This is a genomic window from Rathayibacter sp. AY1B6 (assembly GCF_002932755.1).
Lineage (GTDB): Bacteria > Actinomycetota > Actinomycetes > Actinomycetales > Microbacteriaceae > Rathayibacter.
Map to the genome: position 1 here is coordinate 1 of NZ_PSWL01000020.1, position 57,671 is coordinate 57,671.

Below are 57,671 nucleotides of genomic sequence, written 5' to 3' on the forward strand. Positions count from 1 at the left end.
CTGCCCGCCGTGCTCCCCGCGGGCGCCGGGCCGGAGGGAGCCGGTGGGGTCGAGCAGGAGCGCGCCCTCGGCGGTGAGCGAGCCGGCGTCGGCGCCCGCGGGGAGCACGGCGGGCAGCAGCTCGCGCAGCGGCTTCACGGCGCCGGCCGCGCGCTCGTCGTAGAGGTCGACGACGCGCTGGTCGTAGTCGCGGGTCGCCGGGTCGGTCGGGACCATGCCGGAGGCGTCGCCGACTCCGAGGACCTTCTCGCCGGTGAGGCGCCAGTGCACGTAGCCGGCGAGGGTGGTGAGGAAGTCGATCCGCTCGACGTGCGGCTCGGAGTCGAGGACCGCCTGGTGCAGGTGCGCGAGCGACCAGCGCAGCGGGATGTTGGCGCCGAACAGCTCCGTGAGCTCCGCCGATGCGGGCCCGGTGCTGGTGTTGCGCCAGGTGCGGAAGGGGACGAGCAGCCCGCCGTCCGCATCGAAGGGGAGGTACCCGTGCATCATCGCCGAGACGCCGAGCGCTCCGACGGAGGAGAGCTGCACGCCGTGACGCGCCTGCGCGTCCGCGACGAGATCCGCGTAGGCGGCCTGGAGGCCCGCGTGGACGGCGTCGAGGGAGTAGGTCCAGCGGCGGTCCACGAACTGGTTCTCCCACTCGTGGCTGCCGACCGCGAGGACCACGGACGGGTCGGCCGCATCGACCAGGCACGCCTTGATCCGGGTGGAGCCGAGCTCGATGCCGAGGGCGGTGGCGCCGCTCGTGATCACGTCGGCGGGGGTGGGCCTGCGCTGGTCCATCATGCTCCTCGCTCGGGCGATGTGACCGTTCACAAAGCCCCGGGTCAGCGTAGGCGAAACGGCTCGGGGTCGGCAAGCGAGGGGCCGGTCGGCGGGGTCCGACTGCTGCTCCTCCGCCGCAAGCCCCTTCCGCCGGGGCCGCCCGCTTGGTCGCATGAGGCGTGCGTGAGATCAGACTCGTCAGACTCGTCACCCGCCTCGAGAACGCCGCCGCCCTCGATCCGCTCGTCGGCCGGGTGAAGCGGGCCGTGAACGCCCTGGTCCGGCCGCAGCCGGTGCGGGACGTGCTGCACGGCGTCCCGGTCGGCCACCCCGTCCATCCGCTGCTCGTCCTCGTGCCGACCGGCGCCTGGGTGTCGGCGGCGGTGCTCGACCTGCTGCCGGGGAACCAGCGCGCGGCGCGGACCCTCGTCGGCGTCGGCGTGATCAGCGTCCTGCCGACCGCCGCCTCCGGCTTCACCGACTGGTCGGAGCTGCACGAGCAGCAGACCCGCGTCGGGCTGGTGCACTCGGCGGCGAACGTGGTCGCGACGGGCCTCTACGCCGCGTCGTGGGTGCAGCGCCGCCGCGGGCGCACCACGAGCGGGAAGGTGCTCGGGATGCTCGGGCTCGCCGTCGTCTCGGGCGGCGGCTACCTGGGCGGCCACCTCAGCTACCGGCAGGCGGCGGGGGCGAACCACGCGGAGGACGTGCCGCACCGCTTCCCCTCGGGCTGGCAGGAGCTCGGCGCCCTGGCGGACCTGCCGGAGCGCACGCCGGTGAGGAGGGAGGTCGCGGGCCTTCCCCTGCTGGCCTTCCGGCGGGGCGAGCGGATCGACGTGCTGTCGAACGTCTGCAGCCACCTCTCGGGCCCGCTCGACGAGGGCGAGGTCTCGGCGGACGCCTCGGGGGAGGCGTGCGTCGCCTGCCCGTGGCACGGCAGCGCCTTCTCGCTCGAGACCGGCGAGGTGCTGCGCGGGCCGGCCACCTCGCCGCAGCCGCGGTTCGAGACGCGGGTGCGCGAGGGGCGCGTGGAGGTGCTGCTGCCGCACGCGGGGTGAGGCGGGAGCTCAGGAGGTGGCGGCCGCACGAGGGTCGGGGCGGGGCGCCGGTCAGGAGGCGGCGGCCGCCCCCGGTGCGGGGCGGCGCTCAGGCCTGAGCCGTCGACGCCCGCTCCACCAGCACCGGCGGCACCGGGCGGTCGACGGCGGGCTCCTCGCCGCGCAGCTCCGCGAGCACGACGCCGATCGTGCGGCGGCCGACCTCGGCGAAGTCCTGGCGGATGGTCGTCAGCGGCGGCTGGTAGTGCGCCGCCTCGGGCACGTCGTCGAAGCCCACGACGCTGAGGTCCTCCGGTACACGCAGTCCCCGCTCGGTGCAGGCGTGCAGGAGTCCGAGGGCCATCTGGTCGTTGCCGGCGAACACCGCGGTCGGCAGGGGCGACCCGTCGAGGAGGCGGAGGCCGGCGCGGTAGCCGGACTCGGCGCTCCAGTCGCCCGCCACGACGGCGACGGGCGCGAGGCCGGCCGCGCTCATCCCGGCGCCGAAGCCCTCGAGCCGGGCCTGCGCCTCCACCCAGTGCTGCGGACCGGCGAGGTGCGCGATGCGCGTGTGGCCGAGGCCGACGAGGTGCTCGGTGGCGAGCCGTGCTCCGGCCGCCTGGTCGACGAGGAGCAGGGAGTCGGCGCCGCGGTCCGTCGCGCCGAGCGTGACCGAGGGGACGCCGATCGCGAGGCTCTCGATCGCTTCCAGCGCGCGCTCCTGCGGGGCGAGGACTACGATCGCCTCGACCGACTCCCGCTGCAGGTGGGCGAGGCCGTCGGCCAGCGACTCCGCGTCCGGCGCCGCGTTCACGACCGGCACCCGGTAGCCCGCGTCGCGCGCCGCCTGCTCGATCGCGGCCATCGCCGTGGCGGTGCCGTAGAAGCTGTGGCTCTCGGCGGCGAGGATCCCGATCAGGCCGGAGCGGCTCGTCGCCAGGGCACGGGCGGCGGCGCTGGGCCGGAAGCCGAGGTCCTCGATCGCGGCGAGCACGCGCTCCCGAGTGCGCGGCCGCAGCTGGGGGCTGTCGTTGAGCACCCGCGAGACCGTCTGGTACGACACTCCGGCCCGCACCGCGACGTCGCGGATGGTCGGCGCGCGGTCGAGGGGCATGGCCACACCGTAGCGGTGCGTGCGCCCCCGTCCTCCTCCGCGAGAGGCCGCGTGAGTACGGGTCCGTCGGCGTGTCCCGGACCCGAGCGGCATCTCTCGGAGGGTGTCCGGGCGCGGGTCAGGGGCCGCCGAGCCAGTGGTCGATGCGGTGGTGGTCGGGAGTGAAGCCGTGGTCGACGCCCCAGAGGACGGCCTGCGTGCGGCTGGTCGCGCCGATCTTGCCGTAGACGCTGCGGATGTAGGACTTCACCGTGTTGGGGCTGAGGTAGGTGAGAGCCGCGACGTCGGCGTTGCTCTTGCCCTGCGTGATGAGCGCGAGGATCTCCGACTCCCGGTCGGTGATGCCCTCGTGGCGGCCCGGCCAGTCGAGGCCCGGCGCGCTGCCCGCCCGCCGCGGAGGGTCGCTGACGACGACCTCGCCCGCGGCCACCCGCTCGAGCGCGGCCACCAGCTCCCGCGCCGGCAGGGTCTTGGAGAGGTAGCCGTGGACGCCCTGCTCGAGGGCGTCCGCGATGAGCGTCGGCGCGAAGTTCCAGGTGTAGACGACCACGTGCTCGGCCCGCTCGTTGCGCACCAGCTCCGCGATCTCGTGGTGGTCCGACTCCGGCTGGGCGAACGAGTCGTAGAGGACGACGTCGATCCGGTCCGAGAGGGAGGCGTTCGCGTCGATCTCCGCGACGACCACCCGGTCGCGGTAGTGGTCGAACATGTGCGCGAGGCCCGTGAGGACGACGTCGTAGTCGTCGACGAGCGCGACGGTGAGGGGCGCACGGCGGGTCATGGTCGGACGCTACCGCACGGCTCGTCGGGGCGAGCACACCCCCAGGGGTGTAGCGGCGCCTCCTCCGGGGTGGTTGCGTAGTCACCGGTCCCGCAACCGCGGAACCGATCAGCGGGCCCCCGCCCGCACAACGGAAGGACGACCGCCATGCTCGGTCTCATCATCAGCCTCATCGTCGTCGGACTCATCGCAGGAGCGCTGGCCCGGCTCATCGTCCCCGGGAAGCAGAGCATCAGCATCGGCATGACCATCGTGCTGGGCATCGTCGGCTCGTTCGTCGGCGGCTTCCTCGGCTTCCTGATCTTCCAGCACGACCCGATGGACGGCTTCTTCCAGCCTGCCGGCATCATCGGCTCGATCATCGGAGCGATCATCGTCCTGCTCGTCTACACGCGCTTCGCCGGCCGCTCCGCCGCGCGACGCTGACCCGCAGCGCCCGGCCGACAGCGAGGTCGCTGCCGCCCCGCGCTCCGCGGGCGTGCAGTCACCGCTCTGACCGGCGGCCCCGGCCCGGCTCCCTCCACGGGCCGGGCCGTCGTGCTGTGCGCGGGGTGCCCGGGCGACGTGGTGTGCGCGGGTGTCCGGGCGTCGAGCGCGTCCCCGATGCTCCGTCCGCGGATGCCCGCGCCGAGTCCTCCGACCTCCCCGGATCGGCGGCCGAGTCCGTCGAGGCCGAGTCCACGGAGTCCGAGCCCGCCGCCGCCCAGCCGCCGCGCACCGGGGTGCGCGATGCTCGGGCGATGCCGCTCGTCGTCCCCGATGCCCTCGTCCCCTTCGCGCTCCGGCTCGCCCGCGCGAACCGCACCTTCGTCAGCGCGGAGGGAGCCCGCCGCCGTATCCGGGAGCGTGCGCTCCGTCCCGCCTCCTACGGCCCGCCGCCCCGCCTCCGGCCCGGCGTGCGCGTCGACGTGGAGCAGGTCGGCTCCTGGCCGGTCTACACGATCCGCCCCAGGGTGATCCGCGGCGGCGTCGTCTACGTCCACGGCGGCGGCTGGGTGAACGAGATCGCGCCCCAGCACTGGTGGCTCGCCGCGCGCATCGCCGACGAGGCCTCCGTCGCGGTGACCCTCCCCATCTACCCGCTCGTGCCCTTCGGCACCGCGCTCGAGGCGCGCGACGGCGTCCGCTCTCTGGTGCTGCGGAGTCTGGAGCGGCACGGCGCGACCTGCCTCGCCGGCGACTCGGCGGGCGGCCAGATCGCGCTCTCGACGGCCCTCGCCCTGCGCGACGACGGGGTGGTCCTGCCGCGCACCACCCTCGTCTCGCCCGCACTCGACCTCTCCTGGAGCAACCCGCGCATCCCCGAGGTGCAGCCGACGGATCCGTGGCTCGGCACGCCGGGCGGTCGCGTCCTCGCCGAGAGCTGGCGCGGCTCCCTCGACCTGCTCGATCCCGTGGTCAGCCCGCTGTTCGGAGACCTGGCGGGCCTCGGTCCGCTCACCGTCTTCACCGGCACGCGCGACGTCCTCAACCCGGACGCGCACGTGCTGGCCGAGCGGGCGGCGGCCGCCGGGGTCCCGTTCGAGCTGCACGAGGCCGTCGGGCAGGTGCACGTGTACCCGCTCGTGCCCACGCGGGCCGGCCGCGAGGCGCAGCACGACCTGGTCGAGGGGCTCCGCGCGGCGGTCTGATCGGCGGCCCGCCGAGGCGGCCGGCGGGCTCCTCTCAGTCCGTCTCGTGGACGGCCGACGGCGCCGCCGCCCGCTCGTCCACGACATCGAGGCGCGCCAGCGCGTTCGCCGTCCCCCGGTGGCCCCGGGTCGTGAACAGGCCGATCACGGCGGCCGCCGCGAGGACGAAGGCGAGCAGCGACCAGAACCCGCCCTCGACGGCGAGCAGGGTCGACCAGCCGCCCGATCCCGCCGCCCAGCGCACGAGCCGCTGCCGGAGGAGCGGTCGCGGCTCGGGACGCAGGCGCACCACCGTCTCGCCGAGGGTCCGCCCGGACCGCAGCACGATCACCAGCTGGAGCAGCGGAGCCGCGAACGGCAGGGCTCCGAGGACCACGTCCCCGGGGCTCGACCGCGTGTCCACCCCCGCGAGCACGAGGCCGATCCCGGTGACCGAGACGAGCGCGCCCGTGATCAGGCTCAGCGCGAGCACGTCGCAGAACATGCCGAACGCGCGGCGGCGGATCGTGACCGGGCGGGCCAGCTCCGGCACCGCGCCCTCGGTTCGGCGGGTGAAGACGAGGAGGACGGGGGAGAGGAGGGTGCCGAGCAGGGCGCCGACCGTGTTGGCCAGCAGGTCGTCGACGTCGAAGAGCCGGTAGGCGCACGGGTAGAGGAACCAGTCGCCCGTGAGCTGCGTGACCTCGATGAGGAGCGACACGGCGAAGCCGACGACGGTGCCCCCGATCAGCCCGGCGACGAGGCGCCCGCGCAGGGCGAGATGGCGGACGAGCATCCCGAGGGGGACGAAGAAGACGACGTTCAGGAGCACCTGCGCGGACGCGGGGTTCGTCAGCAGCGCGCGGGGCCCGTCGATCCCGCCCTCCTTCGCGATGTCGCCGACGAAGGCGAACAGGCGCAGCTGCGGACCCGATCCGGTGCGGCAGGCGGCGGCGACCGTCGCCTCGTCGGGCAGGGGGAGGAGCGTGTAGGTGACGAGGGCGAGCGCGTAGACCACGGCGGCGAAGGCCAGCACCGCGTTGCCGATCCCGAGGACTCCGCGACGCCGGTACTGCAGGGCGGCCCAGGGCACGAGCCCCACGAGGGCGATGGCGGAGCCGAACAGGAGGGCGAGCACGGCGGAGGTCATGCACCGACAGTAGGAGAGAGGGGGCCGATCTCCGCGGCCTGGCGCGTCAGAGATCTCCGCCAGCGCGATTCGTCCCTCCCCAGCGCGGGATCCGGGCACTCCTCCACGGATCCGTGCGATCCCCGTCCGCCGCCTCCACGCCCTGCTAGCGTTTCCTGGGTCGCGTCCAAGAAACGCGAACGCCTCCGACCCCTCCACGAAAGACGTCATGCCGCTGCGCCCCCGCCTCCTCGCCCTCCCCGCCGCCGTCGCGGCCGCCGCGCTCCTGCTCAGCGGCTGCACCGCCGAGACGCCCGACGCCTCCAGCACCCCCGTCGACGGCGGGACGCTGACCTACGCGTCCGGCGACGCCGAGCCCACCTGCCTCGATCCGCACGTCGGCGGCAACTACCCGCAGGCGCTCCTCGCGACGCAGGTGCTCGAGTCCCTCGTCTCGCGCGACGCCGACGGCACCATCACGCCGTGGCTGGCCGAGTCGTGGACCGTCTCGGACGACGCGCTCAGCTACGACTTCACCCTGCGCGAGGGCGTGACCTTCACCGACGGCACCGCCCTCGACGCGGAGGCGGTCGCCGCGAACATCGCGCACCTGCAGGACCCGGCGACCAAGTCCTCCACCGGCTACCTCGCGGTGGCGAAGGTCGCCTCCGTCACGGCCGTCTCGCCGACCGTCGCCCGCTTCACCCTGACCGCGCCGGACAGTGCGCTGCTCGAGTCGCTCGCGCAGCCGTGGACCGCGATCGAGTCGCCCGCCGGCATCGCGCGTGGCGAGGAGGCCAACTGCGAGGCGCCCGTCGGCACAGGCCCCTTCACCGTCTCGGAATGGGTCAAGCAGGACCACGTGACCCTCACCCGCAACGAGGCCTACGACGCGTCGACCGGCCCGACCGGGGACGGCCACGAGGGCCCCGCGCACCTGGCGAGCATCACCTGGCGCTTCATCCCCGACTCCGCCACCCGCTACGCGGCGCTGCAGTCGGGCGAGGTCGACGTGCTCGACAACGCGCAGCCCGACACCCTGAAGGCCGCGACCGGAGCCTCCGACCTCGTCGAGCTCGACGCGCCGCGGCCCGGCTCGGTCAACCGCCTCGAGCTCAACTCCGGCCAGGCGCCGTTCGACGACGAGTCCGTCCGCGAGGCGTTCATCCGCGGCGTCGGCGTGAACGACGCGATCGACTCCCTCTTCTTCGGGACGGCCGAGCGCTCCTCCTCTCCGCTGTCCAGCCGCGAGGCGACCGCGTACTCCGACCCGTCGCTCTTCGAGGACGCCGGGTCCGACTCCGAGGTGACCGCCGCGGAGGATCTGCTCGAGAAGGCCGGCTGGGTCGACTCGGACGGCGACGGCATCCGCGAGAAGGACGGCACGCCGCTGACGCTGCGCTTCCCCGTCAGCACCAACCAGTCGATCCCGGCCGAGCAGTCGCTGTTCGAGCAGATCCAGGCCTCGGCGAAGACCCTCGGCTTCGACGTGCGGATCAGCCTGCTCGACCTGTCGAGCTGGTACACCGCGCTCGCGTCGAACGAGTACGAGCTGGTGAGCGCCCCGTACACGAAGGTCGGGCCCGACGTGCTGCGGATCCTCTACTCCTCCTCGGGCATCACCCCCGCGCCGAGCGGCTACTTCGCCAACCACGCGCAGATCGCCGACCCCGCTCTCGACTCGCTGCTCGAGCAGGCGAGCGCCACGACCGACGAGGACGCCCGCGCCGACCTGTACGAGCAGGCGCAGCGGATCGTCCTCGAGGGCTACTGGATCCTGCCGCTCTACGACCAGCAGAACCACTACCTGCACCGGTCGGCCGTCCAGGGACTCGTCGCCCTCGACACCGTGTCGACCCCCTGGTTCGCCGACGCCTGGGTCTGACCCGGCCCTGGAGTGATCGCTGAGGCGCGGGTCCTGTGGCTCCGCGCCTCATGCCGGTCGAGCGGCCGCCGCGGGCAGAGCCTCGAGACCCCGTGCTCAAGAGAGAGCGGACCCCGCCGCACCCCGCCCACTGCCCCCGACCGGAGAGGACGACCGCCCGCATGATCCGTCGCGTGCTCCTCCGCCTCGGCGGCGCCCTCGTGGTGCTGTGGGCCGTCGCGACCGCCGTCTTCGTGCTCATCCGCCTCGTCCCCGGCGATCCGGCGCAGGCGATCCTCGGCGGTCCGGGGTCGCAGGCGTCGCCCGAGGCGCTCGCCGCGGTGAGGGAGCAGTACGGACTCGATCAGCCGCTCCTCGTGCAGTACCTGGTGCAGCTCGGCAGGCTCGCGCGCGGCGACCTCGGCACCTCCTACTCCCTCCGCACCCCGGTCGCGCAGATCCTCGGCGAGCAGCTGCCCGGCACTCTCCTGCTCGCCGTGCTCGCGCTGACCGCCGCGTGGATCCTCGCGCTCGCGACCGCCCTCTGGTCGACCCGGGGCGGCCGGCTCGCCGCCGCGGTCGGCTCCGGCCTCGAGCTCACGGCAGCCGCGCTTCCGCACTTCTGGCTGGCGACCGTGCTGATCGCCGTCTTCGCGACCGCGCTGCGCTGGCTGCCCCCGGTCAGCACCGGGTCGCCCGCCGGGCTGGTGCTGCCGACGCTCACTCTCGCGATCCCGCTGGCGGGCTTCCTCGGCCAGGTGATGCGCCGCTCCCTCCTCGACGCGCTGGAGTCGCCGTTCGTGCTCGCCGCCCGGGCGCGCGGCGAGGGCGAGCTCGGCGTCCGCGCCCGCCACGCGCTGCGCCACGCGGTGCTGCCGGGGGTCTCGCTCTCGGGCTGGGCGTTCGGCTACCTGATCGGCGGGGCCGTGGTGGTCGAGACGATCTTCGCGAGGCCGGGGCTCGGCCGGACGCTGCTCGCGGCGGTGACGGTCCGTGACGTGCCGGTGGTGACGGGAGTCGTGCTCGTCACGGCGGTGGCGTACATCGTCGTGACCCTCGCCACCGATCTGCTGACGCGCGTGATCGACCCGCGTCTGGCACGGCGGGAGGCGGTCGCGTGAGCGAGCTCGAGCTGCGCGCCGCCCGCCCGCTCCGCCGGGGCGCGTCCCGCCTCCGCGCGGGCGAGGTGCTGGCCGCGGTCTTCGTCGTGCTGCTCCTGCTCGCCGCCGTCGCGCCCGGGCTGCTCGCCCCCTCCGATCCGCTCGCCGTCGCCCCGCGCGACGCCTTCACCCCGCCGGGCGCCGCGCACCTGCTCGGCACCGACGAGTCCGGCCGCGACGTCCTCAGCCGCCTCATCGCGGGGGCGGGCGCGTCCCTGCTGATCGGCGCCAGCGCCACCGCGATCGGCCTCGTCCTCGGCGCGGTGCTCGGGGTGGTCGCGGCGTTCGGTGGCCGCGTCGTCGACGGAGTGATCGGCCGCGTGCTCGAGGTGCTCTTCGCGTTCCCCGCACTCCTGCTCGCGCTGCTCGTGATCGTCGTCACCGGCCCCGGAGTCGTCCCCGCCACCATCGCGGTCGGCCTCTCCACCGCGCCGGGCTACGCCCGCATCCTGCGCACGCAGCTGCTCGGCATCCGCGACTCCGGCTACGTCGAGGCGGCGCGGGTGCTGGGGCACGGGCCGGTCCGCATCCTCCTCCGTCACGTCCTCCCCAACACCTTCGGGCCGCTCGCCGTGCTGGCGACCCTCGGCGTCGGCCAGGCGATCGTCTGGGCCTCGGCCCTCAGCTACCTGGGTCTGGGCGCCGAGCCACCCGCGCCGGAGTGGGGCGCGATGCTCTCGGCGGGCCGCACCTATCTCGCGAGCGCGTGGTGGCTGACCGTGTTCCCGGGACTGGCGATCGTGCTGACCACGATCGCGACGACGGTCCTCGGCGGGCGTCTGAGGGGTGCGCGGTGAGCGCGGTCGTCGTCGAGGGGCTCCGGGTCGCCTTCGACGGCGTCGAGGTGGTGCACGGGGTCTCGCTCCGCGTGGAGCCGGGGGAGTGCGTCGCGATCGTCGGCGAGTCCGGGTCGGGCAAGAGCGTCACTGCGCGAGCGCTGCTGGGGCTGAGCGGAGGCGCCGTGACCGGAAGCGTCCGCGTCGGCGGGACCGAGGTGGTCGGCGCGGGCGAGCGGGAGCTGCGGCGGCTGCGCGGCGGATCCGTCGGCTTCGTGCCGCAGGACGCGCTGCTGTCGCTCGACCCGCTGCGTCCGATCGGCCGCGAGATCGGCGACGTGCTCCGCCTCCACGGCCGCCCGCCCGCGGCCGAGCGCGCGCAGCGGACGATCGAGGCCCTGGCGAGCGTCGGCATGCCGGAGCCGGCCGAGCGGATGCGCGAGCGCTCCGGCGACCTCTCCGGCGGGCTCCGCCAGCGCGCCCTCCTCGCGGCGGCCGTGGCGCTCGACCCGCCGCTGCTCGTCGCCGACGAGCCGACCACCGCGCTCGATGTCACCGTGCAGGCCCGGGTGCTCGAGCTCTTCGCCGAGCAGAAGGCGCGCGGCCGGGCGCTCGTCCTGGTCTCGCACGACCTCGCCGTGGTGGCGGGCCTCGCCGACCGCATCCTCGTGCTGGCCGACGGCCGCGTGGTGGAGGAGGGGACCGCGGCCGAGGTGCTGCGCGCGCCCCGCAGCGCCGAGGCCCGCGCGCTCGTGGCGGCCGTCCCCGCGGGGCGCCCGCGCGGCTCCCGGCTCACCGACCCGACCGCCCCGGCCACCCCGCACGACGCCCCCGGCGAGGTCGTGGTCGCGGCCCGCGGTCTGGCCGCCCGCTTCGCGCTGCCCGGCGGAGGAGTGCGGGTCGCGGTCGACGGCGTCGACCTCCAGCTGCGACGCGGCGAGACCGTGGGGCTCGTCGGGGAGTCCGGATCGGGCAAGAGCACGGTGGCCCGGCTCGTGCTGGCCTTGCGGCGTCCGGACGCGGGCGCCGTCGAGCTGTTCGGCGAGCCGTGGTCCGCAGTGACGGAGCGCTCCCGCCGTCCCCGCCGCCCGCGGATCGGCGCCGTCTACCAGGACAGCCTCTCCTCGTTCGACCCGCGCTGGAGCGTCGGCCGCCTCCTCCGCGACGCCGGCACCGCCTCCGTGCCCGCGCTGCTCGAGAGCGTGGGACTCGACCCCGCCCTCGAGCGGCGCTCGCCGCGGACCCTCTCCGGCGGTCAGCGCCAGCGCGTCTCGATCGCCCGGGCGCTCGCGACGCGCCCCGACGTGCTGATCTGCGACGAGCCCGTCTCCGCCCTCGACGTGTCGGTGCAGGCTCAGATCCTCGACCTGCTCGACGACCTGCAGCGCCGTCACGGCCTCGCCCTCCTCCTCATCTCGCACGACCTCGGCGTGATCGCCCACATGAGCGACCGCATCGCCGTGATGCGCGAGGGCCGGATCGTCGAGGCGGGTCCGGCCGCGTCGCTCCTGGCCGCGCCGCAGGAGGAGTACACCCGCCGCCTGCTCGCCGCCGCCCCGCGCCTCGAGCGCTGAGCCGTCCGCGGCTCCCCGCGCCACCCGCCCGCCGAGACGCCGCGCGCCTCGCCGTGACGCCGCCTCCACAGCGGTGCCCCGCCTGCCCAGCGGTGCCTCGAAGCGCGCCCGCGCAAGCCCGCGCCGCGAATACGCCGCACCTCCACCACGTGTCGGACCTGCGGCGTAGCGTTGCCGAGGTGATGCGCCCGACGACCCAGACCCTCGGCCAGCTCCGTGCCTCCGGGCACGTGCAGAAGAGCCTCCGCACCGAGATCCGCGACAACCTGCTCGACGCCCTGCGCGAGGGCCGCGACCCCTGGCCGGGCCTGCACGGCTTCGCCGAGACGGTCATCCCGCAGGTCGAGCGCGCCGTCATCGCCGGCCACGACATCGTCCTGCTGGGCGAGCGCGGCCAGGGCAAGACCCGCCTCCTGCGCACCCTCGTCGGTCTGCTCGACGAGTGGACGCCCGTCATCGAGGGATCCGAGCTCGGCGAGCACCCCTACGAGCCGATCACCACGGAGAGCCGCCGCCGCGCGGAGGAGCTGGGAGAGGACCTGCCCGTCGCGTGGAAGCCCCGCGAGGAGCGCTACGTCGAGAAGCTGGCCACCCCCGACACCAGCGTCGCCGACCTCATCGGCGACGTCGACCCGATGAAGGTGGCCGAGGGCCGCAGCCTGGGCGACCCGGAGACCATCCACTTCGGCCTCATCCCGCGCAGCCACCGCGGCATCGTCGCGATCAACGAGCTGCCGGACCTGGCCGAGCGGATCCAGGTCGCCATGCTCAACGTGATGGAGGAGCGCGACATCCAGATCCGCGGCTACGTCCTCCGCCTCCCGCTCGACGTCCTCGTCGTCGCGAGCGCGAACCCGGAGGACTACACGAACCGCGGCCGCATCATCACGCCGCTGAAGGACCGCTTCGGCGCCGAGATCCGCACCCACTACCCGACCGCGCTCGTCGACGAGGTCGCCGTCATCCGGCAGGAGGCGGACCTCGTCGCGACCGTGCCCGACGCGCTCATCGAGATCCTCGCCCGCTTCACGCGGGCCCTGCGCGAGTCGAGCTCGGTCGACCAGCGCAGCGGCGTCAGCGCCCGCTTCGCCATCGCCGGCGCCGAGACCATCGCCGCGGCCGCCCTGCACCGCGCCACCCGCCGCGGCGAGGAGGAGGCGGTCGCCCGCCCCATCGACCTCGAGACCGCCGTCGACGTGCTCGGCGGCAAGATCGAGTTCGAGTCGGGGGAGGAGGGCCGCGAGGACGAGATCCTCGACCACCTGCTCCGCCAGGCGACCGCCGAGACCGTCCGCGCCCACCTGCGCGGGGTCGATCTCGGGCCGCTCGTCGAGGCGGTCGAGAACGGCGCGATGATCACGACCGGCGAGCAGGTGACCGCCCGCGAGTTCCTGGCCGGCCTGCCGCTGCTCGGCGAGGCCCGCGTCTACGACGAGGTCGCCGAGCGCCTCGATGCCGTGGGGGAGGGGCGCCGCGCCGGAGCGGTCGAGCTCGCCCTCGAGGGCCTCTACCTCTCGCGGAAGCTGAGCAAGGAGACGGGCGGGGGCGAGGCCGTCTATGGCTGATGCTCCGCGCGGCAACCGCCGGCTGAAGCGCGACGCGCGCTACGCGAAGTACGACGGCGGGCCCGATCCGCTCGCCCCTCCGGTCGACCTGAAGGAGGCCCTCGACGCGATCGGCGAGGACGTGATGGGCGGCACCTCGCCCGAGCGCGCCCTGCGCGAGTTCCTCCGCCGGGGCGCCCGCGACCGCGAGGGCCTGGACGACCTGGCCGCCCGCGTCGCCGAGCGCCGTCGCGAGCTCACGCAGAAGAACAACCTCGACGGCACCCTCCGCGAGATCCGCGAGCTCCTCGACAAGGCCGTCCTCGCCGAGCGCAAGCAGCTCGCCCGCGACACGCAGATGGACGACGGCGACCGCGCGCTCGCCGAGATCCAGCTCGACAGCCTTCCGCCCTCGCCCGCCGCGGCCGTCTCGGAGCTCAGCGACTACCGCTGGCAGAGCCCCGAGGCGCGCGCCGACTTCGAGAGGATCCGCGAGCTCCTCGGCCGCGAGATGCTCGACCAGCGCTTCGAGGGGATGAAGCAGGCCCTCGAGAACGCGAGCGAGGAGGACCGGGCCGCGATCGACGCGATGCTCCGCGACCTGAACGAGCTGCTCGAGGCGCACGCGCGCGGCGAGGACACCCCCGAGCAGTTCGACGCCTTCCTGGAGCAGCACGGCGAGTACTTCCCCGAGGGCCCGGAGTCGGTGGACGAGCTGATCGACGCGCTCGCCGCCCGCGCGGCCGCGGCCCAGCGGATGCGCAACTCGATGACCGCCGAGCAGCGCGCCGAGCTCGACGCCCTCGCCCAGCAGGCCTTCGGCACGCCGGAGCTCCTGCAGTCCCTCGGCCGCCTCGACGAGACCCTGCGGGGGCTCCGCCCCGGCGAGGACTGGGGCGGCTCCGAGCGGATGGACGGCGAGCAGGGGCTCGGACTCGGCGACGGGACGGGCGTGTTCCAGGAGCTGGCCGACCTCGACGCCCTCGCCGACCAGCTCGCGCAGACGGACCGCTCCTCCCTCGACGACCTCGACCTCGACCTGCTGGCGAAGCGCCTGGGCGAGGACGCCTCCGTCGACGCGCAGACGCTGAAGCGCCTGGAGCGGGCACTGCGCGACTCCGGAACCCTGCGCCGCGGCTCCGACGGCCGCCTCGCCCTCAGCCCGAAGGCCATGCGCCAGCTGGGCAGGGCGCTCCTGCGCGACATCGCCGAGACCGTCTCCGGCCGTCAGGGCGCCCGCGACGTCCGGCGCGCAGGTGCGGCGGGCGAGCGCTCCGGAGCGACCCGCTCGTGGGAGTTCGGCGACACCGAGGCCTGGGACATCCCCCGCACGGTGACCAACGCCCTCACCCGCACGGCCGGCGAGGGCCGACCGGTCGGCTCGGGGGTGCGCATCCGGATCGACGACGTCGAGGTGCAGGAGACGGAGGCGCGCACGCAGGCCTGTGTCGCGCTCCTCGTCGACACCTCGTTCTCGATGGCGATGGACGGCCGCTGGGTGCCGATGAAGCGCACCGCGCTCGCCCTGCACACCCTGATCAGCAGCCGGTTCCGCGGGGACGCGCTGCAGCTCGTCGCCTTCGGCCGGCGCGCCGAGGTGATGGACGTCGAGCAGCTGGTGGGCCTGGACGCGGAGTGGGACAAGGGCACGAACCTGCACCACGCGCTGCTGCTGGCCAACCGGCACTTCCGCAAGCACCCGAACGCGCAGCCGGTGCTGCTCATCGTCACCGACGGCGAGCCGACCGCGCACCTCGAGCCCGACGGCGGCGTCTTCTTCGACTACCCGCCCGACCCGCTGACCGTCGCCGTCTCGGTCCGCGAGCTCGACGCGTCGCTCCGCCTGGGCGCGCACACCACGTTCTTCCGCCTGGGCGACGACCCGGGCCTCGCGCGCTTCATCGACTCGCTCGCCCGCCGGGTCGGCGGCTCGGTGGTGAACCCGGAGGCGGAGGACCTCGGCGCGGCCGTCGTCTCCTCCTACCTCGGCGCTCGCGGCGCGGGTCCGGGCGGCGGCGGGACGCCCGGCGAGGAGCTGTTCGGCCGGGGCTGGAGCTTCTGAGCCGTTCACGATGCAGGAGAGATCTGCTACCGCGCCTGCGGATCAGCGCGTCTGCCCTGCTCCAGAGGCGTTCGTCCTGCGTTCTGAACGCGCCCGGCTCAGAACAGCGGCCAGGGCACCGCGGGCATCCCGCCCCGCGGGCCCGGGAAGCGGCCGAAGGAGCCGAGCCTCTCGCAGCGCTTCGCGAACGCGGCGATCTCGTCCTCGGTGAGCAGCTCCGAGAGCGCCTCGCCGAGCGGACCGTCGATCCGCGTGCGCAGGAGCGCCAGCGCCGTCAGCTCCTCCTCGAGCAGCGGTTCGCCGATCCAGCCCCAGAGGACCGTGCGCAGCTTGTGCTCGGAGTGGAAGGTGAGCCCGTGGTCGACGCCGTAGCGGTGGCCGTCGGGCAGCGCGAGCACGTGCCCGCCCTTCCGGTCCGCGTTGTTGGCGACGACGTCGAACACGGCCATCCGGCGCAGCGCGGTCGAGTCCTCGTGCACGAGCGAGATGTCGCGGTCCTCCTCGTCGCTGCCGTCGAGGACGTGCCGCCATCCGTCGGGCACGGAGTCGGCGGGCACCAGGTCGACGGCGTCCTGGTCCGGATCGATGTCCTGCCAGAGCTGCACCATGCCCGGACCGAGCGGACCGTCGCGCAGCCACGTGCGCGGCACCACGTTCCAGCCGAGCGCCTCCGAGACGAGGTACGCGGCGACCTCGCGGCCCGCGAGCACGCCGTCCGGGAAGTCCCACAGCGGCTTCTCGCCCGAGATCGGCTTGTAGACGACGGACGTCTCGCCGAGCTGCGCGAGGAACGTCGCGTTCGAGGCGATCGTGATCCGGCCGGCCAGCTCCAGCTCGCCGTCGAGCCCGCCCGGGTCGCTCATGCGAGCGGGCAGTCGTGCCCGTCGGGATCCATCGGCTCGCCGCATCGAGGGCAGAGCGGACGTCCGGCGCCGACGACCTCGAGGGTGCGCTTCGCGAAGGCGCGCGCCGTCCCGACCGGGATCTTCACCTGCAGCATCTCGGTGGGCTCGGGCTCCTCCTCGGAGTCGTCCTCCGCCTCGGTCAGCGGGTAGGCCTCGATCACGATCTGCGCGGTGGACGGGTCCCAGCCGAGGCTGAGCCCGCCGACGCGGAACTCGGGCTCCACGGGCTGGTCGAGCGGATCGTTGTCGACGAGCTCCGGGGGAGTGCCGGCGGGGACGCTGACCGGGTTGCCCTGGGCGGTCATCAGCTGGTCGAGGATCTCGTCGATCTTCTCGGCGAGGAGGGCCGACTGCTGCTTCTCGAGGCCGACGCTGACCACGCGGGGCCCGGTCTTGGCCTGGAGGTAGAAGGAGCGCGAGCCGGGTGAGCCGACGGTCCCCACGACGACGCGATCGGGCCAGTCGAATCCGTGCACGATCGGAGGCATGCCCTCAGTCTACGAGCGCCCGCCTCCGCAGTGGCTGCGCGCGTCGGGCTCCCCGTTCAGGTGGAGGCGTGTCGAGAGAGGACGGGTCTCGACACGCCGCTGCCCGGCCCCTCCTACTGATCGGGGAGCCGGCCCCTCCTGCTGATCGGGGAGCCCGGAGCGGGCGCATCGAGATCCCGCACCGCCGAGCACCCGCACCCCTGCCGCTCGATCAAGCCCCGAAGCGGGCCTCTCGAACCCCCGCCTACTCGTGCCCCGCCCCGCCCCCCACGGCGGCGTCCGCCACGGGGGCCGCCTTCCGCAGCCAGCCCAGGTCCCCGGCGTCCGTGTTCATCGCGACGACCTCGGGCCGCCCCGCGCCGTAGCGGATGATCGACACCGACGCCGGTCCGACGCTGAGCCTCTGGAACAGGTCGAGGTGCATGCCGAGCGCGTCCGCGAGGATCGCCTTGATCGTGTCGCCGTGGCTCACCGCCGCCCACACCGCGCCGGCCCCGTGCTCCTCCGCCACCGCCGCGTCGTGCCTGCGGATCGCCGACACGGCCCGGGCCTGCATCGCGAGCATCCCCTCGCCGCCGGGGAAGACCACCGCGGAGGGCTGGTTCTGCACCGTCGCCCAGAGCGGCTCCGTCGCGAGATCCCGCAGCGAGCGACCCGACCAGTCGCCGTAGTCGCACTCGGTGATGCCCTTGTCGATCACGGTCGCCGGCGATCCGGTCTGCCGCTCGAGGACGAAGCGGGTGGTCTGCCGGCACCGCTCGAGCGGGCTCGACACCACGGTCGCGAGCTCGACCGCTGCGAGCCGCTCCCCGGTGCGCGCCGCCTGCGCCCGTCCGACGTCGTCGAGCCGCACTCCGGCGGTGCGTCCGGCGAGGATCCCCGCGGTGTTCGCGGTGGTGCGTCCGTGCCGGACGAGGAGGAGCGTGGGCATGGGGCCAGCGTAGGCGGCCGTGCTCCCGCCCCGCCCTGTCGGACCGCCGGGGCCGCTGCGGCGCGAAGATCCCGCTCCGCCTCGCCGGACCATCGGCGCCGCTGTGCCGCGAAGATCCTGCTCCGCCCCGCCGGGCTGCCGAGCTTGCGGTGCGGCACTGATCCCGCCCCGTTCCGCGCCGCCCCGCCGAGCTGCCGGGTCGCGCCGGCGCGTTCCGCGCGACTCCACCGCTGGACGGATGCCCCGGCCGCAGCGCCTGCCTAGGGTGGTCGAGCGGCCGCCCACCGCGGCCCGGAAGGGACACACATGGACGGGACGACGCCCCCCGGCATTCCCCAGGACGGCACGGACACCGAGAGCTCCGCCGCCGCGCGCACCGCCGCGGACGGCACCGCTGCCGAGCACTCCGACTCCGAGCGCACCGACTCCGCGACTCCCGCGTGGGCCGCCCCCGAGGCCTCCGGCCGCCACGGCGAGGTCGCCCTGCGGATCCGCGGCCTCCGCAAGCGCTTCGGCGACAAGGAGGCCGTGAAGGACATCGACCTCGACGTCCCCGCCGGCTCCTTCTTCGGGCTCGTGGGCCCCAACGGCGCGGGCAAGACGACGACCCTCTCGATGGCCACGGCCCTGCTCCGCCCCGACAGCGGCGTCGTCACGATCCACGAGGTCGACGTCTGGAAGGACACCCTCGAGGCGAAGCGGCTGATCGGCGTCCTCGCCGACGGGGTCAAGCTGTTCGACCGCCTCACCGGTCTCCAGCTCGTCACCTACTACGGCCTGCTCTGCGGGCTCGGGCGCTCCGTCGTCGTCGAGCGGACCGACGACCTCCTCGCCCTGCTCGGCCTCGACCCGGCCGACCGCACCCTCGTCGTGGACTACTCCGCGGGCATGACCAAGAAGATCGCGCTCGCCTGCGCGCTCGTGCGCGCCCCGCGCCTCCTGGTGCTCGACGAGCCGTTCGAGTCGGTCGACCCGGTCTCGGCGGCGAACATCCGCGACATCCTCACCGGCTTCGTCGCGTCGGGCGGCACGGTCATCGTCTCGTCGCACTCCATGGACCTCGTCGAGCGGATGTGCGACCGGGTCGCGGTCATCGCCGACGGCCGCGTGCTCGCCTCCGGCACCCTCGAGGAGGTCCGCGCCGGCTCCAGCCTCGAGGAGCGCTTCGTCGAGCTGGTCGGCGGCCGCACCCACCAGGAGGGCCCGGCATGGTTGCGCATCTCCTGAGGCTGCGGCTGCTCCTGCTCCGCAACTCGCTGACGCGGAACGTGTGGCAGCTGATCGGCGTGATCCTCGGCGGCCTCTACGCGATCGCGGTGCTCGGCCTGGTCGCGGCCGGGCTGGTCGCGCTCGGAGGCACGGACCCGGCGTTCGCGAACGTGGCGATCGTGCTCGGCGGCTCCGCTCTGATCCTCGGCTGGGTGCTCGGGCCGATCTTCCTGTCCGGCTCCGATCAGAGCCTCGACCTGCCCACCCTCGCGACGTTCCCGATCCCGCTGCGGACCCTCCTCCTCGGGCTCGCCGCCGCGGGCCTCGCGGGCATCCCCGGCGTGGTGACCTCGCTCGGCGCGCTCGCCTCCGCCGCCGCCTGGTGGAGCCGGCCGATCGGCATCCTGCCCGGCCTCGTCGCTGCGGTGATCGGCGTCGCGACCTGCGTGGTCGCGTCCCGCCTGATCGGCGCGCTCACCACGGGCCTGGGCTCGAGCCGCCGCTACCGCGAGGTGATCGGCGGCGTCGTGCTCGTCGTCGTCATCCTGCTCGGACCGCTCTTCTTCGGCCTGACCACCGTGATCCGCGACGGCCTGGACGTCCTGCCCGTGATCGCGGGCGCCCTCGGCTGGTCGCCGCTCGGCGCGATCTGGGCGGTCCCGGGATCCGTCGTCGCGGGCGACGGGGTGGCGGCGGTCGCGCGCCTGCTGATCGGGATCGCGACGCTGGCCGTCCTCGTCTGGGCGTGGGCCCGGGCGCTGCGGCACGCGCTCGCGGAGCCCGCCGCGTCCGGCGCGCACTCCGCTTCCGGATCCGCGGGCCTGGGCCTGTTCGGGCGCTTCCCCGGCACCCCGACCGGCGCCGTCGCCGCGCGCGCCCTGGGCTACTGGTGGCGCGATCCGCGCTACAGTCGGGGGCTCCTCGTCATCCCCGCCGTCGTCGTCCTCGCGGTCTTCTACTCCGCGATCGGCAGCGGCGGCGACACCTTCGTGCTGCTCTCGGCCGTGCTCGTCGGCCTGATCTTCGGCGTGACCCTCTGCGCCGACGTGTCGTACGACGGCACCGCCTGGGCGGCGCACGTGAGCTCCGGAGTGACGGGGTCGGCCGACCGCGCCGGTCGCGTCATCGCCGCCGCGATCATCGGCATCCCGGCCGTGGTCGTCGTGGCGGTGGGCACCGCGCTGTACGCGGGACGCGCCGACGCGATCCCGGCCGTGCTGGGCATGGCGCTGGCCCTCGTGCTCAGCGGGTTCGGAGTGTCGAGCGTCGCCTCGTCGCTCGTCGTGTACCCCGTGCCCGGGCCGGGTGACAGCCCGCTGAAGACGCCGCCGGGCTCCGGGATGATCTCGAGCGTCGTGATGCTGGGGAGCATGGCCGCGACCGGCCTGCTGGCGCTCCCGTCGATCGTCCTCGGCGCGATCTCGCTCATCGGCGGCGACCCGGCCTTCGGCCTGATCGGACTGGCGGCCGCCCTCGTGCTGGGCACCGTCTTCGCGCTGGTCGGCATCCGCGTCGGCGGCCGGATCGTCGACCGCCGAGCGCCCGAGCTGTTCGCCGCCCTCGTGACGATCGGCTGACGCGGACGCGGGAGCGGGGAGCGGGCCGGCGGTGCTCGCCCGCTCTCCGCTCCCCGCCCCTGCCCCCCGCGAGTACTCGAAAGTCGTCGTAGTCGAGCGCGAGTGCGACGACTTCTGCACACTCGCGGGGGCGCCCGAGTGGCTGCTCGTCGAGTCTCCGAGAGTTGTCGTAGTCGAGCGCGAGTGCGACAACTCCTGCGCACTCGCGGGAGCGCCCGGGTGGCCGCTCGTCGAGTCTCCGAGAGTTGTCGTAGTCGAGCGCGAGTGCGACGACTTCTGCACACTCGCGGGGGCGCCCGAGTGGCCGCGCGCCGAGTCTCCGAGAGTTGTCGCAGTCGAGGGCGAGTGCGACAAGTTCTGCGTACTCGCGAGTGCGACGACTTCTGCACACTCGCGGGAGTGGGCGAGGAGCGCGCGCGCCCGCGAGTGGGCGCGCACCCGCGAAGGGCCTCACACAGGAGCCGCGGCAGAATGTGGACATGCGCAGCCTCGAAGTCCTCCTCGATCCGGAGTCGGAGGCTCGCGTCCGCAGCCAGTGGGAGGCGCTCGAGGCAGCCGGCATCCCGAGCCTCGCGCTGCACACGTCGGCCAGCAACCGCCCGCACCTCACCCTGGTCGCCGGGCCCGAGCTGACCGCCCCGGAGCCGGGCGCGCTCGGTCCGCTGCCGGCGACGGCCGACCTGGGCGCCGTCCTCCTCTTCCCGCACGCCGGGCGCTTCGTCCTCGCCTGGGGAGTGGTCCGCTCGCCCGCCCTCGACGCTCTGCACGACCGCGCCACGCGCCTCGTTCCGGGGGGCGTCGACACCTCGCTGCCGAGCGCCTGGACGCCGCACATCAGCGTCTCGCGCCGCCTCCGCGCCGAGCAGCTCGGCGAGGCCGTCCCCATCCTCGGCGAGCCGTTCACCGTCGGCCTCGCGGGCGTCCGCTTCTGGGACGGCGACTCGCGCACCCTCACCGACCTCTGAGCCGGACGCGGCAGAAGCACCCGACGTTCCCTGCAGCAGCCTCCCCAGCCCCCTCCCTCCAGCCCTTCTCCACAGTTCCGCGAACCCCCGGGGCCGCGTCGGAGGCGGCGGGTAGAGTTCCCCGGGTGACAGAGCCCACCGCGACAGCCCTCCCCGCCCCGCCGCTCGCCGACCCCTCGGCGGAGTCCCGCGGCGGCGTCCGGAGCGACGCGGCGAGCGGCGCGCCGGGATCCGGATCCTCCGAGGCGCAGGCGATCCTCGAGAAGGTCTTCGGCTACGGCTCGTTCCGCGGCGAGCAGCAGGCCATCGTCGAGCAGGTCATCGGAGGCGGCGACGCCGTCGTCCTGATGCCCACCGGCGGCGGCAAGTCCCTCTGCTACCAGATCCCCGCCATCGTGCGGCCCGGCACCGGCGTGGTCGTGTCCCCGCTCATCGCACTGATGCAGGACCAGGTCGACGCCCTCCGCGCGAACGGCGTCCGCGCCGAGTTCCTCAACTCCACGCAGGACGCGGGCGAGCGCGGCCGCGTCGAGCGCGCCTACCTCGACGGCGAGCTCGACCTGCTCTACGTCGCCCCGGAGCGCCTGGGCAACGAGGGCATGAAGCAGTTCCTCGCCCGGGGCCGGATCGCCCTCTTCGCCATCGACGAGGCCCACTGCGTCAGCCAGTGGGGCCACGACTTCCGCCCCGACTACCTCGCACTGGGCGAGCTCGCCGAGCGCTGGCCCGACGTCCCGCGCATCGCCCTCACCGCGACCGCCACCGAGGCGACCCACCGCGAGATCACCTCGCGCCTGCACCTCGGCGCCGCCCGCCACTTCGTCTCGAGCTTCGACCGCCCGAACATCCAGTACCGGATCGTCAACAAGGTCGAGCCGCGCAAGCAGCTGATCGACTTCCTGCGGCGCGAGCACGCGCACGACGCGGGCATCGTCTACGCCCTCTCGCGCAAGAGCGTCGAGGCGACGGCCGAGGCGCTGCGCTCGGCGGGCTTCGACGCCGTCGCGTACCACGCGGGCCTCGACTCGCGGGTGCGCGCCGCCGCCCAGTCGCGGTTCCTCCGCGAGGAGGGCGTCATCGTCTGCGCGACGATCGCCTTCGGCATGGGGATCGACAAGCCGGACGTGCGGTTCGTCGCGCACATCGACCTGCCCAAGTCGGTCGAGGGCTACTACCAGGAGACGGGTCGCGCCGGCCGCGACGGACTGCCCTCCACCGCCTGGCTCGCCTACGGCCTGCAGGACGTGGTGCAGCAGCGCCGGATGATCGACGAGTCGCCGGGAGACCTGGCGCACCGTCGGCGGATGTCCGCGCACCTCGACGCGATGCTCGCGCTCTCCGAGACGGTCCAGTGCCGCCGGGTGAACCTGCTCGCCTACTTCGGCCAGGAGAGCACGGCCTGCGGCAACTGCGACACCTGCCTCGAGCCGCCCGCCTCCTGGGACGGCACCGTCGCGGCGCAGAAGTTCCTGTCGACGGTCGTCCGCCTCAAGCGCGAGCGCAACCAGCAGTTCGGCGCCGGGCACATCATCGACGTCCTCCGCGGCAAGACCACGCCGCGCACCACCCAGCACCAGCACGACGGCCTGGCCACCTGGGGCATCGGCGCCGATCTCAGCGACACCCAGTGGCGCGGAGTCGCCCGCCAGCTCCTCGCGCAGGGCCTCCTCGGCGTGAACGACGACGGCTTCGGCACGCTCGTGCTCACGCCCGCGTCCGGCTCCGTCCTCAGCGGCGAGCGCAAGGTCGAGCTGCGGCAGGAGCCGGAGAAGCCGGCCCGCTCCAGCGGATCCTCCCGCTCCGGGCGGTCCACCGTCGCCGAGCTGTCGGGTGAGGCTCAGCCGCTGTTCGAGCGGCTCCGGGAGTGGCGCGCCGCGCAGGCCCGCGCGCAGGCGGTCCCGGCCTACATCGTCTTCAACGACGCGACCCTCCGCGAGATCGCGACGGCCGAGCCGGCGACGATGGACGCGCTCAGCATCATCGGCGGCGTCGGCCAGAAGAAGCTGCTCACCTACGGAGAGGCCGTGCTCGCCGTCGTCGCGGGGGAGAGCCCCGAGATCGCCGTCCCGGAACCCGGTGAAGAGGCTCCCGCTCCGCGCCGTGCGCCGGCCGCCCGTGGCGGGTCCTCCCGCTCGGGAGGAGCGAAGCCCTCGTTCGGCCGCGAGTCGTCCGGTCCGCCGGTGTCCGCCGCTCAGCCGCCGGAGGACGACTGGGTGCCGCCGGACGAGCCCGACTGGGAACCCGGCTGGGACAGCTACTGATCCGGTCCTGAGACACGGCCGCCGCGCTGTCGGCCGTGGCGGGCGTCCGCCCTTCGTCGGCGGCGAGCGGGATCGTCCTCAGCCGGCGGCGCCCGTCGACGCCATCCACCCGCCGATCAGCGTGCAGCCGAACGAGACCGCCAGACCCGCGACCGGTACCCAGAACGCCAGCCGGCGGCGCACCAGCAGCACGATCGAGACGACGACTGCCGCGAGGAACGGCACCCACACTCCTCCCGCAGCGAGGACCATCCCGCCCTCGATCAGGCCGATGTCGCAGGCGCTCGATCCGCCGCACGAGTCGCTGGCCATCGCGAAGAACAGCCCGAAGAACGACAGAAGCAGCGTCACCGCGGAGGCGACGAGGATCAGGACGATCGTCAGCACCACGTCCCACACGCGGGCGGGGGGCCGGGTCGGGGCCGCCATGCCCGGCGCATCCGGCGTCCCGGAGCCCGGTACCCGGGTACCCGACGCTCCCGCCGTTCCTGAGGCCGCCGCACCGACAGGAGCTGGGGGGCCGGCCGTGGGCGACGCGGGCACCGGAGGCCGGGCCGGCGGAGGGGGAGGCAGTGGCGGCTCACTCATGACGAGAGACTAGCGATGCGGTGCCCGCGGAGGCGCCCCTTCCTCCGCACCGAGCCGCACCCTCCTCCGCTCCGCACGCCGCCGCCCGGAACCTCCGCGCGCCCCGCCTCCGCCTGGTCGGTTCCGACAACGCGCTTCCGCCTCCACCCGGCGCCGTTTGTGCCCGGGCGACGGAACGTTTCCGCCGCGCCGCCGCGCGTCCTACCGTGCGAGGACCGCCTCCGCTGCCGCACCCGCCGGCGCACGACGCACCGGGAGCGGCCCGAACCGCAGACGGTCGAAGGGACACGAACACCATGGTCAGCACCGCTCCCCACCCCCGCTCCGCCGCCGACGCCGCCGATCGGGCGGCCACCGGACGCACGCGGGCCCGGCGCTCCGGCTCGGGCCCCATCGCGCCCACGCCGCCGGTCGACTCCCTCGGCTCCGAGGTCGACGCGCGCCTGGACGAGGACGGCGCCCCCGCCGTCGACGTCGCCGCCCTCGGGGAGACCCTGCTCGGCGCCTGGCGCGAGCAGCGCCTCGCCAGCCGCGCCCTGACCGCCCGCCCCGAGCTGCACCGCACCGACGGTCTCCCGATGAAGGAGCACCGCCTCCGCGTCTCGGAGCAGATGCGCGTGCTCGCCGCCGAGGGCGGCGTGCACCGCGCCTTCCCGGTCGACCTCGGCGGGGAGGCCGACCACGGCGGGAACATCGCCGGCTTCGAGGAGCTGGTCACCGCCGATCCCTCCCTGCAGATCAAGTCCGGCGTGCAGTGGGGGCTCTTCGGCGCCGCGGTCCTGCACCTGGGCACCCGCCCGCACCACGAGAAGTGGCTGCCGGGGATCATGAGCCTCGAGATCCCGGGCGCCTTCGCGATGACCGAGACCGGGCACGGCTCCGACGTCGCGTCGATCGCCACGACCGCCACCTACGAGGACGGCGAGTTCGTGCTGCGGACCCCGTTCCGCGCGGCCTGGAAGGACTACCTCGGCAACGCGGCGGTGGACGGGCGCGCGGCGGTCGTCTTCGCGCAGCTGGTCACCCGGGGCGTGAACCACGGGGTCCACGCCTTCTTCGTCCCGATCCGCGACGAGCAGGGCGCGTTCCTGCCCGGTGTCGGCGGGGAGGACGACGGGCTCAAGGGCGGTCTGAACGGGATCGACAACGGCCGCCTCCACTTCGACGGCGTCCGCGTCCCGCGCGAGAACCTGCTGAACCGCTACGGCGACGTCGCCGCCGACGGCACCTACTCCTCGCCGATCGCGAGCCCGGGCCGCCGCTTCTTCACCATGCTCGGCACGCTCGTGCAGGGCCGCGTCTCGCTCGACGGAGCCTCGGTCGCCGCGGCGAAGATCGCGCTGACGGTCGCCGTCACCTACGGCGACCAGCGCCGCCAGTTCACCGGCGGCGGTGAGCGGGAGGAGGTGCTGCTCGACTACCAGCGGCACCAGCGCCGCCTCCTGCCGCGCCTGGCCACCACCTACGCCGCCGCCTTCGCGCACGAGAAGCTGCTGAGGGCGTTCGACGAGGTCTTCTCCGGCGCGAACGACACCGAGCAGTCGCGGCAGGACCTCGAGACCCTCGCCGCCGGGCTGAAGGCGCTCTCGACCTGGCACGCTCTCGACACGCTGCAGGAGGCGCGCGAGGCCTGCGGAGGCGCGGGCTTCCTCGCGGAGAACCGGCTGACGCAGCTGCGCGCCGACCTCGACGTCTACGCGACCTTCGAGGGCGACAACACCGTGCTCCTCCAGCTGGTCGCCAAGCGCCTGCTGACCGACGTCGGACGCCGCTTCAAGGGCGCCCAGCCCGCGGAGCTGGCGCGGTACGCCGCCTCGCAAGTCGCGGGGGCGACTGTCGACAACTCCGGTCTGCGCCGTCTGGCCCAGGTCGTCGCCGACCGCGGATCGACGGCCCGATCGGTCGGCCAGCTGCGGGAGGACCAGCGCGAGCTGCTCACCAGCCGCGTCGAGAGCATGGTCGCGGGGATCGCCTCACGGCTGCGTCCGGCGTCGAAGCTGCCCGCGGACGAAGCGGCCCGCCTGTTCAACGCGCACCAGAGCGAGCTGATCGAGGCGGCCCGCGCGCACGCCGAGCTGCTGCAGTGGGAGGCGTTCACGGAGGCGCTCGCCGGCGTCGAGGACGCGGGCACGCGCACCGTCCTCACCTGGCTCCGCGACCTGTTCGGCCTGGGCCTGATCGAGAAGCACCTCGACTGGTACCTCATCCACGGGCGCCTGTCGTCGCAGCGAGCGGTCGCGGTGACGTCGTACATCGACCGGCTGCTCGCCCGCATCCGCCCGCACGCCGCCGACCTGGTCGCGTCGTTCGGCTACGGGCCCGAGCACGTGCGCGCGGCGATCGCGACCGGCGCCGAGGCGGAGCGCCAGGAGGAGGCGCACGCCTGGTACGAGGCCGCCCGGGCCTCCGGCACCCTCCCCACTCCGGAGAAGCGCCGCTGACCCCCTCCGCGAGATGCCACCTGTGGCGGTCGCCCCCGGCGTGTCGCCATCACAGGCGGCATCTCGCGGGGAGGGGACGGGCAGGGGCGCGTCAGGACGCGAGGAACGCCAGCGCCTGGTCGCGCTCGGCGCGCAGCTCGAGCACGGACTCGTCGATCCGCGCGCGGGAGTGCGCGTCGATCTCGAGCCCCTCGACGATCCGCCACTCGCCGTCGACGGAGCGGACCGGGAACGAGGAGATCAGCCCCTCCTCCACCCCGTAGGAGCCGTCCGACTCGACGGCGGCCGAGGTCCAGGACGTGCCGTCGACCCAGTCCCGCACGTGGTCGATCGCGGCGGAGGCGGCGGACGCGGCCGAGGAGGCTCCCCGGACCTCGATGATCTCGGCGCCGCGCTTGGCGACGCGAGGCTCGAACTCCGTGTGCAGCCACTCGGGGTCGACCAGCTCGGGCACCGGCCGCCCGCCGACGGTGGCGTGCGTCGCGTCGGGGTACTGCGAGGCGGAGTGGTTGCCCCAGATCGCGACGCCCTCGATCGCGTCGACGGGGGCGTCGAGCTTCGCGGCGAGCTGCGCGAGCGCCCGGTTGTGGTCGAGGCGCGTCATCGCGGTGAAGCGGCCGGCGGGGATGTCCGGAGCGCTGCGCCGCGCGATCCAGGCGTTGGTGTTGGCCGGGTTGCCGACGACCAGCACGCGGATGTCGGAGGCGGCGTGCGCGTTCAGCGCGGCACCCTGGGGTCCGAAGATCCCCGCGTTCGCGGCGAGCAGGTCGGCGCGCTCCATGCCCGCGCTGCGCGGCCGGGCGCCCACGAGGAGGGCGACGCTCGCGCCGTCGAACGCGGCGGCCGCGTCGTCCGTCGCCTCGATCCCGCGGAGGAGGGGGAAGGCGCCGTCCTGCAGCTCGAGCGCCGTGCCCGCGGCCGCGCGGAGGCCGGAGGGGATCTCGAGCAGGTTCAGGCGGACGGGGACGTCCGGCCCGAGGAGCTGACCCGAGGCGATGCGGAACAGGAGCGCGTAGCCGATGGCGCCCCCCGCTCCCGTGACCGTGACCGTGACCGGAGTGCGCTGCTGGTTCATGCGCCGAGCGTATTCCCGCCGGCTGGGGGAGGGGGAGGAGTCAGCCCGACTCCGGGCCGTCGGCGGGCGGCGCCGTCGACCCGCGGAGCACGAGCTTGTTGCGCAGCCGCATGTGCGGCTCGGCCACGCTCCCGCCGTCGATCAGGGTCAGGAGAGCCCGGGCGGCCGCGCGCCCCACGCGATGCAGCGGCTGCCTCACCGTCGTGAGCGCGGGGACCACCCGGGAGGCGTCGGGCACGTCGTCGTAACCCACGACCGACAGCTGCCCGGGCACCGAGAGGCCCAGCGCCCGGGCCGCCTCGATCACGGCGATGGCGGAGGCGTCGTTCGCGGCGAAGACCGCCGTCGGCCGATCGGGCAGCAGCAGCAGCTCGTGGGCGGCGACGAGGGAGGGGTCGTGCCGGTAGTGGCCGACCCGCACGAGCGCGGGGTCGTAGGGGAGGCCGGCGTCCGCGAGCGCCCGCTGGTACCCCGCGCCGCGCCGGTGCGACGACTCCAGGTCGGGGCGGCCCGCGACGAAGCCGATGCGGCGGTGGCCGAGCCTGATCAGGTGGCTCGTCGCCAGCTGCGCGCCGCCGAAGTCGTCGGTCGCGACCGAGTGCAGCTCGGTCTGCGCGGTCAGCGGATCCACGACCACGAGCGGCAGGTCCGACGAGGGGATCACGCCGGAGGGCGTCACCAGGATCGCTCCCGATACGTGCGCCTCGGTGAAGCGCCGCAGGGACTCCTGCTCCCAGCCCGCCCTGCCCGGGCGGCTCGCCCCGCTGCCGGCGAGGAGGTCGAACCGGGTCCCCCGGAGCGCCGTCGCCACTCCCTGCAGCACCTCCGTGCCGAACGGCTCGAAGTCGCCCAGGAGCACGCCGATGACGCCCGAGCGCTCCGCGCACTCCGTCGTCAGAGCCTCGTGCTCGGCCTCCGCCGTCGCCGCCCCTTCGGACATCCTCGTCCCCTCCCGCCGTCCCCGCCCGGCCGCGGCGGAACGCGGTGATCGCCTCGCTGCGCTGCTCCGGTCGGTTGAGAACACGTTCTTGCAATCGGGTATGTTCCCGGTAACATTGCCCGCAAGACTAGCTGAGGGAAAGCTCAGCAGTCGAGAGCGACAAGTGTCGAGCAGCCTTTCTCCCCTCAGTGCTGAGGGGGTCGAGAGCTGGAGCTCGCGTGGCCACGCTGTGGAAGCCGCCGCGCACGAGCCGTCCGCCACTCTCCGCGCGTCCTGCGCACCAGGCGCGGCCGAACGCCCCTCGGGCTGCGCCGTGCTCCGTCCTCTCGCGGCCTCGAGCCGCGCCACCACTCCGCGCCGTCCGGCGCTCGACCTGATCGGCGACGATGCCGATCGAGTGAGGAACACCATGTCCACGCGACGCACCCCCCGACCCCTCTGGCTCGTCCGCTCGGGCGCCGCTCTCGCCGGCTGCCTGCTCCTGTCCGGCGTCGCCGCCGCGGCCGCGGCCGCCGACACCGAGTACGGCTCCGACGACGTCGACGTGAACGTCAGCATCGAGGAGCTGGAGCAGCCCGGCGCCCTCTCGATGTCGATCGACGGCACCTCCGCCACGCTCGCCGAGGAGGGCTCCACCCCGACGGTGCGCGCCTTCACCGGGCAGCTGCCCGACGTGACCGTGACGGACACCCGGACCGTCGACGAGATCCCGGACGGAGCCGGGTGGTACGTCCTCGGCTCGGCGAGCGCCTTCACCGGCGACGCGGACCAGGAGGACATCTCCTCCGACCACCTCGGCTGGACGCCGGTCCTCGTGGACGGCGGCGAGTCGGGCCTCGTGTCCGAGGGCGACCCGGTCGACACGATCCTCGACGAGGGCGCCGACGCCGTGGGCCTGTTCGACCAGGAGCTGCTCGCGCTGTCGCTCGACTCGCAGGAGACCGCGACGGACGGGTCCTGGACCGTGTCCGCGGGCCTCACCCTGAAGACCGAGGCCGACGTCGCCCCCGGCGACTACTCCTCCGTCCTGACGCTGTCGCTGTTCGAATGACCCCGATGCGCGCAGTCGCCTCCACGGCGATCGGCGCCCTCCTCGCGGCGGGCCTGCTCGCCTCCGGTGCAGCTCCGGCGACCGCGGCCGGCGCGTGGTCGCCGAAGGCCTCGTACACGTCGACGGACCGCGGCGACGGTACCTACTCCGTGCCGCTGCTGAACGCCGACGTGCCCGACGTCAGCGTCGAGCGCGTGCCCGCGTCCGAGAACGACGAGGGCCGCGACATCTACTACATGATCAGCACCACGATGCACCTGAGCCCGGGTGCTCCGATCATGAAGTCCTACGACCTCGTCAACTGGGAGATCGTCAACTACGTCTTCGACCGGCTCGAGATCGGCGACCGCTTCTCGCTCCGCAACGGGCAGAACTCCTACGGCAACGGCCAGTGGGCCTCGTCGCTGAGGTACCACGACGGCCGCTACTACGCGGTCTTCAACACCAACAACCTCGGCGGCTCCTACCTCTACTCGACCGACGACATCGAGGACGGAGCCTGGACCCGCACGGCCCTCGGCCGCGCCTTCCACGACCCGTCGCTCTTCTTCGACGACGCGGACGGCGGCACGCCGTACATCTTCTACGGCTCCGGATCCACCAGCGCCGTGAAGCTGAGCGAGGACCTGACGACCGTCGTCGCCGAGTACCCGAACATCCTCCGCACCTCCGACTACCCGGGAGCCGGCTACCTCGGCGGCCTGTTCGAGGGCGCGCAGGTGCAGTACATCGACGGGCAGTACTACATCGTCATCATCACCTGGCCCTCGGGCCAGGGCCGCCAGGTGGCGCTGTTCCGCTCCTCCGAGCTGCTGGGCCGCTACGCGACCGCCGACGGCAGCAACCCCTACGAGGGCAAGGGCGTGCTGAACTCCAGCGGGTTCGCCCAGGGGAGCCTCGTGCCGATCGCGAAGGAGGACGGCTCGACCGCCTGGCACGGCATGTTCTTCCGCGACAGCTTCCCGACCGGCCGCATCCCCGGGCTCATCCCGGCGACGTGGAAGGACGGCTGGCCGACGTTCGGGACGAACGGCTCGGTGCCGGTGGGCGGGAGCTTCCCGAAGCCGATCCGCCTCAGCCCCGAGGAGGAGCTGTTCGAGCGGCAGAAGAGCATCGTCGTCTCGGACGACTTCGACAACGACGCCCCGGCGAAGGCCTACCAGGACGAGTCGTGGACGATCCCGCCCGCGCCCTCCTACGACGCGTCGCTGCTCGGCGTGCAGCTGCTGCAGAATCCGGGAGCGGAGTCGGGGACGGCGTCGTGGGCCGGCCAGTTCGGCGCGACGCTGTCGGCCGACACGACCGACCCGGCGTCCGGCACCGCCGCGCTCCGCGTGGGCACCCGCACGCTCAACGGCTCCGGCCCGAGCCAGGTGCTCGCGAACACGCTCCAGCGCGGCGTGACGTACACCGTGTCCGCGAAGGTGAAGTACACGACCGGCCCCGCGTCGGTCCGCTTCAACCTCTGCGCCGACTTCGGCGCCGGACCCGTGACGATGGCCTCCGCCGCCGTCGCGCAGGGGCAGTGGACGACGATCACGGGGACCTACACGGTGCCCGAGACCGCGAACGTCGGCAGCGTGAAGTTCGCCGTCGAGACGCCGTGGGGCAACCCGCAGCCGGCGTCCTCGAGCACCGAGTACCTGCTCGACGACGTCTCGCTCGTCGGCGCCGCTCCCACCCTCGAGCGCCCGACGGCTGCCGAGATCGAGCCGAACGGCTCGACCCTCGCCCTCCCCTGGCAGTGGAACCACGCCCCCGACAACCGCTACTGGTCGCTGACCGAGCGCGAGGGCTGGCTCCGCCTCACCAACGGGAAGGTGCTCAGCGGAACGGCCGCGCACACGCGCCTCTCGGGCTCGCCCGAGATGACGTACCTGGAGGAGGCGCGCAACACGCTCTCCCAGCGCATCGTGGCGCCGAAGCAGTCGGCGGAGGCGGCGTTCGACGTCTCCGGGATGAAGGACGGCGACGTCGCCGGGCTCGCGGCCTACAACCGCGGCTTCGCCTACGTCGCGGTCAAGCGCGAGGACGGCGTGAACACCGTCGGCGTCGTGAACCGCAGCCAGCCGTTCGCGACCACGTTCGACCAGGCGGCCGTCGAGTCCTTCCTCCCCGGCAGCACCGCCGCCCTCGGCGACGCCTCGCAGGTGCGCCTGAAGGCCGACCTCGAGCTCTCGGCTCCGGCTGGACAGCTCTGGACGACCTTCTCGTACAGCCTCGACGGGACGAGCTGGACGAAGCTCGGCAGCCGCGTCGGCCCGCAGACCCTCGACGGTCAGCTCACGCACTTCATGGGCCACCGCCTCGGGCTATTCAGCTACGCGACGAAGACCGCCGGCGGCCACGTCGACGTCGACGAGTTCCTCCTGAGCGACACCCTCTCCTCGGAGGGGAAGGCGCTCGACCGCTCGCAGCTCGACGCGGCCGTCGCTCACGCGGCGACGCTCCGCTCCGACGACTACCCGGCCGACGCCTGGTCCGACCTCCAGTCGGTCCTTGCGAAGGCGCAGGCGGTCGGCACCGCGGGAACGCAGAACCAGATCGACGCCCCGGAGCGCGCGCTCAGCTACCAGCTGGCCCGCCTCGGGACGCTGAAGGAGGCGTCGCTCGATGTGACCGCCGCCGCCGCGACCCGCTGCATCGCGGGGAAGGTCGTCGTGACCGTGCGGGCGACCAACGCCGACGACGTGCCCGTCGCCGTCCGGATGGAGAGCGCCTCCGGCACGAAGACGGTCGCCGCGCTCGCACCCGGCGCCACGACGAGCCACGCCTTCACCACGCGGGCGGCCTCGGTCCCCGCCGCCGAGGTGGTCGTGACCGCGACCGCCACCCTCGACGGCGAGCCGGTGACGACCACGGTGAGAGCGCCCCACCCGGCCGCGTCCTGCGGCTGAGCACTCCGGAGGCGGCCTGCGCGGCCGCCCCCGCCCCCGAACGCGTCAGCGGCATCCGTCGCCGACGATCTCCTGCACGACACGATCAAGGAGGATCCGTGAGATCACCACAACGAGAAGCCGCTCCGAAGGGGCGGTTGCGGCTGAGGCTGCTGGCCACGGCCGCGCTGACCGCGCTCCTGGTGGCCCCCTTCGCCGCCCAGACCTCGTCCGCCGCTGAGGCGGAGCTCATCGTCAACGGCGGCTTCGAGAGCGGCATCAGCAGCTGGTTCGTGAACAACGGCAACGCTGCCGACGCCGGCACCGTCGCGACGACCACCGACGCGCGCACCGGCACCGCCGCAGCGCTCGTCACCGGCCGCACGACCACCGGCGCGGGCGCCATGCAGGACCTCAGCGGCAAGGTCGTCGCCGGCCAGACCTACCAGGTCAAGGCGCAGATCAAGTACGAGAACGCCGCGAGCCCCGCGACCAAGCAGTTCTTCGCCACCATGCACTACGGCGGAGGCACCTACACGAACCTCGCGAGCGTCACCGCCACCAAGGGCCAGTGGGCGACGATCAACGGATCGTTCACCATCCCCGCCGGGCAGAGCGTCGCCACCGCGCGCCTCTTCTTCGAGACGCCGTGGACCGCGACGCCGTCGGCCGCGCCCGAGACGCACCTGATGGACTACAAGCTCGACGACGTCTCGTTGGTCGGAGCGGCGCCTCCTGCGCCCGCCTCGCGCACCATCGAGGTCGTGGGCAAGATCCCGGGCGACCACAACCCGCTCATGGGCTGGAAGTTCGGCGCCGACGGCTTCGGCTTCGTCGAGAACGGCCGCGTGTACATGTACATGACGAACGACACCCAGGGCTACGCGCCGAACCCCGCCACGGGCGTCTCGGCCGGAATCGACTACGGCAAGATCAACCAGATCACCGTGATCTCCTCGGACGACCTCGTCAACTGGACCGACCACGGCGAGATCCAGGTCGCCGGCTCCACCGGAGTCGCGCCCTACACCGGCAACTCGTGGGCTCCCGGCATGGCGAAGAAGACGGTGAACGGCGTCGACAAGTACTTCCTCTACTACGCCAACGGCGGCGGCTCCAGCAACGTGATCACCGGCGACTCGCCGGTGGGCCCGTGGACCAGCCAGCGCACCTCCACGCTCATCAACGCGTCCACCCCGGGCGCCGAGGCGGTCGCGTGGAAGTTCGACCCGGCACCGCTCGTCGACGACGACGGCCAGGGCTACCTGTTCTTCGGAGGCGGACCCGCCTCGACCGCGCTCCCCGCGGCCGAGCGCTTCAACAACCCGAAGAACATCCGAGTGATCGAGCTCGGCGACGACATGATCTCGACCCAGGGCACCTCCGCCGTCGTGGACGCGCCCGTCGCGTTCGAGGCGGCCCAGGTGTTCAAGCGCCAGGACAAGTACTACCTCTCGTACTCGTCCCACTTCGGCGGCAACGACTTCGGCGGCAACCAGACCCGCGAGCCCGGCTACCCGGGCGGCGGCGAGATCGGCTACATGATCTCGGACGACCCGATGTCCTGGCCCAAGGAGAACTACGCCGGCGTGATGTTCCCGAACCAGAGCCGCTTCTTCGGAAACGGCACCGGCGGCAACAACCACCAGTCGGTGTTCGAGCTGGGCGGCAAGTACTACTTCACCTACCACGCGCCGACGCTCAACAAGCGGATCAACGGCGACACCACCCAGGGGTACCGCAGCCCGCACATCCAGGAGCTGCAGTTCAACGCCGACGGCACGGTGCAGCAGGTGGTCGGCGACTACAAGGGCGTCGACCAGGTGAAGGACTTCGATCCGTACCGCACCTTCCCGGCCGAGACCATCGGCTGGAGCAAGGGCATCGCGACCGCGCCGCTCGGCACCCCCGCCGCGGGCGCGACGCAGAACCTCGTGCTGAAGGACCTCGACAACGGCGACTGGACCGCGCTGTCCGCCGTCGACTTCGGGGACACCGGAGCCGCGACGTTCACCGCGAAGGCCAAGGCGCTGCAGGCCGGCGGCACCGTCACGGTCCGCCTCGACTCCGAGACCGGGCCCGTCGCGGGCACCGTCGCGGTGAACGGGACGACCGGCGAGTGGACCGACGTCAGCGCCGCGCTGACCGGAGCGACCGGAGTGCACGACGTGTTCTTCAGCTACTCCGGACCCGCCGGCGACCTGTTCGAGCTCGACACCTTCGCCTTCACCGAGGGCGAGGCGGCTCCGGCGCTCGACATCACGGCGAGCGCGGCGACCCGCTGCATCGCGGGCAAGGCGATCGTCACCGTCCAGGCGAGCAACGGCTCCGACGTCCCGGTCGGCGTGACCTTCACGTCGACGTCCGGCACGAAGACGTTCACCTCGGTGGCGCCCGGCAAGACCGTGTCGCACGCCTTCACCACCCGTCAGGCGGACCTGCCGGCCGGTGCGGTGACCGTCGAGGCCACGGCCACGAGGAACGGCGCCCCCGTCGAGACGGAGGTGAGCGCTCCGTACGCGGCGCGCCCGTGCTCGTAGCGCGCGGCTGAACCACCGGGGAGCGCCCCCGGCCCTGCGGGGTCGGGGGCGCTCCTGCGCGAGGGAGGGGGGATCTCGACACGCCCCGTGCGGGGCTGCTCGATCAGCGTGCAGGGAGGGCGCGGCCCGCCGTCGGCGGGTGCTCCTCGTGCCGGCCCCGCTTGCGTGTCGGGACCCCCGCTCGATCAGCCGCTGCAGGCCAGGCGCATCGTGCCCCCGGCCTGCGCGGCGAACGCGCGGGCGGTCGCCGCGATCGTGCGCTGCATCACCCGCACCGCGGCGGTCGGCGCGAGGTCCGCCGGACGCGCCACGCTGATCGTCCGGGTCAGGGTGGGCTTCTCGAGCGTCGGCTCCTCGATGCGGATCGAGCGCAGGCCCGGGCGCCCCTGCAGCACCATCGCCGGGACGACCGCGACGCCCAGGCCCCGCTCGGCGAAGCGCAGCACCGCGTCCATCTCGGCGCCCTCCAGCACCACGTCCGGCTCCAGGCCCGCGGCGGCGAACGCGGCGTCGGTCGTGCGGCGCAGGTCGTAGCTGGAGTTGAACACGATCTGCGGGAGGCGGGCGACCGCCGCCAGGTCGAGCGCGCCGGTCGCGGCGAGGGGAGGCTCCGCGGCGGAGGAGACCACGACGAGCTCCTCGACGAGCAGCGGGGTCACCGTGAAGGCGCCGGGAGCGGCCGCGGTCGAGGTCGTCACCAGCGCCAGATCGAGTTCGCCGCGGGCCAGCCGGTCGAAGAGGCTCCGCGACCCGTCCTCGGCGAGGTGCAGCTCCACGGCGGGATGCGCGGAGTGGAAGGCGTGCAGCACCTCCGCGACGAGGCTGATGCAGAGCGTCGGCGTCGCGCCGAACCGGACCCGGCCGCGCTCGAGCCCGGCCAGCTCGGCCAGCTCGCGGCGCACCGATCCGGCGTCGGCGAGCATGCGCCGGGCGAGCGGCAGCAGCAGCTCGCCGGCCGGCGTGAGGGTGCTGCCGGAGCGCGCCCGGTGGAAGAGCTCCGAGCCGAGGTCCTGCTCCAGCGCGGCGATCCGGCGGCTCAGCGAGGGCTGCGCGAGGTGCAGCTCGTCGGCGGCGCGGGTGAAGCTGCCGAGGCGGGCGACCTCGACGAATCCGGTCAGCTGCTCGAGATCCATGGCCATACCCTACGTGCATGGCGGTGCCCAGCATTATGCATTGGAGTAATCGAAGCGCGGTGCCTAGCGTGGAGGCATGACCCCTTCAGAGACCACCGCACCGGAGCGTCGGATCTCCACCTCCGTCCTCGTCATCGGCACCGGCGGATCGGGCCTGCGCGCCGCGATCGAGCTCGCCGAGGCGGGCGTCGACGTCCTCGCGCTCGGCAAGCGCTCGAAGTCGGATGCGCACACCTCCCTCGCCGCCGGCGGCATCAACGCCGCCCTCGCCACGATGGACCCCGACGACAGCTGGCAGCAGCACGCGGCCGACACCATCACCGAGTCCTACCAGCTCGCCAACCCGCACACGGTCGAGATCGTCACCTCCAACGCTGCCCGCGGCATCCAGGACCTCGAGCGCTACGGCATGCCGTTCGCCCGCGAGGACGACGGCCGCATCTCGCAGCGCTTCTTCGGGGCGCACACCTACCGCCGGACCGCCTTCGCGGGGGACTACACCGGCCTCGAGATCCAGCGCACGCTCGTCAACCGGGCCGCCCAGCTCGAGATCCCGATCCTGGACACCGTCTACGTCACCCGCATCCTCGTCAACGAGGACGGAGCCGTGTTCGGCGCCTACGGCTTCGACCTCGTCGACGGCACCCGCTACCTGATCCACGCCGACGCGGTGATCCTCGCCGCGGGCGGGCACAACCGCATCTGGCGCCGCACCTCCTCCCGTCGGGACGAGAACACCGGCGACTCGTTCCGCCTGGCCGTCGAGGCCGGCGGTCGCCTGCGCGACCCCGAGCTGGTCCAGTTCCACCCGTCGGGCATCATCGAGCCCGAGAACGCGGCCGGAACCCTCATCTCCGAGGCGGCCCGCGGCGAGGGCGGCATCCTCCGCAACGGCCTCGGCGAGCGCTTCATGGGCAAATACGACGCGGAGCGCCTCGAGCTCTCGACCCGCGACCGCGTCGCCCTCGCCTGCTACACCGAGATCAAGGAGGGTCGCGGCACGCCGAACGGCGGAGTCTGGCTCGACGTCTCGCACCTGCCGCGCGAGACGATCATGACCCGGCTGCCGCGGGTGTACCAGACGATGCTCGAGCTGCAGATGCTCGACATCACGAAGGACCCGATCGAGATCGCGCCCACCGCGCACTACTCGATGGGAGGGGTCTGGGTGCGCTCGGACGACCACAGCACCGACGTCCCCGGCCTCTACGCGATCGGCGAGGCCTCCAGCGGGCTGCACGGCGCCAACCGCCTCGGCGGCAACTCGCTGATCGAGCTGCTGGTGTTCGGCCGGATCGTCGGGCAGGCGGCGGCGGAGTACTCCGCCTCGCTGACCGCGCAGACCCGCTCGGCCGCGTCCGTGCAGGTCGCCCGCGACGAGATCGCCGGACTGCTCGCGGCCGACGGCACCGAGAACGTCCGCGCCCTGCAGCGCGCGATCCGCAACACGATGACCGAGCACGCCGGAGTCGTCCGCGACGAGGAGGGCCTGCTCGCCGGGCTCGCCGAGCTGGACGCGATTGAGGCGCGCATCGCCGACATCGGCGTGCACCCGGACATCGCCGGCTTCCAGGACCTCGCCCACGCCTTCGACCTCAAGTCGGCCGCGATGGCCGCGCGGGCCACCCTCGAGGCCGCCCTCGAGCGCCGGGAGAGCCGCGGCTGCCACAACCGCAGCGACTACCCGGACATCGACCCGGCCCTCCAGGTGAACCTCGTCTGGTCGCCCTCCACGGGGATCACCCGCGAGGAGATCCCCGCGGTGCCGGAGGAGATCCAGGCGCTGATCAGCGGCGAGGTCGCCACCGCGGGCAAGCTGCTCGAGTAGCAGGAACCGCGACGGCACGACGCCGGTCGCCCTCACCGCCTGCTCGCCGGGCACCACCGGCGCCCAGGCGCCCCCCGGGATCCTCCTGGGGACCACGGACAAGGTCACCGCCCTGGATCCCGCTGGCTCCTGGGATCTCGGCTCGGCGACGCTGCAGAACCAGGTCTTCTCCTGGCTGCTGACCTCCGCCCCCGGATCGACGGATCCCGTGCCGGACCTCGCGGCCTCGGCCGAGTTCACCGACCCGACCCACTACCGCGTCGCCCTGCGCGAGGACGCCGCCTTCGCCAACGGCAATCCGCTCACCGCCTCGGACGTGGTCTTCACCTTCGAGCGCCAGGTGGCGATCGCCGCTCCGAACGGCCCCTCGTCGCTGCTCTCGGACATGGTCTCGGTCGAGGCGGAGGACGACTCCACCGTCGTCTTCACGCTGGCCACCCCGGACAACGCCCTCTGGCCCCAGATCCTCACCAGCCCCGCCGCCGCGATCGTCGACGAGGACGTCTTCTCGGCCGACTCCCTCACCACCGACGACGACATCGTCGCCGGCGACGCCTTCAGCGGGCAGTACTCCATCACGAGCTACACGCTGAACTCGCTCGTGCAGCTCACCCGCAACGACTCCTATGACGGCCTCCTCGGCGCCGCCGCCAACGAGTCCGTGATCGTCCGCTACTACGCGGACGAGAGCAACCTCAAGCTCGACATCCAGCGCGGCGAGATCGCGGTCGCCTACCGCACGCTGAACGCGACCGACACCGAGGACCTCCGCGGCGAGGAGGGCCTGACGGTGCACTCCGGTCCCGGCGCCGAGATGCGCTTCCTCGTCTTCAACCCCGAGACCATGCCCTACGGCTCCGCGACCCCCGAGGCCGACGCCGACAAGGCGCTCGCCGTCCGCACCGCCGTCGCCGACCTGATCGACCGCGACGAGCTGTCGGACCAGGTCTACAAGGGCACCTACGCGCCGGTCTACTCGATCGTCCCCAGCGCCCTGACCGGATCGACGCCGGCTTACGAGCAGGCCTTCGGCGACGGGAGCGGCGGTCCCAGCGCGGACGAGGCCGCCGCCGCGCTCCAGGCCGCCGGGATCACCGGTCCCGTCGATCTCACGCTGCAGTACAACACCGACCACTACGGCTCCAGCACCTCGGACGAGTAGGCGCTCATCAAGAACCAGCTCGAGCGCAGCGGGCTGTTCACGGTCGACCTGCAGTCGACGGAGTGGACGCAGTACGTGAAGGAGAAGTCGACGTCCTACCCGCTCTACCAGCAGGGCTGGTTCGCGGACTACCCGGCCTCGGACAACTACCTGAACCTGCTCTACGGCACCGACGAGGCCCCCTCCATCCTCGGCGCCGCCGTGAAGGACGACGCCTACAACGAGGTCGTGCTGCGCGAGCGGAGCCTGGCGCCCGGCGACGAGCGCACCGCGGCGATCGAGGAGGCGCAGCGCCTCGCGGCGGAGAAGGCGATCACCGTGCCGCTCCTCGAGGGCACGGAGACCGTCATCGCCTCCTCCACGATCTCGGGCATCGACGACACGCTCGACGGCTCCGGCCGATTCCGCTTCGGGCTGCTCCGGAGCGAGTGATCGGGGCGCGCTGATCGGCCGGACGGGCCGCGGCGCCGCAGGAGGGGGAGACCCTCGGCGGCCGCCGCGGCCCGTCCGTGCGTCCGGGGGCGGCACTGCGAGGGCGGCTCTGCCAGGACGGGGCACCCGGATCGATCAGCGCGCCAGCGCCGCCAGCTCCGCCCGGGTGCGGGCGCCGGCCTTGCGCAGCAGGTTCGACACGTGGAACTTCACGGTGTTGCCGCTGATGCCGAGGTCGTCCGCGATCCGCTGGTTCGAGGCGCCGAGCGTGATCAGGTTCAGCACCTCCCGCTCGCGGGCGCTGAGCTCGGCGAGGTCGAGCCCGTCGGGCTGCGCCGGCGGATCGAGGGGGAGGCGGATCGACAGGGTCGACCCCCAGCCCGCGGTCGACGCGACCGAGAGCTCCCCGTCGAGCCCGCGCACGCGCTCGGCGATCGGGCGCAGGGCGTCGTCGCGGGTCGTCAGCTCGCCCCGGCCGTCGTCGCGGATCTCGATGAGCAGGTTGAGCCCGTCGCAGTCCCACTGGATCCGCACCCGGCGCGTCTGCTCCGACTCCACGAACGCCAGCACGGCGCTCCGCACGATCGCGCGGGCCCCGTGCGCCACTTCGCCGGGGAGGGCGCGCCCGGTGGCGGGCGGCTCGACGAACTGCACGTCGAGGTCGCCGAAGCGGACGAGCGGGCGCAGGTCGCTCCGGAGCCGCGCGAACGCGCCCACGACGGGCTCCAGCATCGCGCTGCGCTGCTCGTCCGAGGCGGTGCGCAGCTCGACCAGGGCGTTCGCGGCGATGTCGATCGCGACGGTGCGGGCCGCACGGTCGTCGAGGCGCTCGGCGCGCAGGGCGGAGAGCACCGACTCCAGCGCCACCGCGTGCCGGTCGGCCTGCTCGGCCACCGTGCGGGCGTGCTGCTGCAGCAGGGTGCGGGAGGCGGGGGACTCGGCGGGATCCATCCTCCGAACCTACCCGTCCTACCCGCGAGCGGCATCGCCCACCCGATCGGGTAGGCGGACCTCCTCGATCAGGTGGCGCGCGGATCCGGTCGCCGGGCTCACTGTGGACCCATGCCCGCTGACGACCGCACCACCGACCCCGCAGAGGCGCTCGCCGTGATCGCCGCCGAGGTGTCCGCCGCGACCGCCTCGCTGACGACCGACCGGCTCGAGCCCGTCCTCGAGCTGCTCGCCGGCGCCGACCGCGTCTTCGTCCACGGCGCCGGCCGCTCCGGCCTCGCCCTGCGGATGACCGCCATGCGCCTCATGCACCTCGGACTCGTCGTGCACGTGGTCGGCGACGTGACGACCCCGGCGATCCGCGGCGGCGACGTGCTGCTCACCGCGAGCGGCTCCGGCACCACCGGGGGCATCGTCCGCGCCGCGCAGGCCGCCGTCGACGCCGGAGCGCGGGTCGCGGCGATCACGACCGCCGCCGACTCCCCGCTGGCCGGGCTCGCCTCCGCCGTGGTGGTCGTGCCCGCCGCCGACAAGCTCGACCGCTCCGGGGCCGCCTCGGCGCAGTACTCCGGCGGGCTCTTCGAGCAGGTCGTCGTGCTCACCGGCGACGCCCTGTTCCACGCGCTCTGGCAGCGCCGCGGCGACAGCGCCGACGAGCTCTGGCCGCGCCACGCGAACCTCGAATGACCCGACTCCCCACCTCGACAGGAAGAAGAACCCCGTGAAGCTCCAGTTCGCCATGGACACCCTCAGCACCGACGCCGCCCTCGAGCTCGCCGCTGCCGCCGCCCCGCACGTCGACATCCTCGAGCTGGGCACCCCGCTCATCAAGAGCGCCGGCCTCTCCGCCATCACCGCCATCAAGGAGGCGCACCCCGACAAGACGGTCTTCGCCGACCTCAAGACGATGGACGCGGGCGAGCTCGAGGCCGACATGGCCTTCGCGGCCGGCGCCGACCTCGTGACGGTCCTCGGCGTCGCCGGCGACAGCACCATCGCCGGCGCGATCGCCGCCGGGAGGAAGCACGGCAAGGGCGTCGTCGTCGACCTCATCGGCGTGCCCGACAAGGCCGCCCGCGCCCGCGAGGTCGTCGCCCTCGGCGCCGAGTTCGTCGAGATGCACGCCGGTCTGGACGAGCAGGCGGAGGAGGGCTTCACCTTCGAGACCCTGCTGCGCGACGGCGAGTCCTCCGGCGTGCCGTTCTCGGTCGCGGGCGGCGTGAGCACCGCCACCATCGAGTCGGTGCAGCGCGCCGGCGCCCTCGTGGCCGTCGCGGGCGGGGCCATCTACGGCGCCCCGGACGTCGGCGAGGCCGCCGCGGCCCTCCGCGCCGCCATCGTCTGACCCGTCGGCGCCGCCGCCCCCGAGGCCCGCTGATCCGGGTCGCGAGGGCGGCGGCGCCCTCGTTCCGCGCGGGAGGCGGCAGCGCATCCCCGCCGGACGCCCGGCCCCTCTCGACTCGCCGACGGCGCGGTCCTACAGTGGCTGCGACGACCCTCGACTCCCGCCGCGGGACCGACGGCGCCGTCGCGAGCGGAGGGAAGCCGTGTCCTCGACCGCCCCCGTGCCCGGACCCGCCGTCGACGCCTCGACGAGGCTCCGCGACTTCCACCAGATCCTCCTCAACACCGCCGTCGCGAACGTGACGACGAGCTTCCTCTGGTTCGCGCTCACGTTCTGGGTGTACCTCGAGACGCGCTCCGTCCTGGCGACCGGGATCATCGGCGGCGCCTACATGCTGCTCGTCGCGGTCTTCGCGATGGCCTTCGGCACGATCGTGGACCGGCACCGCAAGTTCCGCGTCATGGTCTTCGCCGGGGCGGTCACGCTCGTGTCGTTCGGCGTCGCGGGCGGCCTCTTCCTCGCGCTGCCCGAGGCGGCGCTCCTGGACTTCCGCGCCCCCTGGTTCTGGGTGTTCTCGGGCACGATCCTCTTCGGCGCCGTCATCGAGAACATGCGCAACATCGCCCTCTCCACGACGGTGACCCTGCTGGTCCCGGAGGAGGGGCACGCCCGCGCGAACGGCCTCGTCGGCACGGTGCAGGGCCTCGCCTTCGTGGTGACCAGCGTCTTCAGCGGACTCGCCATCGGCCTGCTCGGCATGGGGTGGACGCTGATGATCGCGATCGGCCTCTCCGCCGCCGCCCTCGTGCACCTGCTGTTCCTCCGCATCCCGGAGGAGCGGCCCGTGTCGACGGGGGAGAGGGCGCCGCTGATCGATCTGCGCGGCAGCCTCACCGCGGTGCGGGCGGCGACCGGGCTCTTCGCGCTCCTCGTCTTCTCGACGTTCAACAACCTGATCGGCGGCGTCTACATGGCGCTGATGGACCCGTACGGCCTCGAGCTGTTCCCGGTCGAGCTGTGGGGCGTGGTGCTCGGAGTGACGGCGACCGGCTTCGTCATCGGCGGTCTGCTGGTGGCGAGGTTCGGCCTCGGGAGGAACCCGATCCGGACGATGCTGCTGCTCGTGATGGCGATGGGCCTGATCGGCGCGGTCTTCACCCTCCGCGACTGGTGGTGGCTCTACGCCGGCGGCATCTGGATCTACATGACCCTGATCCCGGCGGTCGAGGCCGCCGAGCAGACGGTGATCCAGAAGGTCGTCCCCTTCGAGACCCAGGGGCGCGTCTTCGGCTTCGCGGCGGCGTTCGAGTCGGCCGCCGCTCCGATCACGTCGTTCCTCATCGCCCCGATCGCCGAGTTCGCGCTCATCCCGTACATGGAGTCGCCGGCCGGGCGCTCGGCTTTCGGCGGGCTGCTCGGCGACGGCATCGGCCGGGGGATCGCGCTGGTGTTCCTGGTCGGCGGAGTCGTCATGATCATCGCGGCCGGCGCGGCGATGCTCACCCGCTCCTACCGCGTCATGTCGGCGCAGTACCTGCGGGAGGCCGCGGCGAGCGGGGAGGCGGAGCCCGTCGGCACGGAGGCGCCGGAGACGCACCGGACCGCGCCGAGCACCGTCGAGCAGAACCGCTAGCGCCCGCAGACGCCGCCCGTCATGCGCCTCCGGGGGGTCCGGCGGACCGGACGGCGCCGACACGAGGAAGACGTGCCGGACGCCCCCTCCCCAGGGTGCGGCGTCCGGCACGTCGGCTGCGACCACCCGGTCGAGGGGCCCTCCTCGACTCCCGAGCGCTCCGCTGCCCCGCGCCTCCGGAGGGAGACATCGGGGCCTGCGGCGCCGGCGGGGGGGAGGGCTCTGGTTCCCCGCCCCGCCGGCGCCGGCCGCCCGCGAGGGGCGGCGAGGATGCTCGTTCGGGCGTGCCTCGAGTGACGGCTACATGCCGTCACTGAGCATGGACTGCACCAGCTTCACGTGGCGCTCGAGGTTCAGCTGGCTGAACTCGCTGTTGTAGTTGAGGCCGTAGTTCAAGATGTGACCCGGGGTGCACTGGATCGTCGCGTCCGGTCCGTCCCAGGTGCGCAGCAGTGCCAGGGCCGAGTCCCAGCTGCTGTTCTCGCAGTTCGTGTTGAAGGTGGTCGACGTGCCCAAGCCCACGGTGTGCGAGATCTCGTGCATGGCGGTGCCCTCCACCATGTAGACGCGCTCCTTGCCGAAGCGGATCTGGCCGTAGATGTTCGCATCGGCCGTCGGGGTTCCGGGGCTGTACGAGACGGTCAGGGAGCGGGAGATGTTGCTGAGGCGGTTGTAGCGGGCCACGGCGCGGTCCATCGCGTCGGTGATGCGGGCGTAGGCGTCGGCCTCGTCAGCGGTCGGGCTCGCGACGCGGTTCAGCGTCCAGGTGATCTTCTGCACGGTCGGATCGGTCAGTGCCCAGCGCTGGGCCTTGGAGCCGGTGCAGGTCCACTGCTGAATGGGGGAGCCGTCGAGCTGGCGGAAGTCCTTGTTGTCGAGGCAGAGATCGCTGTGCCGATTGGCGATCTCGGCGTAGCCTCCGCCGACGGAGGTGATCCGCCACTGCTGGGCGGTGCTGCCGTTGCAGCTCCACTGCCGCACCTCCGAGCCCGGGGTGGTGCCGAAGTCGAAGTTGTCGAGGCAGAGGTTGCTGAAGGTGTTCTTGATCTCGGCGTAGCCTGTGCCGAGGTCGGTGACCTGCCAGCGCTGGTTGCTCCCCTCGGTGCAGCTCCACTGCCGCACCTCGGCTCCGGGCTGAGTCCCGAAGTCGAAGTCGTCGAGACACATGCTGCTGTGCTGGTTGCGGATCTCCTGCGCCGATCCGAGGCCGACCGGGGCGGTGGCCGCAGAGGCGGGCGAGCTGATGCCGAAGGTCGTGATGCCGACGACGGCCGCGATCACGGCGCCGATCAGGCGCTTGGACGGGTGGGACTTCGTTGTCCGGGACATGGGTGCCTTTCACAGACATCCGGCGTCCCCGAAGGGACGCGGGTGAGGGTCGCAGGAAGAAGCCGTGTCCGAAGGGATCGGAGCACGGCAGAGAATGCGCCGGAGCGACCGGGATGGTGATCCGGTCGTCCCGCCGCGGGACGCGTCAGCGCCGACGCTCCGTGTGGGAGGGGAAGCTGATCACGACCTGCATGTTGACGTGGACAACCATCGACCGGTCCCGGAGCCGGTGTCAAGTGCCGGGCTCGAGCGGATCAGGTTCGAGCCCCGCCGTGCGCGGGTGATCCGTCGACGCGGATCCCCGTGCTCGCGGGGAGAGAGCGCTCACACTCGCCGCTGCTGCGGCATCCCCCGGGAATCCGCCATTGTTACCGTTAACAAAAGTCGGTACGGTGTCCCCTGAAGTGGGCGAGCGCGTCCTCGCGGCTCGCGTCCCACTCCGACCGGTTCGAAGGCGAACCTGAGAGGAACGTCGATGATGACGACAGCACCACCCTCCCGCCGCACCCACCCGCCGCAGGCCCACGCCCGGCCCCGACGGCTGCCGACCCCGCCGACACCTCCCACGCGGTGACCGCCGTCGGCGCCCGCACCGCGCGACGCCACGTCCTCGCCCGCACGTCGGTGTCCGCCTCCCGATCGCGGGTCGCCGGGCCCGCGTCCCGGGCCGCCTCCCGGCGATTCCCTCCCCGCCAGACGAACGCCGGACTCACCACTCCGCCGGCCGGTCACGCGGGCTCCGTCCTCCCCCTCCGACCCCTCACCTGAAGGACCCCCTCATGTCACGAACCCCCCGGCAGGAGCGCACCCGGCGCTCACGCCTCCCCCGAGCGGGCGCCGCGCTGACGCTCGCCATCGCCTGCCTCGGCGGCGTCCTCGGACCGATCGGTGCCGCCGGTGCCGCCGAGACCGTTCCCGCTCCCGCGCTGCAGTACTCGTTCGACGGCATCGGCGCGACGCTCGCCAACGGAGCCGTCGTCGCCGATTCCGCTCCGGGCAACCACCCCGGGACCCTGATCAACGCCGGCGCGACCAGCGTCGCGGGCCCCTCCGGCGCCTCCACCGACCGCGCTCTCTCGCTCCCGGGCGGATCGAGCACGTCGGCCGCGCCGCACGTCCGGATCGCCCCGGGCCTGATCCCCGCCGGCACGCAGGACGTCACGATGTCCGCCTGGCTGCGCTGGAGCGGTGCTCCGGACTGCACCTGGCCCTTCACGCTCGGCTCCAGCGTCGACTCCCACGTCCTCTCCACCACGAAGTGCGGACCCGCGGGCTTCGGTGCGATCAAGAACGGCTCCGAGGTGCGGGCCGCAGGCACCACTCCGGTCGCTGCGAACCGCTGGGTGCACATGGCGGTCGTCGTCAAGGGCGGCCAGTCGGTCTCGACCTACTTCGACGGAACCCTCGTCGGCCAGGGCAGCACGACCTTCACCGCCGCCTCGGCGATCGGCACCTCCACGTTCTCCGGCTTCCTCGGCAAGTCCTTCTACGGCGCGGACGCCTACTGGGCCGGGGCCATCGACGACATGCAGGTGTGGACCTCCGCGCTCACCGCCGGCCAGGTGCAGCAGAGCGCCGCGTCCGTGCACTCGGTGCTCGCGAACCAGGACGCCGCCGTGTCGCTCGGCGACACCTCGAACGTCACCTCGAACCTCACTCTCCCCACGACCGGCGCCAACGGCTCCACGATCACCTGGACGTCGAGCGCCCCCGGCGTCGTCAGCGCCAGCGGCGTCGTCACCCGGCCCGCCGCAGGCAGCCCGGACGCCACCGTCACGCTGACCCCGACCGCCGTCCACGGCGGCATCACCGTCGTCGGCCGTGCGACCACCGTCTTCGTCCCGGCGTACGCCGCCGGTGACAGCGCCGAGGCCGAGCTCGCCCGGGCCGTCGCCGACGGAATCACCAACGATCCCGCCCTCGCCGGACCGGTACGCGGCAGCCTGAACCTGCCCTCGACCGGAGCCGACGTCGCCACCACCGCCGCGCGCGCGAACAGCTCCAGCGCCGTGGTGACCTGGACCTCGTCGAACGAGGCCGTCATCACCTCCGCCGACAAGGGCACCGCGCCGAACGTCGTCGCGAAGGGCTCGCTCACGCGTCCGTCCGCCGACACCACCGTCACCCTCACCGCGACGATCACCGTCCCCGGCACCACGCCCCTCGTGCGGACGCTCACGCGCACCGTTCCGGCCGCGGCCCCCGTGGCCGCGAGCGACCTCGACGCGTACCTGTTCGCGTACTTCACCGGCGACAGCATCGAGGGCGAGAAGATCCGCTTCGCGACCTCCGACGGCAACGACTCGCTCAGGTGGAAGACCCTGAACGACGCCCAGCCGATCCTCACCTCCACCCTGGGCACGAAGGGCTTGCGGGACCCGTTCATCTTCCGCTCGAAGGAGGGCGACCGCTTCTTCCTGATGGCCACCGACCTCTCCGTCGGCACCACCGGCTTCGGCGGATCGACCAACCGCGGCAGCCGCTACCTCGAGATCTGGGAGTCCACGGACCTCGTCAACTGGGGCCAGCAGCGCCACGTCGAGGTCAACCTGCCGAACGCGGGCATGACCTGGGCGCCGGAGGCCACCTACGACCCCACCATCGACGCCTACGTCGTCTACTGGACCTCGGCCCTCTTCACCGACAGCACGCGCAACGTCGAGGACGGCAACGGACCGCAGATCCTCACGTCCACCACCCGCGACTTCCGCGACTTCACCACCCCCGAGGTCTGGTTCAAGGCCGCTGACGTCCCCTCGCTCAACAAGAGCAACGGACTGATCGACGCCACGATGCTCAAGGACGGCGACACCTACTACCGCTTCACGAAGGCGACCGAGACCAGCGGCTGCCCCTCGCCCGACATCATCGGACAGAAGTCGACGAACCTCCGTGCCACCACCGCCTCCGGCGCGTGGAGCCTGATCGACACCTGCATCGGCCGCACCGCCGGAACGCCGGAGGTCGAGGGTCCCGAGATCTTCAAGACCAACGAGGGCGACCGGTCCGGGTACAAGTACTTCCTCTGGACCGACAACTACGGCGGACGCGGCTACATCCCGCTCGGCACGAACTCGCTCGAGGGCGACATCCAGTGGACGATCCCCAGCAGCTTCTCGCTGCCGACCTCGCCCCGTCACGGATCCGTCGTCTCCATCACCGCGAAGGAGCGCGACGGGCTCGCCGCGAAGTGGAACCCGTCGCTCCTGGTGACCTCGATCGACGCCGTGGCGCGGACCGTGCAGGCCGGATCGACCACCGTCGACCTGCCCGCCACGGTGGGCGCGACGTTCAAGGACGGTCACCGCGAGACGGTCGCCGTGACGTGGGAGACGGCCGATCTCAGCTCGCTGAAGAAGGCGGGCGACACCGTGCAGGTACGCGGACAGCTCGCCAACTCGGCAGCGACGCCGGCCATCGCCACCATCACCGCCACGGCTCCTCCCGGACCGTCGCTGACGGCCTCGGCCGCGAGCCGCTGCGTCGCCGGCAAGGTGACGGTCACCGCGACCGGCACCAACACGAGCGGCTCCACGGTCGAGATGACCGTCGGCTCGCAGTGGGGGAGCAGGACCTTCACCGGGGTCGCTCCCGGCAAGTCCGTCTCCGCCGCCTTCACCACCCGGGCGACCTCGGTCGCCGCGGGCGAGGTGAGCGTCACCTCGAAGGACGCGAACGGCACGAGGACGGCCGCCGCGCCGTACTCGGCGCTCACCTGCCGCTAGGCCGGTGACAGGGGAGGGGCGGCGTCGAGCCGCCCCTCCCCTGACCTCCTCCGTTCCGGGGCCTCCGGCCACCGGAGCAGGGGAGCACGGACCCTTGGTCCGTGCTCCCCGCATCCACCTCTCCCACGGAAGTAGACGAACAATGCGGTTCCGACGCACGACGGCCCTCCTGGTCGCCGCGAGCCTGACAGCGGGAGGGGCTGCGCTCAGCGCGGCACCCGCACAGGCCGCGGTGCCCAGCCCGGTCCTCTCCTACGACTTCTCCTCGTCCGCCGCCGTCGGCTCCGCCGTGGGCGCGGGCACGACCCTGACCGACTCCGCTGCCGGCCGCTCCGCCACCGTGCGCGGGACCGGAGCGACGACCGTCGCCGGCCCGCGCGGCGGCACCGACCGCGCACTCCGCCTCCCCGGTGGCGCTGCAGGCAGCTCCGCCGCCTACGCCGAGATCGCGCCGGGACTGACCACGGCGGCCACCACCGACGTGACCATGTCAGCCTGGCTGCGCTGGGAGGGGAACCAGAGCTGCAGCTGGGCGTACGCGCTCGGGCAGTCGACCGAGCGGTACCTCTTCACCACGCCCCAGTGCGGAGGCAACCTGATCGGTGCCGTGAAGAACGGCTCGGAGCAGCGCGCGGCCGACTCCGGTCCCGCCGCCACCGGCCGCTGGAGCCACGTCGCCGTGGTCCTGCGCAGCGGCGTCAGCGTCTCGACCTACGTCGACGGCCGGCTCGCCCAGACCACCCCGACCTCCGCGACCGGAGCGGCGACGGTCGGCACCTCCGCCTTCTCCGGCCTCCTCGGCAAGTCGTTCTACGGCCCCGACCCTCTCTTCGCCGGGGCGATGGACGACGTGCACGTCTACTCCTCCGCACTGACCCAGGACCAGGTGCGCGAGGACGCGGCTCCGGCCGCCGCCGCGATCGCCGCATCGGACGCCGCCGCGGCGACCGTCTCCGTGACCGGACCCGTCACCAGCGACCTCTCCCTGCCGACCCGCGGCGCGGGCGGCTCCGTCCTCACCTGGGCGAGCAGCGACCCCGCTGTGATCGGCACCGACGGCTCCGTGCGCCGCCCGGCACCCGGCTCGGCGAACGCCACCGTGACCCTGACCCCGACCGCGACCTTCGCCGGATCCGCCGCCACCGGCACCGCGCGCAGCGTCACCGTCGCCGCGGACACCGAGGCCGACGCCACGGCGCGCCTGCGCACCGCCCTCGTCGTCCCGCCGACCGTCGCCTCCGGAACCGCTCTTCCCACGCTCGCCGGCTACACCGTGTCGTGGAGCGCGGACGGCGCCGGCCTGTCCGGCGGACGCCTCGTGAACGACACGGCGACCGACCGGGCGCTCGCGCTCACCGCCTCCGTGAAGGTCGGCACCACCACGCTGACGAAGACCTTCCGCACCACCGTCCTCAGCGCCTCCACGGCGAAGACCGTGGTGTCGTACACCCGGACGCCGACCGGCGAGGACAAGGCGAACCAGGACACGATCGCCCGCGGCCTCCACCTGGCACTCGGCTCGTCCGTCGCCGACGCGGCACCGCTCTCGGGCAACTCGGGAGTCCTCTTCGCCGACGGGGTCTTCCTCGGGACCGACAAGGCCGACAACCGCGGCCTCGCGAACCCCTCGCTGTTCACCTTCGCCGACGGGACCGTCGGCGTGATCGCCACCCGCGTTCTGCAGTCGGGCGCGTCCGACGGCACCGGGGCCTCGAGCGCTCTGGTCTTCAAGGCCACGGACGCCACCGCGTCCGACTTCACCGAGCTCGGCCTCATCGACCTCGGCACCACCGGGGGCGTCGTCGCGCCGAAGGCCGTCTACGACACGGACCAGAACCGCTACCTCGTCTCCTGGACGGACTCCTCCGGGGCTGCGAAGTACACGACCGTCACGGACCTCGCCCGCACCGAGCTCCGCGCGCAGGCGTTCTGGCCGAAGGACGGCGGCCGTCGCAGCGTCGTCGTGACCGACGGGAACCGCGGTGCGGTCCTCGGAGGAAGCCCCGCCACTGTCGCCGCTCCCGACCTCTCCGGGGTCTCGGGCCGCGTCCCCGACGCTCTGCCGGGCGGCGCGCTGACCGTCTCCGGCTCCGTCGCCGACTCGCTCGCCAAGAGGTTCGGCCGCACGGTCAACACCGGATCCTCGGTCGCACCGCAGACGATCGATCAGGGCGACACCTCCGCCCTGTCCGGAGTGAAGGCGCAGCTCTCCTACAACGACGGCTCGACCGGCAGCCTCGGCATCGACTGGAACCAGCAGCAGCTCGCCGACCTCGCCGCGAAGGGCCCGGGAACGTACGACCTCTCCGGGACCGTCCGCCAGCGGCAGTACAACGAGCCGTTCGCCTACAACCGCGCGGATCCGACGATCTACCGCTACGAGCGCAACGGGAAGACGCAGTACCTCTTCACCGCCACGGACGACACGAACAACAACAACGTCGCCTCGCAGCACCTGCCGATCCGGGTCGCCGACAGCATCGACCAGCTCAGCGACGACAACGGCGGACGCGCGCGTGAGGTGGACCTCCTCAACCGCACCACGCGGATGGACCGCACCGCCGAGGGCAAGGTGATCGCGGGCTGCTACTGGGCCCCCGAGATCCACGAGATCGGCGGCAAGCTCTCCATCCTGTTCGCCCCGTGCTTCAACCCGGACAACGACCAGTCGAACCAGAACGGTCAGTGGTTCACGGTGCAGGCGCACATCATGCAGCTGCGCGACGGCGGAGACCCCGCGAACCCCTCCGACTGGAGCGCGCCGCGCGCCGTCCTGAAGAGCGACGGGAGCGCCCTCGGACGCCCCGGCACGGGACGCAACATCAGCCTCGACATGACCTACTTCGAGTCCGGTGGAACCGGGTACTACGCGTGGTCCCAGCGCTACGTCGACAACGGAGTGAGCGACCCGGCGACCTGGATCGCCAAGGTCGATCCCGCGAACCCCACCCGCGTCATCGGCGAGCCGACCCCGATCATCGTGCCCTCGCTGACGTTCGAGGACCACCTGTCCGAGGGAGCGTTCGCGATCCAGCGCGACGGGAGGATCACGCTCGTCTACTCCAGCAGCGGCGTCAGCCCGAAGTACATCGTGGGCGGCGCCTGGGCGGAGGAGGGCAGTGACCTGACCGACATCGCGAGCTGGACGAAGTACGACGGCCCGCTCCTGCAGAGCGTCCCCCTGCCCGACGGCGTCGTCGACTACCGCGCCTACGAGCAGGGTCCCGGCCACGGAGCCGTCACCCAGGACGAGGACGGCAACGACCTGTACGTCTACCACACCTGGGGCAACGGAGTCGGGGGTGACGGCCGCGACACCCGTCTCGCCCGCATCCACTACGCCGCCGACGGCCGACCGGTCTTCGACCTGACGCCGACGGAGGAGGTCGCGCCCGCGAACCGGACCGTGACCGCGAAGGTCACCGTCACGTCGCCGCTCACCGTGACCGCCACGGCGTCGACCCGCTGCGTCAGCGGGAAGGTCGTCCTGACCACTGTGGTCAAGAACGACAGCCGCTCGACCATGGACATCACGACCGTCACCGCCTTCGGCTCGAAGACCGTGACCGGAGTCGCGCCGGGAGCATCCGCGTCGGGCGCCGTCACCACCCGCGCGGTCTCGATCCCCGCCGGGACGGTGGCCGCGACAGGGAAGGCCGTCGTCGACGGGAAGACGGTCACCGCGCAGACGAGCGTCGACTACCCGGCACGCAGCTGCCGCTGAGAAGGCGGGGGAGCGGGCGACACGATCGCCCGCTCCCCTGCTGTACCGCCCCGACCTGCACTGCGCCCGACCTGCAGTGCCGCCACCTCTGAAGGACGACCGACGAGATGCATCACAGCGTGAGAACCGGGACTGTCCCGACCGCCGGGCTCGTGCTGGCGAAGGCCGCGCAACCGCACGGCCTCGCCGAGGAGAAGGACGACGGAGCAGCCGGGAGCGCAGCTGCGGTCGGAGCGCACGACCTCCTGCTGATCAACGGCAACGCCTTCCCTCTCTCCTGAGCCCCCCTGCACCTGACGAGTGGGTCCCCGGCCCTGATCGCCCGCCGATTCCGCCGAGCCGGCATCACTACCGGCTGCGGATCGGAGTGGCGATCGGGCCGGATTCCCCTGTCCGGGCTGAGCGCTGATGCGTGGAGCTCTCCTGAGGCGACTCCCGGACGCGCGCCGGCGGTGAGCGGCCCGGCCCCTTCCTCCCGTTGCAGCAGGAGACCGCCGTTCCCCAGGAGACACCCGTGATGCTCGATCGATTCCTCGCGTCCCTCGCACGCCCTCTGCGGCGCACGAACCGCTGCGGAGCCTGCGGGCTCGACTGCGGCACCGACGTCTTCATCCTGATCGCGCTCGCGACCGGCGAGAACCGCGACGAGTCCCGCCTCCGAGAGGTACTCGACCACCGCTCCGGCCACCGTGTCGATGTCGTCGAGGTGCGCAAGCGCCTCCTCCGGCTCTCACGCCACGGTCTGGTGCTCCTCGAGAGAGGCAGGAGGACGCCGCTGCAGCGCATCGAGCGCTTCTCGATCACGCGCGACGGCCGGGCCTTCCTGGCGTCCCACGCCAGAGCGCTGGACCTCCTCGCCGAGGAGATCCACGTCGCGCTGCTGTCCCGCTGACGAGGGGAGTGCCTGTGCGGGCGCACGCCGGACATCTCCTGGTCGGCCGTCGTCGGATCGGTCGTGTCGGTGACGTTCGCGACCGTGCTGCCGTGGTGCGAGGCGATGGCGGCGCTCCTCGAGGAGGCCGTCCCTGCTGCATCCTCAGCAGGGACGGCCTGGGGCTCGGCTCGACCCAGGAGCCGGGTCCGGGGACAGGCCTGTCCTGATCCTCGACCGCAGAAGGAAGAGCCTCGGTCCCGGTCGGGCTCCTCCCGGCCGGGACCCGCCTCGCGCCGGAAAGTGCCCTTCGTGCATCACCCCGGGCTGGAGAGCTGGATGATCTCGGAGATCACCGCGGCTCGAGTGTCGTCCGGTATCCGATCACCTCCGAGGGAGTGGTGCGACCACAGGCCGTCAGCAGCAAGACAGGCGATGAACTGGCGGAGAGCGATCGGATCGGTCGCGGTCTCCTCTGCGGAGGGCGTCCACCGTCGGCGCACCTCCGCTACCGGCGCTCGGAGAGCGGTGTCGCTGCCCGTGGCCTGGAGGAGTCCGATCTGCATGCGCGTCGACGGTGTCAGGGCGACGGTGACGTAGGCGGTCACGCGCTCCGTCAAGGTGGCCTCGTCCGCCGTCTTCCCTGCGACGTCGATCAGCTGGGCTTCCCAGCCGGCCGCGACGTGCTCCTGGAGAGCACGGGCGAGATCGGCTCGATCGCGGAAGTGGTACATCATTCCACCGCGTGTCAGCCCAGCCTCTTCGGCAGTCGCTTCGAGCGTGACGCGGACAGATCCTTCCCGCGCCGCGACGCGGACCGCTGCGTCGAGGATCCGAGTCCGGTTGTTGGGTCGCGTCGCGCGAGGAGACGTCCGAGGAGAAGGCAGGACCTCCTCACCGCTGGGCGGGTTCGATTCCATGTCGTGATCGATTCCGCCGCTCCCTCGGTCCGAGTGAGCGGCTAGGGATGGTGGGTGCTGAGGCGGCCCGGGGGGTCTCGACGCGTCGCCGCACGAGCGGGTGCGACAGCGTCGGCCGCCAGTCTGCCATCCTCTCCTGCCGACGTCGGAAGGTGAGGCTCGACCCCCTCGGTGCGGGTCGTCCTGACGACGGACCGCACCCGGAGGGATGGCTCTCCCGGTCGACGAATCAGGGAGAAACTGTACATTCATGATTGTGAACTTGTGTTACCGTGATCGCCTGCCCAGCTTCAGAGCTGCGGGCGGTCAGGTGCACTGCCGGTGCGGGATCCGAGGCTGAAAACCTCCAGCGACTTCATTCCTCAGAAGCCTGGAGGTTTCTCCATGTCCAGAATCGCGGACAAGCCGAACGCCCGCTGGTGGGCGCTCGCCGTTCTCGCCATGACCCAGCTCGTCGTCGTCCTCGACACGATGATCGTCACCATCGCCCTGCCTCAAGCCCAAGCGGATCTGGGGATGAGCGACAGCCTGCGCCAGTGGGTCGTCACCGCCTACGCCCTCGCTTTCGGAGCACTTCTCCTTCTCGGCGGTCGGATCGCCGACTACGGGGGCCGGAAGCGCACCTTCATGGTGGGGATGACCGGTTTCGGAGCCGCCTCGCTCTGGGCCGGACTGGCTCAGAGCGGTATGGAGCTCGTCATCGCCCGCGGTGTCCAGGGCGCGTTCGCAGCGCTGCTCGCCCCCGCCGCGCTCGCCATGCTCACCGTCACGTTCACCCACGGCAAGGAACGCAATCTCGCCTTCGCCGTCTTCGGCACGGTCGCCGGATCCGGAGCCGCCATCGGCCTGATCCTGGGCGGCGTGCTCACCGAATTCACGGACTGGCGCTGGTGCCTCTTCGTCAACCTGGTCTTCGTCGCCTTCGGCCTCGTCGGCGGGGCTCTCGTGCTTCGCGAGAGCAAGGCGGACGGAGACAATCGCCACGACGTCTGGGGAACCGTCACGGTGACCCTGGGACTGGGCGCGATCGTCTACGGGTTCACGCGGGCCGAGCACGGATGGGGCGCGATCGACACCGTCGCCTTCCTCGCACTCGGCATCGTCCTGCTGACCGTCTTCGTGCTCATCGAACGCACGGTCGACCAGCCCCTGCTGCCCCTGCGCGTCATCCTGCGTCGCGTGCGAGGCGGCGCGATCCTGATTCAGGCCGCGAACGGCGCCGTGATGATCGGGGCCATCCTCTACCTCGCGTTCTACTTCCAGATCGTCCTCGGAATGGGGCCGCTGACGGCCGGGCTCGCGAACCTCGCCATGACCGTCGCGATCATGGCGTTCTCGCCCGTCACCACGAAGATCCTCAACACGTTCGGCCCCCGACCCGTGATGATCGTCGGGCCGCTCGTCTCGGCAGCAGGGCTCTTCCTGCTCCTCGGCATCACCCCGGACGGGAACTACTTCCTCCAGGTCCTGCCCGCCCTGGTCGTGCTCGGGATCGGACTCTCCATGCTCTTCGTGCCCGTCCAGAACCTCGCCCTTCTCGGGGTCGAGAACGAGGACGCCGGTGTGGCCTCCGCCGTCGTCAACTCCGTGTTCCACATCGGCGGATCCATCGGGCTCGCGGTGTTCACCGTGTTCTACGCGAGTACCGCGGACTCCGCCGTGGCGTCCGGAACGGCGGAACTCGCCGCGTTCACCGACGGCTACAAGGCGGTGTTCCTGGCTGCCGCAGTGACCATGGTCGCCGCCTCCGTCATCGGACTCCTCCTCATCCGAGGGACGAAGGAGGACCTCGACCCCGCCTGGGACGAGGCGGAGGTCGCCCTCGTCCACTGAGACGATGCCGAAGGGGCGGGCCGGTTCGTGCAGCAGCGACAGACCGGCTCGCCTCTTCCCGTCCGACTCACGACACCCCGTACCTCGTCGACCGACGACCTCCCCTCGATGAGGGAGTCGGTCGTGGATCGCAACGGTCCGGTCGTCCGACGCGGCCGCGTCATCCGGTGGGTCTTCTCCCGCGATGCCGGCTGCACCGCCGAGATCATCGAGGGCCGCGACCCGTTCGCCCGGCACATCACCACAGAGAGGAACGACGACGCCCGGCCGCCCTCAGATGAGGGGCGGCCGGGCGTCGTCGGTCGAAGGAGCCGGTCAGGTCATCCGCAGCGGAGCGCCGGGTAGGCGGCGCTCACGGGAGCGGAGGCACTGCCGACGGTGGCGACCCCCTGGACGGTGCCGGCGGTGACCGAGGCGGCCCGCGTGGTCACGGCCAGCGAGGCGGTCCGGCCCGCGTCGATCTGCTGCGTCTTCGCGCCCCACAGGGTGTTCCAGCGGAGGTCGGCGCTCGACGCGGCCTTGTTGACGGTGGTCAGCGTGACCACCACCTTGCCCGCGACGCAGCGAGCCGCTGCCGTGGCGGTGACGGGCACAGCCGGCGCCTTCACGGTGATCGTCGCCGTGACGGTGCGGTTGGCTGAGGCCACCTCCTGCTCCTTCGAGAGCGAGAGGTCGAGCCGGCCGCTCGCGCGGATGTTCACGCCCTTGAACCAGGTGTTGCGGTCCGAGTCGAACAGGCCGCCCGCGTTCTGCGGGTCGGTCGCCGTGTGCGGGTCCGGGTAGGGGCGGGCGTGGTAGGCGAGGAGCAGGTTGCCCGACTCGTCCTCGACGAACGAGTTGTGCCCGGTACCGGCCTGCTGGCGCGAGAAGTACTGCGTCTCGTCCGCGCCGAGACGGCCCAGGTAGGTGTCCTCGGTGTCCAGTACGGGGAACGCGGTCTGCGTCCACGTCGCGGGGTTGAGGAGGTCGGCGTTCGCATCGGCCGTGAGCATGCCGAGCGAGTAGTACTTGTCGACCGTTCCGCCCGAGTAGGTGAGGTACATGCGTCCTCCCTCGGACACGATGAACGGCGCCTCGACGACGCCCTGGTCGCTGCCCTCGGTGGTGTCGGACGGGGTCGGCGAGCGCTTGCCCGACTCCCACGGCTGGCTCTCGCCGTAGATGCGGCTGACCGCACCGGAGACCAGCGGGACGGTGCCCTTGGGTCCCATCGTCGCCTTGGCGAGTGAGAGCGTGTTGCCGTTGGGCAGGATCCAGTAGCCCTGGGTGGCGCCGTTCTCCTGGCGGTCGATGTAGCTGACGTCGAAGGCCGCGCCCTCGAGGACGACCGGCTCGCCCCACTTCGTCTTGTCGAGGAAGCCGCCCGCGGCGATCGAGGCGTCGGTCCCGGTGTAGGGGATCAGGACGGTGTTGTCGCACCAGCCGCCGACCGGCGCGTAGCCCTTGTTCATGCCGGCGACGATCCACCAGGTGCCGTTGATCTTGTGGAACTCCTGCGCCCAGATGTATCCGCCCCAGCCGT

43 protein-coding genes (1 of these 43 running past the window's edge) are annotated in these 57,671 nt (G+C 72.9%); 28 read left to right on the plus strand and 15 right to left on the minus strand.

Annotated features, from left to right (window positions below; genetic code table 11):
* Positions 1-786 (minus strand): FGGY family carbohydrate kinase (locus C5D08_RS11510; RefSeq protein WP_374954146.1); only part of this gene is annotated, 786 nt, incomplete at its 3' end.
* A gap of 158 nt (positions 787-944) precedes the next feature.
* Between C5D08_RS11510 and C5D08_RS11515 the strand changes: the two genes are divergently transcribed.
* Positions 945-1,823, plus strand: a complete 879-nt coding sequence (locus tag C5D08_RS11515; RefSeq protein ID WP_104277146.1) for a Rieske 2Fe-2S domain-containing protein — start codon at positions 945-947, stop codon at positions 1,821-1,823.
* 88 nt (positions 1,824-1,911) lie between these two features.
* Here the strand turns inward: C5D08_RS11515 and C5D08_RS11520 are convergent, their stop codons facing one another.
* Together C5D08_RS11520 and C5D08_RS11525 are read right to left on the minus strand one after the other, a co-directional pair.
* A complete protein-coding gene (locus C5D08_RS11520) occupies positions 1,912-2,916 on the minus strand; it encodes a LacI family DNA-binding transcriptional regulator (protein ID WP_104277147.1) in 1,005 nt (334 codons plus the stop codon).
* 118 nt (positions 2,917-3,034) lie between these two features.
* Positions 3,035-3,697, minus strand: coding sequence for a response regulator transcription factor (locus tag C5D08_RS11525; protein ID WP_104225041.1), 663 nt, complete (start codon positions 3,695-3,697; stop codon positions 3,035-3,037).
* Between the two features lie 147 nt (positions 3,698-3,844).
* On the opposite strand from C5D08_RS11525, the gene C5D08_RS11530 reads away from it, so the two are divergent.
* Positions 3,845-4,123 (plus strand): GlsB/YeaQ/YmgE family stress response membrane protein, encoded by a 279-nt coding sequence (locus C5D08_RS11530; protein WP_104225042.1) that lies wholly within the window; start codon positions 3,845-3,847, stop codon positions 4,121-4,123.
* Positions 4,124-4,437: 314 nt separating this feature from the next.
* Complete coding sequence (locus C5D08_RS11535) at positions 4,438-5,328, plus strand: alpha/beta hydrolase fold domain-containing protein (RefSeq protein WP_104277189.1); 891 nt, start codon at positions 4,438-4,440, stop codon at positions 5,326-5,328.
* Between the two features lie 34 nt (positions 5,329-5,362).
* On the opposite strand, the gene C5D08_RS11540 is transcribed toward C5D08_RS11535, so the two are convergent.
* Positions 5,363-6,457, minus strand: coding sequence for a VanZ family protein (locus C5D08_RS11540; RefSeq protein ID WP_181110265.1), 1,095 nt, complete (start codon positions 6,455-6,457; stop codon positions 5,363-5,365).
* Positions 6,458-6,665: 208 nt separating this feature from the next.
* Here C5D08_RS11540 and C5D08_RS11545 point away from each other — a divergent pair, with 208 nt between their 5' ends.
* From C5D08_RS11545 to C5D08_RS11570, 6 genes are all read left to right on the plus strand, one after another.
* Positions 6,666-8,321, plus strand: coding sequence for an ABC transporter substrate-binding protein (locus C5D08_RS11545; protein ID WP_104277149.1), 1,656 nt, complete (start codon positions 6,666-6,668; stop codon positions 8,319-8,321).
* Positions 8,322-8,482: 161 nt separating this feature from the next.
* Positions 8,483-9,421: an ABC transporter permease gene (locus tag C5D08_RS11550; RefSeq protein ID WP_104277150.1), complete on the plus strand. Its 939-nt coding sequence runs from the start codon at positions 8,483-8,485 to the stop codon at positions 9,419-9,421.
* The gene (locus C5D08_RS11555) at positions 9,418-10,257 is read left to right on the plus strand and encodes an ABC transporter permease (protein ID WP_104277151.1); all 840 of its coding nucleotides are present in this window, start codon (positions 9,418-9,420) and stop codon (positions 10,255-10,257) included. Before C5D08_RS11550 ends, C5D08_RS11555 begins: the two co-directional genes overlap by 4 nt.
* Positions 10,254-11,810 carry an ABC transporter ATP-binding protein gene (locus C5D08_RS11560; RefSeq protein ID WP_104277152.1) on the plus strand — a complete coding sequence of 519 codons (1,557 nt, stop codon included), beginning with the start codon at positions 10,254-10,256 and terminating at the stop codon, positions 11,808-11,810. Before C5D08_RS11555 ends, C5D08_RS11560 begins: the two co-directional genes overlap by 4 nt.
* Before the next feature lie 182 nt (positions 11,811-11,992).
* Positions 11,993-13,375 carry a magnesium chelatase gene (locus C5D08_RS11565; protein WP_104262318.1) on the plus strand — a complete coding sequence of 461 codons (1,383 nt, stop codon included), beginning with the start codon at positions 11,993-11,995 and terminating at the stop codon, positions 13,373-13,375.
* Positions 13,368-15,416, plus strand: coding sequence for a VWA domain-containing protein (locus tag C5D08_RS11570; protein WP_104277153.1), 2,049 nt, complete (start codon positions 13,368-13,370; stop codon positions 15,414-15,416). Before C5D08_RS11565 ends, C5D08_RS11570 begins: the two co-directional genes overlap by 8 nt.
* Positions 15,417-15,514: 98 nt before the next feature.
* Here the strand turns inward: C5D08_RS11570 and C5D08_RS11575 are convergent, their stop codons facing one another.
* From C5D08_RS11575 to C5D08_RS11585, 3 genes are all read right to left on the minus strand, one after another.
* Positions 15,515-16,279 carry an SCO1664 family protein gene (locus tag C5D08_RS11575; protein WP_104277154.1) on the minus strand — a complete coding sequence of 255 codons (765 nt, stop codon included), beginning with the start codon at positions 16,277-16,279 and terminating at the stop codon, positions 15,515-15,517.
* Positions 16,276-16,809, minus strand: a complete 534-nt coding sequence (locus tag C5D08_RS11580; RefSeq protein ID WP_104225051.1) for a DUF3090 domain-containing protein — start codon at positions 16,807-16,809, stop codon at positions 16,276-16,278. The genes C5D08_RS11575 and C5D08_RS11580 overlap by 4 nt, the downstream gene beginning before the upstream one ends.
* 244 nt (positions 16,810-17,053) lie before the next feature.
* Positions 17,054-17,740 carry a histidine phosphatase family protein gene (locus C5D08_RS11585; protein ID WP_104277155.1) on the minus strand — a complete coding sequence of 229 codons (687 nt, stop codon included), beginning with the start codon at positions 17,738-17,740 and terminating at the stop codon, positions 17,054-17,056.
* A 306-nt stretch (positions 17,741-18,046) separates the two neighbouring features.
* Between C5D08_RS11585 and C5D08_RS11590 the strand changes: the two genes are divergently transcribed.
* The 4 genes from C5D08_RS11590 to recQ all read left to right on the plus strand — a co-directional run bounded on the left by C5D08_RS11590 (position 18,047) and on the right by recQ (position 23,752).
* Positions 18,047-18,967, plus strand: a complete 921-nt coding sequence (locus C5D08_RS11590) for an ABC transporter ATP-binding protein (protein WP_104277156.1) — start codon at positions 18,047-18,049, stop codon at positions 18,965-18,967.
* The gene (locus C5D08_RS11595) at positions 18,949-20,526 is read left to right on the plus strand and encodes a transporter (protein WP_104277157.1); all 1,578 of its coding nucleotides are present in this window, start codon (positions 18,949-18,951) and stop codon (positions 20,524-20,526) included. The genes C5D08_RS11590 and C5D08_RS11595 overlap by 19 nt, the downstream gene beginning before the upstream one ends.
* 479 nt (positions 20,527-21,005) lie before the next feature.
* Positions 21,006-21,491 carry a 2'-5' RNA ligase family protein gene (locus C5D08_RS11600; protein WP_104277158.1) on the plus strand — a complete coding sequence of 162 codons (486 nt, stop codon included), beginning with the start codon at positions 21,006-21,008 and terminating at the stop codon, positions 21,489-21,491.
* Between the two features lie 125 nt (positions 21,492-21,616).
* Entirely contained in the window at positions 21,617-23,752 is a 2,136-nt protein-coding gene (recQ, locus tag C5D08_RS11605) for a DNA helicase RecQ (RefSeq protein ID WP_104277159.1), read from the plus strand.
* A 78-nt stretch (positions 23,753-23,830) separates the two neighbouring features.
* Here recQ and C5D08_RS11610 read toward each other — a convergent pair whose 3' ends face one another.
* Positions 23,831-24,340: a DUF6264 family protein gene (locus C5D08_RS11610; RefSeq protein WP_219815172.1), complete on the minus strand. Its 510-nt coding sequence runs from the start codon at positions 24,338-24,340 to the stop codon at positions 23,831-23,833.
* 296 nt (positions 24,341-24,636) lie between these two features.
* On the opposite strand from C5D08_RS11610, the gene C5D08_RS11615 reads away from it, so the two are divergent.
* Complete coding sequence (locus C5D08_RS11615) at positions 24,637-26,781, plus strand: acyl-CoA dehydrogenase (protein ID WP_104277161.1); 2,145 nt, start codon at positions 24,637-24,639, stop codon at positions 26,779-26,781.
* A 91-nt stretch (positions 26,782-26,872) separates the two neighbouring features.
* On the opposite strand, the gene C5D08_RS11620 is transcribed toward C5D08_RS11615, so the two are convergent.
* Both C5D08_RS11620 and C5D08_RS11625 read right to left on the minus strand, forming a co-directional pair.
* Positions 26,873-27,856, minus strand: coding sequence for a malate dehydrogenase (locus C5D08_RS11620; RefSeq protein ID WP_104277162.1), 984 nt, complete (start codon positions 27,854-27,856; stop codon positions 26,873-26,875).
* 40 nt (positions 27,857-27,896) lie between these two features.
* The gene (locus C5D08_RS11625; RefSeq protein WP_104277163.1) at positions 27,897-28,796 is read right to left on the minus strand and encodes a LacI family DNA-binding transcriptional regulator; all 900 of its coding nucleotides are present in this window, start codon (positions 28,794-28,796) and stop codon (positions 27,897-27,899) included.
* Positions 28,797-29,205: 409 nt separating this feature from the next.
* On the opposite strand from C5D08_RS11625, the gene C5D08_RS11630 reads away from it, so the two are divergent.
* The 3 genes from C5D08_RS11630 (at position 29,206) to C5D08_RS11640 (ending at position 35,263) form a co-directional block, all read left to right on the plus strand.
* The gene (locus C5D08_RS11630; protein WP_104277190.1) at positions 29,206-29,847 is read left to right on the plus strand and encodes a hypothetical protein; all 642 of its coding nucleotides are present in this window, start codon (positions 29,206-29,208) and stop codon (positions 29,845-29,847) included.
* A 5-nt stretch (positions 29,848-29,852) separates the two neighbouring features.
* Positions 29,853-32,744, plus strand: coding sequence for a family 43 glycosylhydrolase (locus C5D08_RS11635; RefSeq protein ID WP_258067391.1), 2,892 nt, complete (start codon positions 29,853-29,855; stop codon positions 32,742-32,744).
* Positions 32,745-32,842: 98 nt separating this feature from the next.
* Complete coding sequence (locus C5D08_RS11640) at positions 32,843-35,263, plus strand: family 43 glycosylhydrolase (RefSeq protein WP_219815173.1); 2,421 nt, start codon at positions 32,843-32,845, stop codon at positions 35,261-35,263.
* Positions 35,264-35,448: 185 nt separating this feature from the next.
* Here C5D08_RS11640 and C5D08_RS11645 read toward each other — a convergent pair whose 3' ends face one another.
* The gene (locus C5D08_RS11645) at positions 35,449-36,402 is read right to left on the minus strand and encodes a LysR family transcriptional regulator (protein WP_104277166.1); all 954 of its coding nucleotides are present in this window, start codon (positions 36,400-36,402) and stop codon (positions 35,449-35,451) included.
* A 70-nt stretch (positions 36,403-36,472) separates the two neighbouring features.
* Here C5D08_RS11645 and C5D08_RS11650 point away from each other — a divergent pair, with 70 nt between their 5' ends.
* From C5D08_RS11650 to C5D08_RS17365, 3 genes are all read left to right on the plus strand, one after another.
* Positions 36,473-38,224: an L-aspartate oxidase gene (locus C5D08_RS11650; protein ID WP_104277167.1), complete on the plus strand. Its 1,752-nt coding sequence runs from the start codon at positions 36,473-36,475 to the stop codon at positions 38,222-38,224.
* A 208-nt stretch (positions 38,225-38,432) separates the two neighbouring features.
* Positions 38,433-39,386 carry an ABC transporter substrate-binding protein gene (locus tag C5D08_RS17360; RefSeq protein ID WP_258067392.1) on the plus strand — a complete coding sequence of 318 codons (954 nt, stop codon included), beginning with the start codon at positions 38,433-38,435 and terminating at the stop codon, positions 39,384-39,386.
* A 75-nt stretch (positions 39,387-39,461) separates the two neighbouring features.
* The gene (locus tag C5D08_RS17365) at positions 39,462-39,818 is read left to right on the plus strand and encodes a hypothetical protein (protein ID WP_258065014.1); all 357 of its coding nucleotides are present in this window, start codon (positions 39,462-39,464) and stop codon (positions 39,816-39,818) included.
* 135 nt (positions 39,819-39,953) lie between these two features.
* Here C5D08_RS17365 and C5D08_RS11660 read toward each other — a convergent pair whose 3' ends face one another.
* Positions 39,954-40,769: a response regulator transcription factor family protein gene (locus tag C5D08_RS11660; RefSeq protein WP_104277168.1), complete on the minus strand. Its 816-nt coding sequence runs from the start codon at positions 40,767-40,769 to the stop codon at positions 39,954-39,956.
* Between the two features lie 111 nt (positions 40,770-40,880).
* On the opposite strand from C5D08_RS11660, the gene hxlB reads away from it, so the two are divergent.
* The 3 genes from hxlB to C5D08_RS11675 all read left to right on the plus strand — a co-directional run bounded on the left by hxlB (position 40,881) and on the right by C5D08_RS11675 (position 43,747).
* Positions 40,881-41,456 carry a 6-phospho-3-hexuloisomerase gene (gene hxlB, locus C5D08_RS11665; RefSeq protein WP_104249685.1) on the plus strand — a complete coding sequence of 192 codons (576 nt, stop codon included), beginning with the start codon at positions 40,881-40,883 and terminating at the stop codon, positions 41,454-41,456.
* 34 nt (positions 41,457-41,490) lie between these two features.
* Entirely contained in the window at positions 41,491-42,114 is a 624-nt protein-coding gene (hxlA, locus tag C5D08_RS11670) for a 3-hexulose-6-phosphate synthase (RefSeq protein WP_104224387.1), read from the plus strand.
* A gap of 202 nt (positions 42,115-42,316) precedes the next feature.
* The gene (locus C5D08_RS11675; RefSeq protein ID WP_104277169.1) at positions 42,317-43,747 is read left to right on the plus strand and encodes an MFS transporter; all 1,431 of its coding nucleotides are present in this window, start codon (positions 42,317-42,319) and stop codon (positions 43,745-43,747) included.
* A 300-nt stretch (positions 43,748-44,047) separates the two neighbouring features.
* Here C5D08_RS11675 and C5D08_RS11680 read toward each other — a convergent pair whose 3' ends face one another.
* Positions 44,048-45,076 (minus strand): RICIN domain-containing protein, encoded by a 1,029-nt coding sequence (locus C5D08_RS11680; protein WP_104277170.1) that lies wholly within the window; start codon positions 45,074-45,076, stop codon positions 44,048-44,050.
* A gap of 779 nt (positions 45,077-45,855) precedes the next feature.
* Between C5D08_RS11680 and C5D08_RS11685 the strand changes: the two genes are divergently transcribed.
* From C5D08_RS11685 to C5D08_RS11695, 4 genes are all read left to right on the plus strand, one after another.
* Complete coding sequence (locus tag C5D08_RS11685) at positions 45,856-48,801, plus strand: immunoglobulin-like domain-containing protein (protein ID WP_104277171.1); 2,946 nt, start codon at positions 45,856-45,858, stop codon at positions 48,799-48,801.
* Between the two features lie 142 nt (positions 48,802-48,943).
* Entirely contained in the window at positions 48,944-52,525 is a 3,582-nt protein-coding gene (locus C5D08_RS11690) for a LamG-like jellyroll fold domain-containing protein (protein ID WP_104277172.1), read from the plus strand.
* A 119-nt stretch (positions 52,526-52,644) separates the two neighbouring features.
* Positions 52,645-52,806: a hypothetical protein gene (locus C5D08_RS17045; RefSeq protein WP_181110158.1), complete on the plus strand. Its 162-nt coding sequence runs from the start codon at positions 52,645-52,647 to the stop codon at positions 52,804-52,806.
* A 233-nt stretch (positions 52,807-53,039) separates the two neighbouring features.
* Positions 53,040-53,417 carry a hypothetical protein gene (locus C5D08_RS11695; protein ID WP_104277173.1) on the plus strand — a complete coding sequence of 126 codons (378 nt, stop codon included), beginning with the start codon at positions 53,040-53,042 and terminating at the stop codon, positions 53,415-53,417.
* A 296-nt stretch (positions 53,418-53,713) separates the two neighbouring features.
* Here C5D08_RS11695 and C5D08_RS11700 read toward each other — a convergent pair whose 3' ends face one another.
* Positions 53,714-54,568, minus strand: a complete 855-nt coding sequence (locus C5D08_RS11700) for a TetR/AcrR family transcriptional regulator (RefSeq protein WP_104277174.1) — start codon at positions 54,566-54,568, stop codon at positions 53,714-53,716.
* Positions 54,569-54,700: 132 nt separating this feature from the next.
* On the opposite strand from C5D08_RS11700, the gene C5D08_RS11705 reads away from it, so the two are divergent.
* The gene (locus C5D08_RS11705; RefSeq protein WP_104277175.1) at positions 54,701-56,149 is read left to right on the plus strand and encodes an MFS transporter; all 1,449 of its coding nucleotides are present in this window, start codon (positions 54,701-54,703) and stop codon (positions 56,147-56,149) included.
* A gap of 320 nt (positions 56,150-56,469) precedes the next feature.
* Here the strand turns inward: C5D08_RS11705 and C5D08_RS11715 are convergent, their stop codons facing one another.
* Positions 56,470-57,671, minus strand: partial view of a family 43 glycosylhydrolase gene (locus C5D08_RS11715; RefSeq protein ID WP_104277177.1) — the end only. The gene runs 2,110 nt beyond the window's last position; 1,202 of the gene's 3,312 nt are visible here — the last part of the coding sequence; its start codon lies beyond the right edge, outside the window — the gene reads right to left on this strand; it ends in the stop codon at positions 56,470-56,472.

Bases quoted from the DNA above. Each gene is read 5' to 3' on its own strand.
- C5D08_RS11610 (WP_219815172.1), bottom strand. From the start codon at position 24,340: ATGAGTGAGCCGCCACTGCCTCCCCCTCCGCCGGCCCGGCCTCCGGTG.
- hxlB (WP_104249685.1), top strand. From the start codon at position 40,881: ATGCCCGCTGACGACCGCACCACCGACCCCGCAGAGGCGCTCGCCGTG.
- C5D08_RS11580 (WP_104225051.1), bottom strand. From the start codon at position 16,809: ATGCCTCCGATCGTGCACGGATTCGACTGGCCCGATCGCGTCGTCGTG.
- C5D08_RS11650 (WP_104277167.1), top strand. From the start codon at position 36,473: ATGACCCCTTCAGAGACCACCGCACCGGAGCGTCGGATCTCCACCTCC.
- C5D08_RS11690 (WP_104277172.1), top strand. From the start codon at position 48,944: ATGCGGTTCCGACGCACGACGGCCCTCCTGGTCGCCGCGAGCCTGACA.
- C5D08_RS11520 (WP_104277147.1), bottom strand. From the start codon at position 2,916: ATGCCCCTCGACCGCGCGCCGACCATCCGCGACGTCGCGGTGCGGGCC.
- C5D08_RS11530 (WP_104225042.1), top strand. From the start codon at position 3,845: ATGCTCGGTCTCATCATCAGCCTCATCGTCGTCGGACTCATCGCAGGA.
- C5D08_RS11565 (WP_104262318.1), top strand. From the start codon at position 11,993: ATGCGCCCGACGACCCAGACCCTCGGCCAGCTCCGTGCCTCCGGGCAC.
- C5D08_RS11595 (WP_104277157.1), top strand. From the start codon at position 18,949: ATGGTTGCGCATCTCCTGAGGCTGCGGCTGCTCCTGCTCCGCAACTCG.
- C5D08_RS11550 (WP_104277150.1), top strand. From the start codon at position 8,483: ATGATCCGTCGCGTGCTCCTCCGCCTCGGCGGCGCCCTCGTGGTGCTG.
- C5D08_RS11525 (WP_104225041.1), bottom strand. From the start codon at position 3,697: ATGACCCGCCGTGCGCCCCTCACCGTCGCGCTCGTCGACGACTACGAC.
- C5D08_RS11625 (WP_104277163.1), bottom strand. From the start codon at position 28,796: ATGTCCGAAGGGGCGGCGACGGCGGAGGCCGAGCACGAGGCTCTGACG.
- C5D08_RS11535 (WP_104277189.1), top strand. From the start codon at position 4,438: ATGCCGCTCGTCGTCCCCGATGCCCTCGTCCCCTTCGCGCTCCGGCTC.
- C5D08_RS11575 (WP_104277154.1), bottom strand. From the start codon at position 16,279: ATGAGCGACCCGGGCGGGCTCGACGGCGAGCTGGAGCTGGCCGGCCGG.
- C5D08_RS11570 (WP_104277153.1), top strand. From the start codon at position 13,368: ATGGCTGATGCTCCGCGCGGCAACCGCCGGCTGAAGCGCGACGCGCGC.
- C5D08_RS11645 (WP_104277166.1), bottom strand. From the start codon at position 36,402: ATGGCCATGGATCTCGAGCAGCTGACCGGATTCGTCGAGGTCGCCCGC.
- C5D08_RS11680 (WP_104277170.1), bottom strand. From the start codon at position 45,076: ATGTCCCGGACAACGAAGTCCCACCCGTCCAAGCGCCTGATCGGCGCC.
- C5D08_RS11700 (WP_104277174.1), bottom strand. From the start codon at position 54,568: ATGAATGTACAGTTTCTCCCTGATTCGTCGACCGGGAGAGCCATCCCT.
- C5D08_RS11620 (WP_104277162.1), bottom strand. From the start codon at position 27,856: ATGAACCAGCAGCGCACTCCGGTCACGGTCACGGTCACGGGAGCGGGG.
- C5D08_RS11630 (WP_104277190.1), top strand. From the start codon at position 29,206: ATGTCCACGCGACGCACCCCCCGACCCCTCTGGCTCGTCCGCTCGGGC.
- C5D08_RS11635 (WP_258067391.1), top strand. From the start codon at position 29,853: ATGCGCGCAGTCGCCTCCACGGCGATCGGCGCCCTCCTCGCGGCGGGC.
- C5D08_RS11615 (WP_104277161.1), top strand. From the start codon at position 24,637: ATGGTCAGCACCGCTCCCCACCCCCGCTCCGCCGCCGACGCCGCCGAT.
- C5D08_RS11600 (WP_104277158.1), top strand. From the start codon at position 21,006: ATGCGCAGCCTCGAAGTCCTCCTCGATCCGGAGTCGGAGGCTCGCGTC.
- C5D08_RS11685 (WP_104277171.1), top strand. From the start codon at position 45,856: ATGTCACGAACCCCCCGGCAGGAGCGCACCCGGCGCTCACGCCTCCCC.
- C5D08_RS11590 (WP_104277156.1), top strand. From the start codon at position 18,047: ATGGACGGGACGACGCCCCCCGGCATTCCCCAGGACGGCACGGACACC.
- C5D08_RS11660 (WP_104277168.1), bottom strand. From the start codon at position 40,769: ATGGATCCCGCCGAGTCCCCCGCCTCCCGCACCCTGCTGCAGCAGCAC.
- C5D08_RS11540 (WP_181110265.1), bottom strand. From the start codon at position 6,457: ATGACCTCCGCCGTGCTCGCCCTCCTGTTCGGCTCCGCCATCGCCCTC.
- C5D08_RS11705 (WP_104277175.1), top strand. From the start codon at position 54,701: ATGTCCAGAATCGCGGACAAGCCGAACGCCCGCTGGTGGGCGCTCGCC.
- C5D08_RS11585 (WP_104277155.1), bottom strand. From the start codon at position 17,740: ATGCCCACGCTCCTCCTCGTCCGGCACGGACGCACCACCGCGAACACC.
- C5D08_RS11545 (WP_104277149.1), top strand. From the start codon at position 6,666: ATGCCGCTGCGCCCCCGCCTCCTCGCCCTCCCCGCCGCCGTCGCGGCC.